Source organism: Streptomyces sp. NPDC050439 (assembly GCF_040655335.1).
Taxonomy (GTDB): Bacteria; Actinomycetota; Actinomycetes; order Streptomycetales; family Streptomycetaceae; genus Streptomyces.
The window spans coordinates 69,177-125,941 of the sequence record NZ_JBFAJT010000004.1 but is presented as its reverse complement, the minus strand read 5'-3'; the positions used below and the strand labels follow the sequence as shown (position 1 = coordinate 125,941).

Sequence of the window (56,765 nt, the reverse complement as noted above, 5' to 3'; positions counted from 1 at the left end):
CGGGGCGGCTGTGCGGCCCGGCGGGTCAGTGGGCCGGCAGGCCCGGGGCCGGGTGGGCGGACATCAGGTCGGCGACCTCGGAACGGATCTTCGTCAGGGCGTCCTCGTCACCGGCACGGGCCGCGGCGACGCCCCGGTCGATCCAGTCGGCGACGGTCGGCATGTGCTCGGTACCGAGACCGCGGGAGGTGAGGGAAGGGGTGCCGATGCGGACGCCGGAGGGGTCGAACGGCTTCCGCGGGTCGTACGGCACCGTGTTGTGGTTGACGACGATCCCGGCCCGGTCGAGGGCCTTGGCGGCGACCTTGCCGGGGACTTCCTTGGGGGTGAGGTCCATCAGGATCAGGTGGTTGTCGGTGCCGCCGGAGACCAGGTCGAAGCCGCGGGCGAGGAGCGCTTCGGCGAGGGCCCGGGCGTTGGCGACGACCGCGTGGGCGTAGTCGCGGAAGGAGGGTTGCGATGCCTCGTGCAGGGCGACGGCGATGGCCGCGGTGGTCTGGTTGTGCGGGCCGCCCTGCAGGCCGGGGAAGACCGCCTTGTCGATGGCCTTGGCGTGCTCCTCGCGGGACATCAGCATCGCGCCGCGCGGGCCGCGCAGGGTCTTGTGAGTGGTCGTGGAGATCACGTCGGCGTGCGGCACCGGTGAGGGGTGGGCGCCGCCGGCGATCAGGCCGGCGATATGCGCGATGTCGGCGACGAGGACGGCTCCCGACTCGCGGGCGATCTCGGCGAAGGCGGCGAAGTCGATGGTGCGAGGGAGGGCGGTGCCACCGCAGAAGATCAGCTTCGGGCGTTCCTTGAGGGCGAGGTCGCGCACCTCGTCGAAGTCGATGAGGCCGGTGTCGTGGCGGACGCCGTACTGGACGCCGCGGAACCACTTGCCCGTGGCGGAGACGCCCCAGCCGTGGGTGAGGTGGCCGCCCATGGGGAGGGCCATGCCCATCACGGTGTCGCCGGGCTCGGCGAAGGCGAGATAGACGGCGAGGTTGGCCGGGGAGCCGGAGTAGGGCTGGACGTTGGCGTGCTCGACGCCGAAGACGGCCTTGGCCCGGGAGACGGCGAGGCGCTCGACCGGGTCGATGTTCTGCTGGCCCTCGTAGTAGCGGCGGCCCGGGTAGCCCTCGCTGTACTTGTTCTGCAGGACCGTGCCGGAGGCTTCGAGAACGGCGGTGGAGACGTAGTTCTCGCTGGGGATCAGGCGCAGGGTGTCGGCCTGGAGCTGCTCCTCGGCGTCGACGAGTGCAAAGAGTTCGGGGTCCTGCGCGGCGAGCGCGGGGTGGCTGAGGGAAGGAGTGTGAGTCATGGCGTCCTCCGGGGCGAGCGGTGTGTGTCCGGTCGTGGTCCCGGGGTGCCCAGGCGGTCGGCACCTCGAAGGTCTGGCCTCGCACGGCTTCCTCGGGGTCTGTTCCCCGTGCGCCAGTCGCCGTGCTGTCAGGGCCAGCGTATCGGGCGCGCCGGGTCGGCAGGTTTCTTCGTGCACGATCCGAGCGACGATAGGAATTGGGCGCCACACCCGCCCCACGCCGCAGGACGAACGGAGACCCCGTGTCGACTACCGAAAAGTTCATCACCTCGGCCGAAGCGCACAGCGCGCACAACTATCACCCGCTGCCGATCGTGGTCGCGACGGCGGAGGGTGCCTGGATGACGGACGTCGAGGGGCGCCGCTATCTCGACATGCTGGCCGGGTACTCGGCGCTGAATTTCGGGCACGGCAACCGCCGCCTGATCGACGCGGCCAAGGCGCAGCTGGAGCGGGTGACGCTCACCTCGCGGGCCTTCCACCACGACCGGTTCGCCGACTTCTGCACACGGCTCACGGAGCTGTGCGGCAAGGAGATGGTGCTGCCGATGAACACCGGGGCGGAGGCCGTGGAGACGGCCGTGAAGACCGCGAGGAAGTGGGGGTATCAGGTCAAGGGCGTGCCCGACGGGCGGGCGAAGATCGTCGTCGCGCGCGACAACTTCCACGGGCGGACCACGACCATCGTCAGCTTCTCGACGGACCAGGAGGCGCGGGCGGACTTCGGTCCGTACACACCGGGTTTCGAGATCGTGCCGTACGGCGATCTGACCGCGCTGCGGGCCGCGGTCACGGAGAACACCGTGGCCGTGCTCCTGGAGCCGATCCAGGGAGAGGCCGGGGTGCTTGTGCCGCCGGCCGGGTATCTGGCGGGCGTACGGGAGTTGACGCGGGAGCGGAACGTCCTCTTCATGGCGGACGAGATCCAGTCGGGGCTCGGCAGGACGGGCAGGACGTTCGCGTGCGAGCACGAGGGCGTGGTGCCGGACGTGTACATCCTGGGCAAGGCGCTCGGCGGGGGCGTGGTGCCGGTGTCCGCGGTGGTGGCGGACGCGGATGTGCTCGGGGTGTTCAAGCCGGGCGAGCACGGGTCGACGTTCGGCGGCAATCCCCTGGCGTGCGCGGTGGCGCTGGAGGTCGTGGCGATGCTCGGCTCGGGCGAATACCAGCAGCGGGCCACCGAGCTCGGCGAGCATCTGCACGCCGAGCTCGGGCTCCTCGCCGGTACGGGGGCGGTGACGCAGGTGCGGGGCCGCGGGCTGTGGGCGGGCGTCGACATCGAGCCCTCGCACGGCACGGGCCGTGAGATCTCCCAGAAGCTAATGGACCGGGGTGTGCTGGTCAAGGACACCCACGGGTCCACCATCCGGATCGCGCCCCCACTGGTGATCAGCAAGGAGGACCTGGACTGGGGGCTTGATCAGCTGCGGGCCGTGCTGGCCTAGCTCCGGGCTGGCCTAGCTCCGGGGTGGGGCGCCGCGTGGGGCGGAGGCCGACGTCGACCTCGGCGTCAGCGCTTGGTGCCGACTCCGCCGAACATGGCCACGTCCTCGACCCCGGCCGCCGGCTCCGTGCGCCAGCGGTTGCACGAGACGACTCCGGGTTCCAGGAGCTCCAGGCCCTCGAAGAAACGCGCCACCTGCTCGGGCGTGCGTTGCGTCAGCTTGGGTGTGCCGTTCTCGTTCCAGAACGCCACCGCCTCGTCGACGTCGGGCATCTCCGGGCTGGTGATCGTGTGCGAGAGGACCAGGTGGCTGCCGGCCGGGAGCGCGTCGAGCAGGCGGCGCACGATGCCGTACGCCTCGGAGTCGTCGTCGATGAAGATGACGACTCCGAGCAGCATCAGCGCGACCGGCTGCTCGAAGTCCAGGGTCTTGGCGGCGTGTTCGAGGATCTTGTCGACGTTGCGCAGGTCCTCGTCGAGGTAGTCGGTCCTGCCCTCGGGGGTGCTGGTGAGGAGGGCGCGCGCGTGGGTGAGGACCAGCGGGTCGTTGTCGACGTAGACGACTCGGGTCTCGGGGGCGATCCGCTGGGCGACCTCGTGGGTGTTGTCGGCGGTCGGCAGCCCGGTGCCGATGTCGAGGAACTGCCGGATGCCGCACTCGGTGACCAGGTGGCTCACGGCGCGCCCGAGGAACTGTCGGTCGGCCAGCGCGTATGCGCCGATGCCGGGGTGCAGCGTGCGGATCTGGTCTCCGGCGGCCTGGTCGACGGGGTAGTTGTCCTTGCCGCCGAGCCAGTAGTTCCAGATACGGGCCGTGTGAGGCTGCGTGGTGTTGATCCTGCTGTCGGTCATGTGCGCGGTCGCCTCCGAGTCCGTGGTCGAACAACCGGCAGCCTACTTGGGTGACTTGAGGGACGACCGCGCAACCCGGACGGGCTCAGAGAATTACGTGCGGCAGGAATCTCGCGTACTCGTCCGTGATCAGGCCCGCCGACTCGCGGATGCCGAGACCCGCCGCCTCGTTCTCGACGACCCAGGCGCCGAGCACCACACGGTTGCCGTCGAAGTCGGGCAGGGGCGCCAACTCCTGGTAGCAGCAGGCGTCTTCGCGTACGAGGGGTTCGGAGCCCGGCGGGTGGACCGTGACGCCGGCGCCTTCGCGGCCGAGGAGGGGCTTGGCGACGTGGCCACGCCCGGAGGCGAGCTCCCGGGGGCCGTCCAGATAGGCGGGGAGGAGGTTGGGGTGGTTGGGGTAGAGCTCCCAAAGTACGGCGAGCAGCGCCTTGTTGGAGAGGAGCATCTTCCAGGCGGGTTCGATCCAGAGGGTGGAGCCGGTGCCGCCGCCGTTGTCCAGGGTCTCCAGGACGTGCGGGGCGAAGCGGTCCGTGGTCAGCCACTCCCACGGGTAGAGCTTGAAGCAGCTGCGGATGAAGCCGAGCTTCTTGTCGACGAAGCGCCGCGAGAGCCGGTCCCAGCCGATGTCCTCCATGGAGATCGCCTCGGTGTCGAGCCCGGCCTGCTGCGCGGTCTCGCGCAGATACGCGACCGTCATCAGGTCCTCGCCGAGTTCGTCTCCCGCGGAGTGCGCGAAGTACAGCGGGCCGCCGGGCGGAAGCAGCGACGCCTGCTTCTTCCAGGCGTCCACGAGGCGCTCGTGGAGGGAGTTCCACTGGTCGGCGCCCGGGAAGCACTCCTCCATCCAGAACCACTGGGGGCTCGCGGCCTCGACCAGCGAGGTGGGGGTGTCGGCGTTGTACTCCAGCATCTTGGCCGGGCGGCCGCTCGTGCCGTCGTAGTGCAGGTCGAACCGGCCGTAGAGGGAGGGGAGTTCGGCGCGTCGGCGCCATGCCTCGGTGACCGCGTCCGCCACTCGGGGGTCGGTGATGCCGAGATCGGCGAGGCGCCCCTGCGTGACGATGTGCTCGGCAGCCGCGAGGCACATCGCGTGCAGTTCCTCGACGACCTCCTCCAGGGCCTCGACCTCGGGGAGCGTGAACGCGTAGTAGGCGGACTCGTCCCAGTAGGGGCGGAGGGAGTCGTCGGGGTAGCGGGTCAGGGGGTAGATGAGCCCCTGATCCTCGACCGTCTGCTGCCAGCCGGGGCGGGGGGTGATGGTGCGGCGTTCCATGGCCTCGGGTCTCGGGTCGCTGGTCGCTGGTCGCTGGTCTCGGGTCGCGGGTGTCGGGCAACAGGTCGCGTGTAGCGGGGCTCGCTCGTGGGTCAGCCGCCGCCGCTGCCGCTGCCCGAGCAGCCGAAGCCGTCGCGGTCGACGGCCTCGCTGCGGCTGAAGGTGCCGTAGTCGGCGCGGCGGCCGTCGATGTCCGCGTCGTAGTACCAGTCGGCGTCCATGCGACCGGACTTGCCTGTGCCGGTGCCGGTGCCATACGAACTGCCGCTGCTGTTGCGTCCCTTGCCATACGAGGAGGAGGAGGACGAATTGGCGCCGCTCTTGCAGTTCTTGTCGGCGACGATCTTGTAGCCGGTGAGGAGGTCGTAGCTGTCGCGGTCCACGCACCGCCTGTCCGGCTCCGAGCCGCACGAGGTCAGGGCCGCCGCGAGGACACCCATCCCGCCGAGTACGACCGTGCTGGAGCGCAGCCTTCGCGGGGCCTTCCGCTCTGCCCCCTGCCCCGACCGCTGCTCCGTCTGCTGCTCCGTCTGCTGCTCTATCTGCCGCTGTGTCTGCTGCTGTGTCTGCTGCTTCGGCGCCATCTGTTCTTTCGCTCCCCCGTTGCCCTACGTGATCGGCGATCAGCGTAGGTAAGGGGCCCCGGGTCGTGCCAACCGGCTCAGCCGAATCCCCTTCCTCTACAGTCACTTCGTGTCTCTTGGGATGATTTGCGCACTCGGTTCAGCGGTCTGCTTCGGCACGGCCTCCGTCTTCCAGGCCATTGCCGCCCGCGCCACGGCGCCGGGCACGGGCTCCGGGGTCGACCCCGCGCTGCTGCTGCGCGCGGTGAAGCAGTGGCGGTACGTCGTGGGGCTCGGGCTCGACGGGCTCGGGTTCCTGCTGCAGATCGTGGCGCTGCGCTCCATCCCGATCTACGCCGTCGGTGCGGCGCTCGCCGCGAGCCTCGCCGTCACGGCGGTGGTGGCCTCGCGGATGCTGCGGGTGCGGTTGAGCGGCGTGGAGTGGGCAGCGGTGGGGGTGGTGTGCGCGGGGCTCGCGATGCTGGGGCTCGCGTCGGGGGACGAGGGGGAGAGCACCGGGTCGACGACTTTGCGGTACGTGCTGCTGGGCGTTGCGGTGGGGGTGCTGCTGCTCGGCGCGGTGGCCGGGCGGCTGCCGGGGCGGGGGCGGGCGCCGGCCCTGGGGCTCGGGGCCGGGCTCGGGTTCGGGGTGGTGGAGGTGGCGGTGCGGCTCATCGACGACGTCTCGCCGGGGGCACTGGTCCGCAATCCGGCCGCCTACGCCTTGCTGGTGGGCGGGGGTGCGGCGTTCCTGCTGCTGACGTCCGCGTTGCAGCGGGGGTCGGTGACGACCGCCACCGCGGGGATGGTGATCGGGGAGACGGTCGGGCCCGCGGTGGTGGGGGTGGTGTGGCTCGGGGACCGGACTCGTAGCGGCATGGAGTGGGTGGCTGTGCTGGGGTTCGTGGTTGCGGTGGTGGGGGCGTTGGCGTTGGCGCGGTTCGGGGAGGCTTCTGCTCCTACTGAGGGTTCAGCTGTGGAGGGGGCGCGGTAGGGCGGCGGGCCCTGCGGGGCTTTCCCCCCACCCCGCCCCTTCCCGAAACCAAGGGGCTCCGCCCCCTGGGCCCCCGAAAAGATGGCCTCAAACGCCGGCCGGGCTGAAAGGAAACCACCGCCCTACGGCAACACCCTGCACAACGCCTCCAGCGCCCCCGCCCACCCATGATCAGCCGGCGTTCCATACCCCACCACCAGCGCGTCCCGTTCCGGAGGACTCGCCGAAGGGTGGCGGAAGCTCGACAGGCCCTGCACCGCCAGGCGTTGCCAGCTCGCCGCCTGGATCACCGTGCGTTCTGTTCCGGGCGGGAGTTCGAGCACCGCGTGCAGGCCCGCCGCGATCCCCGTGGCCCGTACCTCCGGCGCCCGAGCAGCAAGTGCCGCGACCAGTTGGTCCCGTCGGCGGCGGTAGCGCAGCCGTGCGCCCCGCACATGGCGGTCGTACGCACCCGACGTGATGAACTCCGCGAGCGTCAGCTGGTCGAGCGCCCCGCAGGCCCATTCCGCGCCCCCTTTCGCCTCGACGACCTCGGCGGCGATCGGCTCGGGCAGCACCATCCAGCCGAGCCGGAGGCCGGGGGCCAGGGACTTGCTGGCCGTGCCGAGGTAGACCACTCGGTCGGGGTCGAGGCCCTGGAGCGCGCCCACCGGCTGCCGGTCGTAGCGGAACTCTCCGTCGTAGTCGTCCTCCAGGATCAGGCCGCCCTCGCGCCGCGCCCAGTCGACGGCGGCGGCACGCCGGTCGGGGTGCAGCGGGACGCCCATGGGGAACTGGTGGGCGGGCGTGAGGAGCGCCACCTTGGCCGAACCGGAGCCGGCCCCCAACTCGGCGGTCGCGGTGCCCAGTTCGTCGAAGGGCAGCGGCCTGGTCCGCAGCCCGGCCCGTTTGAGCAGATCCCAGTGCACGTCCAGGCCGTACGACTCGACCGTCACCTCCCGCAGGCCGCGGGCCCGCAGCACGCCTCCCAGCAGGCTCAGGCCCTGTGCGAACCCGGCGCAGATGACGATGCGGTCCGGGTCCGCGTGTACGCCGCGCGCCCGGGAGAGGTAGTCGGCGAGGGCGGTGCGCAGCTCGACACGGCCGCGCGGATCGCCGTAGCCGAGCGCGTCGTTCGGGGCGGTGGCCATGGCCCGGCGCGCGGCCTTGAGCCAGGCGGCGCGCGGGAACGTGGAGAGGTCGGGGGTGCCCGGCATCAGGTTGTACGTCGGACCGCCCGCAGCCCTGCGGCGCGGTGCGGGTTCGGCGGGGCGCGGCACGGCGCGTTCGGCGACGCGGGTGCCCGAGCCCTGGCGTGCGGTGAGCCAGCCCTCGGCGACGAGGTCCGCGTACGCGTCGGCGACGGTGTTGCGGGCGATGCCCAGGTCCACGGCGAGGGAGCGGGACGAGGGCAGGCGGGTGCCGGGGGCGAGCCTGCCGCCGCGCACCGCCTCGCGCAGGGCGTCCGTGAGGCCCCTGCGTACGCCGGAGTGCGTCGCCTCTCCCCCGGTCTCCAGGTGGAGGTCGACGCCCAGAGTGGCCCACGATTCTTCCATGGAAATGGACCATACCTGTGGGCTACTCCCGCCGTACGGTCGATGTCATGACGACGAACGAGAACACCCCCGCTCAGCCCCCCGCTCAGCCCCCCGCACAGCCGCAGCCCAAGGAATACCTCCACGAGCACACCCCCCGCCTCGACTGGCACTCCCAGGCCCCCGAGGTCTTCAAGGCGATGGTCCGGCTGGACGCGGCCGCCCGTAAGGGCGTCGACCCGGTGATCCTCGAACTGGTCAAGATCAGGGCCTCGCAGATCAACCACTGCGCGCTCTGCGTCGACATGCACAGCAAGGACGCCCTCGCGGCCGGCGAGAGCGTGGAGCGGATCATCCAGCTCAGCGCGTGGGAGGAGTCGCAGCACTTCTACACGGCCAAGGAGGTCGCCGCGATCGAGCTGACGGAGGCGATCACCGTCCTGACGGACGGCTTCGTGCCGGACGCGGTGTACGACAAGGCGGCGGCCCTCTTCGAGGAGCAGGAGCTGGCGCAGCTGATCGCCGCGATCACGGTGATCAACGCGTGGAACCGTTTCGGCGTCTCGACGCGGCAGGTCCCGGGTCACTACAAGGCCGGGGACCACAAGTGAGCGCCCGGACCACCGACGCGCGGACCAGCCACGCTCGGACCACCCACCTCGACAAGGGCGTCGCCGGTGCGCTGGCCGCGCTGAGCGCGGCCGCGAAGAAGGGGCTCGGCGACCCGGTCCTCGCCGAGCTCGTGATGATCCGGGCCTCGCAGATCAACGCGTGTGCGTTCTGCCTCGACATGCATGTGGACATCGCCGTGAAGAACGGCGAGACGGCCAAGCGGATCGCTCTCCTCAACGCTTGGGCGGAGGCGGGCGAGCTGTTCAGCGAGCGTGAGCGGGCCGCTCTCGCGCTGACCGAGGCGGTCACCGTCCTGACGGACGGGTTCGTCCCCGACGAGGCTTACGAGGCGGCCGCCAAGCACTTCGGTGAGGCCGAACTCGCCCACCTCATCGGGGTGATCACCGTCATCAACAGCTGGAACCGGCTGATGGTCAGCCGCCGCATCGAGCCGGGCGGGTACGCGCCGTGAGCCTGGTGGACGACTTCCGCGCGCTGCACCACGGGCGGGCGCCCGGCGATCCGCTGGTCCTCCCCGGCCCGTGGGACGCGGCCAGCGCGCGGGTCTTCGTGGACGCCGGGTTCCCGGCCCTTGCGACGCCGAGCGCGGGGGTCGCGGCGTCGCTCGGGTACGCGGACGGCGCGGTGCCGCCGGACGAGATGTTCGCCGCCGTGCGCAGGGTGGTGCGGTCCGTGTCGGTGCCGGTGTCCGCGGACGTCGAGGACGGCTACGGGCTGCCGCCGAAGGAGCTGGTGGAGCGGCTCCTGGAGACGGGCGCGGTCGGCTGCAACCTGGAGGATTCGTCGGGCGGGGACCTGAAGGACCCGCGCGAGCAGGCGGAATGGCTCGCGGAGGTACGTTCCGTCGCGGGCGACCGGTTGTTCGTGAACGCCCGGGTGGACACGTTCGTGCACGGCGACGGCGATCCGGAGCAGGCGATCGAGCGGGCGCGGCTTTACGTCGAGGCGGGCGCGGACTGCGTCTATCCGATCCTCGCGCCGACCGAGGTGCTTCCGCGGCTGCGGGCGGGCATCGAGGGCCCCGTCAACGTGGCGGCGAAGCCGGCGGGGCCGCCGTCCCCACGGGAGCTGGGTGAACTGGGCGCCACGCGCATCACGTTCGGGCCTGGCCTGCTGTTCCGTGCGTCGGAGGCGCTGCGGGAGATCGCGGAGAGCCTGAAACCGAGAGACTGAAGCCGAGAGACTGAAGCGGCAAGCCTGAAGCAGACGTGACGGTGCCGGGGTGTCCTTCGCGAAGGACACCCCGGCACCGTCATCGTCGCACTGCTGCGATCAGCCGTCGGCTGCCGTCAGCGACGACGTCACTTCTTCGGGACCCACTTCTCCCACGTCGCCTTGTTGTCCTTGATCCACTTCTCGGCCGCGGCCTCGCCGGACATCTTGTCCTTGGCGATCGACATGGCGACCTCGTTCTGCTCCTCGGTCGTCCACTTGAAGTTCTTCAGGAACTCCGCGGCGTCGCCGCCGTCCTTGGCGAAGTCGGCGTTGAAGTACTTCTGCAGCGGGGTGTTGGCGTAGCCGCACTCGGTCTTGGACTCGGGCTCGTTGCAGCCCTCCTTGAACGGCGGGAGCTTCACCTCGACCATGTCCATGTCGGCGTTCGCCCACAGGGGCTCCCACCAGTAGCTGATGAAGGGCTCCTTGGCGGCGTACTTGCGCTGGATCTCCTTGATCTGCGCGGCCTCGTTGCCGGTGTCCTTGATCTTGAAGTTCAGCTTGTGGTTCTTGATCAGGTACTCGTCGTACGTGGTGTACGAGGGCGCCGCACCGATGAACTCGCCCTTGCCGCCGCTGCGGTTGCTCTTGAAGTCCTTGGCGAACTTGTTGAGGTTCTTGTAGTCAAGGATCTCCGGGTGCTTGTCCGCGTAGTACTTCGGCACGTACCAGCCGATGTGCCCGGTGACGCCCAGGTCGCCGCCCTTGACGACCGTCTTCTTCTGGTCGATGTAGAGCTTCTGCTTCTTGGGCTGGCCGTCCCAGTCCTCCAGGATCGCGTCGGCCTTGCCGTTGTTCAGGGCGTCCCAGGCGATCGGCTCGTCGAGCTGCTGGAGCTCGACCTTCTTGACGCCGACCTCGTCCTCGAGGAGCTTCTTGGCGACCTCGGCGTTGGCGCGCGCGCCGACCCACGAGGGGACCGTGATGGTGACCTCGTCGGCACCGCCGGAGGACTTCGTGTCGGCGGCGCCACAGGCGCTGAGCGCCACCATGGACGCGGCGCCGAGACCGGCGAGGATCGAAGTGCGTATCCGCTTGCTGTAGTTCACGAGATTGTTCCCTTACGTAGCAGGAGAGCGGGGTCCGGAAGCGTACGTCAGCGCAGTGTGCGTGCCTTGACGTCGGCGCCGGGCTGGGAGATGCGGTCGAGGAGCAGACCGAGGCAGACGATCGCGATGCCGGCCGTCAGACCGAGACCGAGGTCGCCCTTGGTGAGGCCCCTGACCACGTCCACGCCGAGCGCGCCGCCGCCGATCATGCCGCCGATGACGACCATGGAGAGGACGAGGACGACGCCCTGGTTGAGGGCGACGAGCAGCGCGGGCCTGGCCAGCGGCAGCTGGACCTGCCGGAGCTGCTGGCCGGTGGAGGCGCCGAGCGAGCGGGCCGCCTCCAGGGCGGAGGGATCGATCTGGCGGATGCCCTGGGCCGTGATGCGGATGACGGCGGGCAGCGCGTAGATGATCGAGGCCACCGCGGCGGCCGCGGGGTTGGAGCCGAACAGCGCGATCATCGGGATGAGGTAGATGAACGCCGGCAGGGTCTGCATGGTGTCGAGCACCGGCCGGATGCCGCGCTCCACCCAGGAGACCCGGGCCGCGAGCACACCGATGGCGAAGCCCAGGATCAGCGTGACGACCAGGGCGGCGATCACCTGCGAGAGGGTGTCCATCGAGCGGTTCCACAGCCCCATCGCGCCGATCGCGGCGAGCGCGAGCACGACGGTGACCGCCGCGCGCCAGCGGCCCGCGAGGTAGGCGAGGACACCGGCCACCAGGAGCACCGCCCACCACGGGGTGGCGAGCAGGGCGTCGAACAGCGGGTTGATGCCGTAGTCGATGAAGGCGTTCGCCCAGGTGAGCGTGCCGCCGATGACCGGGATGCCGGAGCCGAGCTCGCGCTCGATCCAGCCGACGGCCTCGTTGATCGGCTGGGAGATGGAGACGACCCAGTTCTCCGGCCACTCCGTGCGGCCGAGCGCCTGGCCGAGCACGGCGGCGCCCGCCACCACGAGGGCCATGACGGCCCACAGGACGCGCGTCGCGAAGGCGCTGCGCGCGGGCGCCGGGTCGTCGACGCGTTCGCCGAAGCCTGCGGTCGTGCGGTCGAGCCAGACGGCGATCAGCACGATCGCGATGCCGGCCGGTACCGCGAGGCCCACGTCGAGGGTGGAGATCGCGGTGAAGATCGGGTCACCGAGACCGCCGGCGCCGACCACCGTCGCGAGCACGACCATCGAAAGACACATCATGATCGTCTGGTTGAGGCCGAGCAGCATCGGCTTGCGGGCCAGCGGAAGCCGGGCCGTCCACAGCCGCTGCCAGGCGCTGGCGCCAAGGGACTGGGAGGCCTCAAGAGCCGCCGCGTCGGCGCCGCGCAGGCCGAGCGAGGTGAGCCTGGCCATCGGCGGTGCGGCGTAGATGACGGTCGCCATGAAGACGGCCGGCGTGCCGACGTCGAACATCAAGACGAACGGCAGCAGATACGAGAAGGCCGGAAGCACCTGCATGGTGTCGAAGACGGGCCGCAGGATGCGCTCGGCACGGTCCGAGAGCCCGGCCGCGAGGCCGAGCAGCACACCGACGAGACCCGCGACGGCCACACAGACGACCATCAGGGCGAGGGTCTCCATCGCCTCTTCCCACACGTCGAGCACGCCGATCACGGCGAACGTGCCGAAGGCGATGCCCGCGAGGGACAGTGCGCGGCGGCGCAGATTCGCCCCGCCCGCGTACCAGGAGATGAGCACCGCGGCGACGGTCACCCCGATGAAGCCGAGGGCCTCCAGACCGCTGAGCACGCCGTCCACCGCGGATTCCGAGGTGTTGCTGATGTGCAGCAGGAAGTACAGGAAGATCGGGTGGGTGTCGCGGTTCTGCGCCATCCAGGTGTTGACGTCGTCGAGCGGCGAGCGCACGTCGAAGGTCAGGTCGGACGGCCAGGCGCCGTTGGCGGTGACGGCCGCCGAGACGACCGCGACCAGCAGGGCGCAGAGCAGCAGGATCGCCTTGGGGTTGCGCAGGAATCCGGCCAGCGGGCCGGGTCCTTCGGCGGGCGGGCCCGGCGGGGACACGCCTTCCTTCTTGTCGATGACGGACGTCGGGGCTGCGCTCATACGGCGGCCACCGCCTTGTCCCGGGGATCACTGTCGAGGCCCGCGACCACCGCGAGGAGCTGCTCGTGGTCGACGATGCCGAGGGTGCGTCCGTTGTCCACGACACGGCAGTACGCGCCGCTGCGGGCCACGGCCTCGATCGCGTCGACGACCAGCGTGTCCGGGCCGATCGCGGCACCGGACTCGGCCTCGTCTCCCTCGGCGGGGCGCATGGCGCGGCGCACGGTGATGACCTGCTCGCGCGACACGTCCTGGACGAAGTCGCGCACGTAGTCGTCGGCCGGGTTGGCGACGATCTCCTCGGGGGTGCCGAGCTGCACGATGGCGCCGTCCCGCATCAGCATGATGCGGTCGCCCAGGCGCAGTGCCTCGCTCAGGTCGTGGGTGATGAAGACCATCGTGCGGCCCTCTTCGCGGTGCAGGCGGATGACCTCTTCCTGCATGTCCCGCCTGATCAGCGGGTCGAGCGCGCTGAACGGCTCGTCGAAGAGCAGGACCTCGGGGTCGACGGCGAGGGCGCGGGCCAGGCCGACGCGCTGCTGCTGGCCGCCGGAGAGCTGGGTGGGGCGGCGCTCCTCCATGCCTTCGAGGCCGACCTTGGCGACGACCTCCAGGGCCTTGGCGCGGCGCTCGGCCTTGCCGACGCCCTGGATCTCCAGGCCGTAGGCGACGTTGTCGAGGACCGAACGGTGCGGCAGCAGGCCGAAGTTCTGGAAGACCATCGCGGCCTTGTGGCGGCGCAGCGCGCGCAGCTCGTTCTTGTCCATGCCGAGCACGTCCTGGCCGTCCATGGATATGGAACCGCTGGTCGGCTCGATGAGCCGGGTCAGGGTGCGCACCAGGGTCGACTTGCCCGACCCGGAGAGGCCCATGACGACGAAGACCTCGCCGCGCCTGACGTCGAAGCTGACGTCCCGCACGGCCGCGGTGCAGCCGGTGCGCTCACGCAGCTCGGTGGCGGAGAGTTCCGCGAACTCCGCGTTGCCCGGGATGCTCTTGGCCTTGGACCCGAAGACCTTCCACAGGTCCCGGACGGCGAACACGGGCGCGGCCTCGTCGGACGCGGGCGCCCCGGGGGCAGGCGTCTTGTCGGTGGTGGTGGTCATCGGACATCACTCCCGGTCAGCAGTTCCGCGCACTTTTCCCCGACCATGAGCACTCCGATCATCGGGTTCACGGCAGGCATCGTCGGGAAGACGGATGCGTCCGCGATTCGGATTCCCTCGAGACCCCGGATCCGCAGCTCCGGGTCGACCACAGCAAGTTCATCAGCGGAAGCTCCCATTCGGCAGGTTCCGGCCGGGTGGTACACAGTGTGCGCCGCCTTGCGGACGAGCTCGCTGATCTCGGCGTCCTCTGTGACGTCCGGGCCCGGGAAGACCTCGCGCTTGAGCCACTTGGCGAAGGGCTCGGCCTGCGCGACCTTGCGGGCCAGCTTGATGCCGTCGACGAGGGTCTGGCCGTCGTAGTCGACGCCGTTCTCGTCGTACTCGAAGTACTTGAAGTCGAGGGCGGGCTTCACCTCGGGGTCGGCGGACGTCAGATAGACGCGGCCGCGCGCACGGGACTTGGGGATGTTCGGCGTCATCGAGACGCCGTGCTCCGGGCGTTCGTAGCCCAGGCGCTCCGGGTTGTCCGTGAACGGGATCTGGTAGAAGTGGAACATCAGGTCAGGGCCCTTGTGGTCCGGGTCCCGCTTGACGAAGAGGCCCGCGTCGGAGTCCATCGCGGAGTTGCCGGGGATCGGCCCGTTCGTCTCCCAGACGATGACCGACTCGGGGTGGTCCAGGAGGTTCTCGCCGACGCCCGGCAGGTCGTGCGTGACGGGGATGCCGAGCGCTTCGAGGTCCTTCGCGGGGCCGATGCCGGAGTGCATGAGCAGGCGCGGGGTGTCGACGGCGCCCGCGCAGACGAGCACTTCGCGGCGGGCGGTGAGCAGCTGCGCCTCGCCGTCCTTCGTACGGATGTGGACGCCGCGCGCGGTCTTGCCCTCGAGCTCCAGCTTGGTGGCCCAGGTCTCCAGGAACAGGTGGAGGTTGGGGCGGTCGCCGGCCTCCATGTGGGGGTGGAGGTAGGCGACGGAGGCGGAGGAACGCTTGTTGTTCTCCGGGTGGTACGAGAGGTCGAAGAAGCCGACGCCCTCGTCGAAGGGCTGGTCGTTGAAGCCGACGACCTCGGGGACGCCGAGCGCGCTCTTGGTCGCCTCGACCCAGTCGGTGGCGATCTGGTTCTGGTCCTTCTTGGCGACGCGCACGATGTTGTTGCGCAGCTTGCCGAAGAAGGGGTCCATCGCCTTGGCGTTCCAGCCGGTGGCGCCCGCCTCCTCCCACTCGTCCCAGTCGGACGGCAGCGGCTTGAAGGAGATCAGGGTGTTGTGCGACGAGCAGCCGCCGAGGACCTTGGCGCGGCTGTGCAGGATGTGCGAGTTGCCGCGCGGCTGCTCGGTGGTCGTGTAGCCGTAGTCGAGTTCGCCGCCGAGGAGGCCGAGCCAGCGGCGCAGCGTGAGGACGTCCTCGCGGTCGATGTCGCTGGGGCCGCCCTCGATGACGGCGACGGTCACGCCGGGGTCCTCGGTGAGGCGGGACGCGATCACCGATCCTGCGGTACCGCCGCCGACGATGACGTAGTCGTACTCGGTGGTCTCAGCCATGCGTGCTGCTCCTCTTCCTGCGAGGTGTGGTGCCAAGGTGCTTGCGCGTATAGAGCGGGGGGTGCTCGGACGTACGGATATGCGTACGTGCGCGGGGGCGGGACTGCCGCCCCCGCGCACGCCGCTATGAGTCAGGCCTCAACCGGCGAACCAGCGGACCGGCCGCGGGGCGAGGTTCTGGTAGATGTGCTTGGACTCGCGGTACTCGGCGAGTCCGGCGGGTCCGAGCTCGCGCCCCACGCCGCTCTTGCCGAAGCCGCCCCACTCCGCCTGCGGAAGGTAGGGGTGGAAGTCGTTGATCCACACCGTGCCGTGGCGCAGGCGCCGGGCCATGCGGCGGCCGAGGCCGGGGTCGTTGGTCCAGACGGCGCCCGCGAGACCGTACTCGGTGTCATTGGCGAGCGCCACGGCCTCGTCCTCGGTGCGGAAGGTCTCGACGGTCAGGACCGGGCCGAAGACCTCTTCGCGTACGACGCGCATCTCGCGGTGGCACTGGTCGAGCACGGTCGGCTCGTAGAAGTAGCCGGTCGCGGGGCGTACTTCGCTGGGCTCGGGGCGCTTGCCGCCGGAGCGCAGGACCGCGCCTTCCTCCAGTGCCGAGGCGACGTACGACTCGGTCTTCTCGCGCTGCTGCTGCGAGACGAGCGGGCCGCACTCGACGCCGTCCTCGGTGCCGCGGCCGAGCCTGATGCGGCTCGCGCGGCGGGCGAGTTCGGCGACGAAGCGCTCGCGCACCGACTCCTCGATGATGAGGCGGCCACCGGCGGAGCAGACCTGCCCGCTGTGGATGAAGGCGGCGTTCAGCGCCTGGTCGACGGCGGTGTCGAAGCCCTCTTCGGTGGCGCAGGCGTCGGCGAAGACGACGTTCGGGTTCTTGCCGCCGAGTTCGAGGGCGGCCTTCTTGACGCCGAGCGCGGCGGCCTGCGCGACCTTGGTGCCGGAGACGAGGCCGCCGGTGAAGGAGACCAGGTCGACGTCGGGGTGGTCGGAGAGGCGCGCGCCGACGGTGTGGCCGGGGCCCGTCACGATGTTCGCGACGCCGGCCGGGAGGCCCGCCTCGACGAGCAGTTCGATCAGCGCGACCGTCGTCAGCGGAGTGACCTCACTCGGCTTGATGACGAAGGTGTTGCCCGCGGCGAGCGCGGGGGCGATCTTCCAGCTGGCCTGGAGGAGCGGGTAGTTCCAGGGCGTGATCATCGTGCAGACGCCCACGGGCTCGTGCACGACGACGCTGTGGATGTCGTCGGACCCGGCGTCGACCACGCGGCCCGCGCCCTCGCCGATCACCAGATCGGCGAAGTAGCGGAAGGCGTCGGCGACGCAGTCGACGTCGACGCGGCCCTCCTCGACGGTCTTGCCCGCGTCGCGGCTCTCCAGGAGCCCGATCTTCTCGCGGTCGCGTACGAGGAGGTCTGCCACGCGGCGCAGCAGCGCGGCCCGTTCGGCGACGGGTGTGGCCGGCCACGGTCCGTTGTCGAAGGCCTCGCGGGCGGCGGCGATGGCCGCGTCGGTGTCCTCGGTGCCGCCCTCGGCGATCGTCGCGAACGGCTTGGCATCCGCGGGGTCGAGGATCTCGCGTGTGGCGCCGGAGAGGGCGTTACGCCACTCTCCGCCCACATGGATGGTCTGTTGTGCGGACACGTCCCGTTTGCCTTCCATTCCTGTCATACGCCCCGCCTGTCACTCGCGGTAGCCGGGGGCACATGCCCCGAGGCGGAGAAACCATGCGCATTAGACAACCGAAAGTGCGCTGTGTCACTGCGCGTGCAGGTACCTGGGGCAATACGTCCGCGTGCAGGGGCATTTGGGAACAGAGGTGGCGCTATGGTCCGCTACGCGCCGATGTCTTCGGGGTCCGCGGGCTCGTCCTGCGCGGCAAGTCCCGCCACCCACAGGGGCATCAGCCAGTGCACGACGAACGCGGTGAACAGGACGGGGAAGAGCAGCCCTTCGGTGTCCCACCCTTGGTACGCGGCGAAGCCCGCGCCCACGGCGGCGGCCAGGAGCAGCCACAGCATGATCTGCCGGGCGCGTGCGGCCACCCGCACCCGCTCCGCGCGCTGCCGCTCGTCGAGGGCGCGTTCGCGCAGTTCGAGAAGTCCGCGCGTGGCGCCGTTGATGACGCCGGTGGCGACGCACCACGGCAGCAGCAGCCCGAGCATCGTCCACATCGCCCAGCGCTGGTCGCCGACGACCGTGAGCAGCCAGGCCGCGACACTCGCCGCCGTCAGCGCGATGTGGGCGCCGACCGCAAGGCGCCTTCGCGTGGCGGTGGCGTACATCGGCGCGGCCTCGCGCCGGTTCATGAGCGCGAGCATCCGCCGGTCGTAGCCGGTCATCCGCTGGGCCCCCGTCTCCCGCACCTGCTGACCCGTCATCCCTGACTCCTCCCGTAGACCTCGTCCGTGAGCGGGCGGAACGGCTCGAGGGAGAACAGCGCCTCCACCGGCAGCCCGAAGAACACCGCGATCTTCAGCGCCAGGTCGAGGCTCGGGTTGTACTGCCCGCGCTCGATGTAGCCGATGGTCTGGTAGTGGACCCCCACCGCCTCGGCCAGGCTCTGGCGCGACACCTTCCGCTCCGCGCGCACCATCGCCAACCTGTTGTGCACTTGCTCGCTCATGTATAAGAAGTACTACATCGGTGAGCAGGTTGGCAACGGACGGCTGTTGTTTGCGCCTGGCCCCGGACGCACCTCGCCCCCGGCAGCCGATCGAGCGGCCGCCGGGGGCGAGGTGGGGCGTGCTTGACGCGTACTAGATGAGGCCGAGGCCGCGAACCGCCTCGCGCTCCTCGGTGAGCTCCTTGACGGACGCGTCGATGCGCGTGCGCGAGAACTCGTTGATCTCCAGGCCCTGGACGATCTCGTACTTGCCGTCCTTGGTGGTGACGGGGAAGGAGGAGATGAGGCCCTCCGGAACGCCGTACGAACCGTCCGAGGGGATGCCCATGGAGGTCCAGTCACCGGCGGCCGTGCCGTTCACCCACGTGTGGACGTGGTCGATGGCGGCGTTGGCGGCGGAGGCGGCCGAGGACGCGCCGCGGGCCTCGATGATCGCCGCGCCGCGCTTGGCGACGGTCGGGATGAAGTCGTCGGCGAGCCAGGCCTGGTCGCTCACGACGTCCGCGGCGTTCTTGCCGGCGATCTCCGCGTGGAAGATGTCGGGGTACTGGGTGGCCGAGTGGTTGCCCCAGATGGTGAGGCGCTTGATGTCGGAGACCGGGGCGCCGGTCTTCTTCGACAGCTGCGACAGCGCGCGGTTGTGGTCCAGGCGGGTCATCGCGGTGAAGCGCTCGGCCGGTACGTCCGGGGCGGCGGCCTGCGCGATGAGCGCGTTGGTGTTGGCCGGGTTGCCCACGACGAGGACCTTGATGTCGTCCGCGGCGTTGTCGTTGATCGCCTTGCCCTGCGGCTTGAAGATGCCACCGTTGGCGGAGAGCAGGTCGCCGCGCTCCATGCCCTTGGTGCGGGGGCGGGCGCCGACGAGGAGGGCGACGTTGGCGCCGTCGAAGGCGACGTTCGGGTCGTCGCTGATCTCGATCGAGTTCAGCAGCGGGAAGGCGCAGTCGTCGAGCTCCATGGCGGTGCCCTCGGCGGCCTTCAGGGCCGGAGTGATCTCCAGGAGGCGAAGGTTGACCGGCACGTCCGCGCCGAGCAGGTGGCCGGAGGCGATGCGGAAGAGCAGCGCGTAGCCGATCTGGCCGGCCGCGCCGGTGACGGTGACATTCACGGGAGTGCGGGTCATGGCGATCTCCGTAAGACAGCAGGCGGTGGGGGTCCCTGCCCCTTGTGCGGGGTCCCCTTGTGCTGGATCCCCACCGACGCCCTCGATGATCGATCTCTTGGCATCAAGAGAGATCCGCCGCTCAGGCTATCGCGCCCCGCCGACCCCCGAACCCCGGGAGGGTGTGGCCCACCCCACAAAGATCCACCCTTGCCGTTCACGGCTGATTTTCCGCCGGGAAACACCGGCTCAGGAGCCCCCGAAAATTTTCTCGTGAATCGACAGGCATGTTGTGCGTAGGTCAGGGCACACGCACGAGTACCCCCACGGGAGTGGTCACACCCCCAGGCGGCCGCCACGCTCCCCCCCCTGTGTTGGCGGCCGCCAACTCCTCCCGGTGGCCATTCCCGAGCACGACACCGGCCGCACCTGCTTCAGGTGCGGCCGGTTCGTTGTGTCAGCTGCCTCGTGTCCGCCAGTCGTTCTCTCCGCTACTTCGTGCAGCCGGTCTGGCCGGCCTTGAGGGTCGCGCACGCCTCCGCCGAAGCACCTTCCTTGACGGCCACCATCGGGGTGTACGCGTCGAAGTCCGCGTTCACGGTGCCGTTCTGCTTGGCGCCGTCGCCGGTGATCGTCACCTTGTCGCCCGGCGCCGCCTGCGTGATGCGCGCCCACGCCGCCCCGCACGTCTTGCTGTAGCGGACCTCGATCAGGGCCTTGCCCACCGTGGCGCGTGTCGTCGTGGCGGCCAGCTCGCCGCCGCAGCCCATGGTCTCGGGGTCCTTGCCGGTACAACTCTTGCCGCTGCACTCGACGCCCGCGGGCAGGTCCTTGTCGCTCGTGCTCGGCGAGGCAGGCGGCTTGGCGCCTTCGTTGCCCTTGTCGTCCTTGCCGAAGTCGGTCAGGAAGACGGCGGCGGCGATGACGACGAGCGCCCCGACGACGCCCGCCAGGAACATCGTCAGCTTCCTGCGCCGCCGCTGCCGGTCGGGCGAGTCACCGCCACGGGCCGGCTGAGCCGGGCCGGGCGGCGCCGTGACGCCGCCCCCGCCCCCGCCCACGCCCACGTACGACGGGGCCTGCGGTGGCACCACCGGCGAGACACCCGCGGGGCCCGCGACCCCGGTGACGCTCCCGCCCGGACGGCTGGAGCGGTCGGAGCGATGGGAGCGATGGGAGCGGTCGGACCGGTCGGGACGGTCGGCGGAGTCGACGCCGGTACCGACTCCAGCACCGGCACCGGCACCGGAGGCACCGCCGCGCACCGCGCCGCCGTTCCCCTTGCCCTTGCTGCTGCCGCCGCTGTTGGGCGGGTTCTGGCCCAGCTCGCCGAGCGCGGCCCGCGCCTGGGAGATCCGGATCGCCTGCATGGTCATGTCGTGCCGCATCTCGGAGCGGCTCCAGGCACGCTCGGCGAGCTCCCACATGGTGATGAGGTGCACCGGGTTGGTGCCCGTCACCTCGGCAAGCGCGACGATCGCACCCTTCGGGGCGAGCAGTCGCCCGTTCAGATACCGCTCCCACGACGTCTTGCTGTACCCGGTGCGGTCCGACACCGCGGCAATGCTGAGACCACTGCGGTCGACGAGCCTGCGCAGCTGACTCGCGAACTCCCTGACCTGCGGATCCAGCTCATCCGGTAGTGCCTTCCAACGAGGCATTACTCCCCCTCATCCCCCCGTACGTGCCAACGTGCCCCCGCGCGTGGTTCCCCCCGCTCTGCCCATGAGGCAGCCCCCGCTGTTCCCGCCATGGGCTACCCAGAGGGATGCCAAAAGTCAGGATGTCAGTTCCCGGACCGAGGGCGCACGGGAGCATTCGGGCCACGGGCGTGCACCGTCGCACTCCGTGCGGTCCGGCGTCCAGTGTCCCATCGCTGTCCCGCTCCACGATGCGGAACCCCTGGTAGCGGCTTGGGGCGTCCCAAACCATCCCGATTGTTCCGGTTGACCCTTTTGCGAATCGTCTCCGGGAGGAAGCATCGGAGACGTCAACGCACCATCTAGGGGGAATACATGCGCATCAGCAAGGGCAAGCCGAAGCGGCTGCTCGGCGCGGCGGTAGCCGTGACGGCGGGGGCGGCGATCGCGCTGGGCGGGACCGCGTCGCTCGCACAGGCGAGTGGGCCGCACGTCGTCGACGGCAAGGGCTCCGCGCACAACGACTGGGGCGACGAGGGCACTCTGTCCCGCCACAGCCACGCGAACAGCAACGCCACCCGCCTCTGGCAGAACGTCCTGTACGCGGACGGGGCCAAGTGGAAGGACAGCAACGGCAAGCGGCACACCTTCAACAAGTGGGACATCGACGGCAGCTTCGGCCGCAAGACCGAGTCGGCGACCAAGTACTGGCAGCACCGCGAGGACGTGGAGGACGTCGACGGCATCGTCGGCAAGGAGACGTTCGGCGTCGCCGACGACTTCCTGAACGGTCCGAGCGGCGGCGGCCACGTCACCTACAGCGGCTACCAGCACGACGTCGGCTTCAAGCGCCTCTCCGGCACGTACTACGTGAAGATCGACGGCAAGTGGAAGAAGGCCGCGTACAACTGGCGAGGCTGATCCCGGTTTCCCATCCGCACCCCCGCTCAGGGCCGCCGGCAACGGCGGCCCTATCGCATGAGAAAGCGCATCAGCCCTTCGAACAGCACCATGAGGACGAGGAAGGCGGTGACGCCGACGGTGGAGCGCCAGGTCCACGCGGAGCGGGCGCGCGAGGGCCGCCGTGGCGTGCGCGGCCGGGCAGGCGCCGGGGGCGTGCCCTCGCCCTGCTTGCTCAGGACGACACCCGGGGCGGCCGGCCCGGCGCCCTCCGGGGCGGATCTCGTACCGGAGGGCGCCGCGCCCCGCGGCCACACGCGGACGGCCAGCTCCCAGCGTGCGCAGTACCGTTCGCTGTCCGCGCCCGCCACCCGGCACAGTGCCGCGACCGCCTGCCGGGGCGGCGGCTGCCGTGCGTTGAGGTAGCGCTGCCAGGAGGACTTGCTGTAGGCCGTCTCCTCGCCGAGCGCGATCAGGCTCAGGCCGGTGCGGTCCTTGAGCAGCCGCAGCTGTTCCACGAAGTGCCGTACCTCCGGCGGAAGTGCCTCCGGAAGCGGCTGCCAGGCAGCACTCATGCTTCACCCCCAGCATGTGCCCCGTTTGCCCTCATGACGGGCGGGCGACCCGAAGTGGTTCCCTCCGTGCCCCGTCGCGCCCTGCCGCACTCCGTCGCACGTTGTTGCGGGCTGGGAACAGCGTTGCGGAATGGTCACCTCCGTGCCACAGGGGCAAGGCATCCCTTGAACGGAATTGGCGGGGGCATGACGCTGGTTCCCGTTGGAACGGCCCCCCACAGACCGGCGGCGCCCGTCCTCCCACGGGGGTGAGGACGGGCGCCGTCCCCTTTTCGAAGTCGCGGAGGCCCTTCAGCGACCGCCGCCGCCCGGCGTGACGAGGCCCGTCTCGTACGCCACCACCACCGCCTGCGCCCTGCTGTCCAGGTCGAGTTTGGACATCGTCCGGTTGAGGTGGGTCTTGACGGTGGCCTCGCTGATGTAGAGGCGGTCGGCGATGTCCGCGTTGGACAGACCCGTGGCGATCAGCTTCAGGACCTCGACCTCGCGCAGGGTCAGCGCCCGCAGGTCCGGCGGCGGCTCGGCGCAGTCGTCGGACGCGGACCCGGCCTGCCGGGCGAAGGCCTCGACGAGCCGGCAGGTCACGCTGGGCGCGAAGAGCGCGTCGCCGCCGCCCACGGCCGCCACCGCGGCGAGCAGGCGTTCGGGCCCGGAGTCCTTGAGCAGGAAGCCCGAAGCTCCGGCCCGCAGCGCCCCGTACACGTACTCGTCGAGGTCGAACGTGGTCAGCACCAGGACGCGCGGCGGCGGTTCGGGCGCCTCGGCGAGGATCTTCTCGGTGGCCACGATGCCGCTCATGCCGGGCATGCGGATGTCCATCAGGATCACGTCGGGCCGTGTCGTCGCGGCGAGCGCGACGGCTTCCGCCCCGTCACCCGCCTCGCCGACGACCTCGATGCCGGGCGCGGCACGCAGCAGCCCCACCAACCCGGCCCGGATGAGGAACTGGTCGTCGACCACGAGCACCCTGGTCATCTACGTCGCGCCGTCCCCCTGCGGTGCGGCCTGCGCGGAGGTCGGCAGGGTCAGTCGCACGGCGAACCCTCCCTCGCTCCGCGGGCCGATGCTGATCGTCCCGCCGTAGAGCTTGGCCCGCTCCCGCATCCCAATCAACCCATGGCCGCTTCCTGTGCCCACTCTGTCCGGAATCACCCCCTCCCCGTCATTGGTGACCGAAACCGTCACGTGGTGGGGCCGGTAGCGGAGTTCGACCACCGTTCCGGCGCCGTGCGCGTGCTTCAGTACGTTGGTCAGCGCCTCCTGGACCACGCGGTACGCGCAGAGTTCGACCCCGGGGGCGAGTTGCCGCGGGGTCCCCTCCACGCGCAGCTCCACGTCGACTCCCCCGGCCCGTACCCGCTCGACCATCTCGCCGAGCCGCGCGAGGCCCGGCATCGGGGCGTCGGGCGCGCCGTCGTCCTCCTCCCGCGCACGCAGCACCCGCAGCATGCGGCGCAGCTCCTCAAGGGCCTCGCCGCTGGTGCCGGAGATGGTGGAGAGCGCGGCGTGGGCGGTGGCCGGGTCCGAGGCGAAGACGAACTTCGCGAGGCCCGCCTGCACGGATATCACCGACATGTGGTGGGCGACGACGTCGTGCAACTCCCTTGCTATGCGCCCGCGTTCCTCGGCGACCTCGCGCCGCGCCCGCTCGTCCTGCTCGCGCTTCAGCTGCCGGGCCAGTTCGGCGGACCGGCGCGCGACGTGCCCGAACCGCCAGATCACCACGGGGAAACCGATGGCCTGCCCGACCACGGAGGCCATGGCCGCGCCTTCGCTCACCATGCCCGAGTAGATCCACACGGCGCTCATCAGGGCCGCGCAGGGCAGGGAGGTGCGCGGAGGTCTCAGGGCGGCGACCGTGTAGACGGCGAGCATGGGGCCGAAGGTGTTCACCACGGGCCAGTAGCCGGCGGTGACGTACACGATCCATGCCAGGTGGACGGCCAGGAGGACGGTGAGCGGTGCTTTGCTCCTGGCGGCGATCGGCACGTTGACCAGGGCCACCAACAGGTAACCCCACGCGTCGAGTTCGGGCCACCCCTGCCGCGCCGACTCCTGCCCGAGGAGTACGGCGACCGTGGTCAGGGCGACCGCGATCGACGTATCGGCGACGAGGGGGCGGATCCGCATCGCCGCAGCGTAGCCCCGGTGCAGGCACCGCAACGTCAAACTACGGCGGTACCGCGAGAGTTGCAGGAACCGCGGCGGTACCGCGCCGGGCGTGCCCGAACCTCAACCCGACACGGGACGACTCCCCTGCCCCACCCCCGTAGCTTCTTGGACGAGCACCACGGGCACCGACCGACCATCGGCACCCGGCAGTTCGGGGAGGGCTCGACGGGGGACCCAACGGGGGGACCCGGGCCCCGCCCCGGGAAGGGGACAGACCCATGTCATTGCGCAAGAAGGCCGCCACGGCCGCAGTCATCGCCGCCCTCGGCGGCGGCGTCGCTCTCGGCACGACCCCGGCATCGGCCGACGCCGGCTCCGGCTACGTCTCGGGGCAGGGATCCATCAACGACGACTGGGGCGACGAGGGCCTGCTGAGCACGACGTCGCACGCGCACAGCAACGCCACCGCCCTGTGGCAGGCCGTCCTGTGGGCGGACGGCAACCTCGCGTACTCCGGCGTGGACTGCTGGTTCGGCAGCGGCACGAAGACCGCGACCCAGAAGTGGCAGCGCGCCCGCAACCTGCCGGACGACGGCATCGTCGGGAAGAACACGTTCGGCAAGAACGACAGCAAGCTGAGCTTCAGCCACTACGAGGGCAACTTCGAGATCCACAAGTACGACGGCACCAAGCACGACTTCTGGATCAAGCGCACCAAGGGCGGCGGCGCCCACTACATCCAGGTGAGCACCAGGGTCGGCTTCAAGGCGGCGTCCTACACCTCCGCCTCGGCCTGCGGCTGATCCTCGCCGCGACACGACGGTGGCCCGTCCTCCTCCGGGGGAGAGGACGGGCCACCGTCACGTCCGCGTGCCGTCCACCCCTAGGTGTCGATCGTCCGATGCAGCGCGTCGCCCAGGAACGGGAGCTGGAGCCACGGGTTCGGCTGGGCCATCAGCGCGAGGAGCACGATGACGACGCCGAGCGCCCCGTACGTGACCATGTCCGTGAAGCGCGACCGCACCGCCAGCATGCCGACGCCGGGCAGCGCCCACCGCATGACGGCACCCGTGACCAGCGCGAGGCCGATCAGTATCGTGCCGACGCGGAACACGTCGAAGGCCGTGAGCAGCAGCCCGAGTCCCACCATCGAGAGCACGGTGAGCAGCGGCCACTGCCGGGCGGGCGCGGGGGCATCGCCGCCCGCGGCCCGGCCGCCGCCCTCGGGCCGCGCGGTGTCGCGGGTCAGGAGCGGAAAGCGCCGCGTGGTCTTCCTCGGCCCTTCGGGACCGGGGGCGCTGACGGCACCCTTGGCCTCGGTGTCCTCCACGGCCTCGGCCTCCGTGACGTCGGCCTCCGTGACATCGGCCGGTGACGCCCCTTGCTCAGGTTCGGCGCTCATGGGCTCACCCCTTCCCGGTTCAGCTCGCGGCAGCGGAAGTGGCGGTCGCGGCGCGCTCGGCCGCCTCGACGACGTTGACGAGCAGCTGGGCACGGGTCATCGGACCGACACCGCCGGGGTTCGGCGAGATCCACCCGGCGACCTCGCGCACGCCCGGGTGCACGTCGCCGACGATCTTGCCGGTCTCGTCACGCGAGACGCCGACGTCCAGGATCGCGGCGCCCGGCTTCACGTCCTCGGGCTTGATCAGGTGCGGCACACCCGCCGCGGCCACGATGATGTCGGCCTTCTGGAGGTGGAAGGCCAGGTCGCGCGTGCCGGTGTGGCACTGCGTCACCGTCGCGTTCTCCGAGCGGCGGGTGAGCAGGAGCGGCATGGAGCGGCCGATCGTGACACCGCGGCCGACGACCACGACCTCGGCGCCGTTGATCTCGACGCCGTGCTGGCGGAGCAGCGTGATCACGCCGTTGGGCGTGCAGGGCAGCGGCGCGGGCTCGTTCAGGACGAGGCGGCCGAGGTTCATCGGGTGCAGGCCGTCGGCGTCCTTGTCCGGGTCCATCAGCTCCAGGACGCGGTTCTCGTCGATGCCCTTGGGGAGCGGGAGCTGCACGATGTAGCCGGTGCACTCCGGGTCTTCGTTGAGTTCGCGGACGACGGCCTCGATCTCCTCCTGCGTCGCGGTCGCGGGCAGCTCGCGCTGGATGGAGGCGATGCCGACCTGCGCACAGTCGCGGTGCTTCCCGGCGACGTACTTCTGGCTGCCCGGGTCGTCACCGACCAGGACAGTCCCGAGGCCGGGCGTGAAGCCCCTCTCCTTCAGGGCCGCCACGCGGGCGGTCAGTTCGGACTTGATCGCGGCTGCGGTGGCCTTGCCATCGAGAATCTGGGCGGTCATGACCCCATCTTCCCGGATGAGACCCGCCCGGTACCAATCAGGTCGCCCACGCGGGCCGACTGTGTCTCAGCTGTGTCCCGAGACCTGACCAGCTCTGTTGCACTTGCACAACGCATAGGGAATGCGGCTGGACAAATAAGCCTGGCCTAAAGAACGATATGCGGCACAGTGCCGCGGGCAGTGTCGGGGGGACGGACCGCATCTGTAGAACTTTCCTCCGTGATGTGCCGCGTCGTCCCCGCACTACCCGACGGAGGAAGACCGCCATGAGTTACGGCGACCCGAACAACCCTTACGGGCAGCCGCCCCAGCAGCCCCCGGCCGCTCCCGGATACGGCTACCCCCAGGCCCCGCCCGGCGTCCCGCCGCAGCAGGGTTACGGCTACCCGCAGCAGCCGGCGTACCCCGGCTACCCGGGCGGCAACATGATGCAGCAGTCGATGCCGGGGCTCCTGGTCACCGCGCGCGTCTTCCTGTTCCTGATCTCGGCCGTGCAGATCCTCTTCGCGATCATCTACCTCTACGTGGGTGCGATCGCCAGCGACGCCGGCGACAGCGGCGAGGACCTGGGCCTCAGCGGCATGGGTGAAGCAGGGGACGCCGTGGCCGGTATCGCGATCATCGGCGCGCTGATCGCCGGCGGCCTCGCGGTGCTCTCGATCATGCTCGGCGTGAAGTTCAGCCGCGGCGGCCAGGGTGTCCGGATCACCACGGTCGTCTACGGCGCGCTCGGCGGCATCGTCGGTCTGATCGCCCTCTTCGTCGGCCTCGACTCCGGTCTCGCGACCGCCATCATCGGCCCGCTGATCTGGGTCACCTTCGCCGTCATCATCACGATCGCCCCGGTCGTGCCGAGCGGCACCGCGTGGTTCAACCGCCCCCGCTACTGAGGCGAGAAACCACCGCGCACCACACGCGATCCACACCCACGGGCCGTGCTCACCCTGTCGAGGGGGGCACGGCCCGTGGGTTATCGCCCTACGCTGACCACGTCGGGCGTGAGGGGGACAGGCCTTGTACAGCATCATCGTCGTGCCGCCACGGACAGCGGAACAGCAGGCAGCGGGCGAGGCCCAACTCCGCCTCGCCCCGGGCGAAAGGCTCACCTTCGGCAGATCCGCCGAGGCCAACGACCTGCCCATCGACCACGAGGGCGTCTCCCGCGCCGCCGGCGAGATCACCGCGCACGGCGCCTTCTGGATACTGAGCAACCTCAGCGCCCGCCAGACGTACGTGGTGGAGAACCCCGAAGGCGCCGGCGAGCACATCAAGGTCGGCCCGGGCCGACTGGACGCCCCCGTCCCCTTCGAGTTCTCCAGGATCGTGCTGCCCGCGGCGGGCGAGCTGCTGCACCTGGAGGTGTGGGCGCCGCGCCACGACTACCTGCGTGACCGGGACCGCGCGGGGCTCGTCGGGGCCACCACCCGGCCCGCCTTCTCCGTCGACCGCACCAAGCGGTACTTCGCCGTCCTCGCCGCCCTGTGCGAGCCCCGCCTGCGCGGCGCCCCGCATGCCCCGCTGCCCACCGTCGAGCAGGTCGTGGAGCGCCTCAGGCCCGGCTGGCCGTCGGCGAACCGCGCCGCCGTGCAGTGGAACATCGACTACCTCGCGGTCAAGCTCCGCCTCAAACCCGGCCCCGACACGGCGGATTCAGGACCGCGCCTCAACGGCAAGAAGGAGTCACTGGTCTCGCTCGCACTGCGCTTCGACCTCGTACGCGAAGAAGACCTCGGCGTCCTGATCCCGCCCCACGGCGACGGCCGATGAGTGACGGGGCCTACGCCGTCGACGTACCGAAGGGTTACCGCGTCGGCCCCTGGACCGTGCGGAAGCCCCTGGCCAGCGGCGCCTTCGGAAGTGTCTACACCGCCCGCCGAGCCGTGCCCGCCGACCCTCAGAAGTCCTAGGTACCGCCCCGCCCCGAGCGCCGTCATGGTGGGCACGTGCCGTCAAGGGGGGCGGCACGGCAGGGGGGCGCCTGTGAGACGGCGGTGGCCGCGGCCTTGGGGGAAGGGCGCGGCCACCGTGCGGAGCAGCGGTTGATCAGTGGAAGAAGTGGCGCGTACCCGTGAAGTACATCGTCACGCCCGCCTTCTTCGCGGCCTCGACGACCAGCTCGTCGCGGACCGAACCGCCCGGCTGCACCACGGCCTTGACGCCCGCGGCGGTCAGGATCTCCAGGCCGTCGGGGAACGGGAAGAACGCGTCCGACGCGGCGTACGCACCGTGCGCGCGCTCCTCGCCCGCCCGCTCGACGGCGAGCTTCGCGGAGTCGACGCGGTTGACCTGACCCATGCCGACGCCGACCGAGGCGCCGTCCTTGGCGAGCAGGATCGCGTTGGACTTCACCGCGCGCGATGCCTTCCAGGCGAAGGCGAGCTCGGCGAGCTCGCCCGCGTTGAGGGCGTCACCCGTGGCGAGCGTCCAGTTGGCGGGGTTGTCGCCGTCGGCCTGGAGGCGGTCGGTGACCTGGAGCAGCGCGCCGCCGTCGATCTGCTTGACCTCGACCGTGTTGGACGGGGCCTGGTGGGCGCGCAGGACGCGGATGTTCTTCTTCTTGGTGAGGACTTCGAGCGCGCCGTCCTCGAACTCCGGCGCGACGATGACCTCGGTGAAGATGTCGGCGACCTGCTCGGCCATCTCCTTGGAGACCGGACGGTTGACGGCGATCACGCCGCCGAACGCGGAGAGCGGGTCGCAGGCGTGCGCCTTGCGGTGCGCCTCGGCGACGTTCGCGCCGATCGCGATGCCGCACGGGTTGGCGTGCTTGATGATCGCGACGCAGGGGTCGTCGTGGTCGTACGCGGCACGGCGCGCGGCGTCCGTGTCCGTGTAGTTGTTGTACGACATCTCCTTGCCGTGCAGCTGCTCGGCCTCGGCGAGGCCGCCATTGCCGTCGACGTAGAGAGCGGCACCCTGGTGCGGGTTCTCGCCGTAACGCAGGACGTTCTTGCGGGCGTACGCACTGCCGAGGAACTCGGGGAAGTCCGTGCCGTCCGACGCGTAGTCGTCCGCGAACCACGAGGCGACCGCGAGGTCGTACTCGGCGGTGTGGCGGAACGCTTCGGCGGCCAGGCGCTTGCGCGCGGTCAGGTCGAAACCGCCGTCACGGACGGCGGCGAGCACGTCGGTGTACCGGTCGGGGCTCGTGATGACCGACACCGAGGGGTGGTTCTTGGCGGCGGCGCGGACCATCGAGGGGCCGCCGATGTCGATCTGCTCCACGCACTCGTCGGGCGTGGCGCCGGACGCGACGGTCGCCTTGAAGGGGTAGAGGTTCACGACGACCAGCTGGAACGGCTCGATGCCGAGGTCGGCGAGCTGACGCTGGTGGTCCTCCAGGCGCAGGTCGGCGAGGATCCCGGCGTGCACGCGCGGGTGCAGCGTCTTGACCCGGCCGTCCAGGCACTCGGGGAAGCCGGTGAGCTCCTCGACCTTGGTGACGGGCACCCCGGTGGCGGCGATCTTCGCGGCGGTCGAACCGGTCGAGACGAGCTCGACGCCGGCCTCGTGCAGCCCGCGCGCGAGCTCCTCGAGCCCGGTCTTGTCATAGACGCTGATGAGCGCGCGCTTGATGGGGCGCTGCGAACCGTGCGTACCTTCGGCGGTCACGGGATAAGTACCTTTCGTCCCTCAATGCGGTAGCCGTTACGGGCCAGACGCCCCACGACATCGACGAGCAGCCTTCGCTCGACTTCCTTGATGCGCTCGTGCAGAGCGCTCTCGTCGTCCTCATCCCCGACCGGGACCACGCCCTGGGCGATGATCGGGCCGGTGTCGACGCCGTCGTCGACGAAGTGGACGGTGCATCCCGTGACCTTCGCGCCGTACGCGAGCGCGTCGCGTACGCCGTGGGCTCCCGGGAAGCTGGGCAGCAGGGCGGGGTGCGTGTTGACGAACCGGCCGCCGAACAGAGCGAGGAATTGCTTCCCCACGATCTTCATGAACCCGGCCGACACGACCAGATCGGGCGCGTACGAGGCGGTCGCCTCGGCCAGCGCCGCGTCCCACTCGTCGCGGGTCGCGTGGTCCTTCACCCGGCAGACGAAGGTGGGAATCCCGGCCTGCTCGGCGCGTTCGAGCCCCGCGATGCCGTCGCGGTCGGCGCCGACGGCGACGATCTCGGCGCCGTAGCCGGCCGTCCCGTCCGTCGCGATCTTGTCGAGCAGAGCCTGCAGATTCGTGCCTGATCCGGAGACCAGCACGACCAGGCGCTTGGCCACAGGGCTCTTGGCCACAGCGGGGCCCTTTCTGGGGAGGTGCGTCTTTGTAGGGTCGTACAAAGGCTTCGCATCTTCCGATACGGGGAACTCTACGAAGCGGCCGACCGTCAGCAACGATACCGGCACACGGTGCGGCCCCTCACGGGACGGGGGCGCGGCCGGAAGGTAGCGTCTGCACCAAGACGTCACATGACGTCACGCCGTCCAGAAGCTCGCTCGACCAAGGGGAAGACGCACACCTGATGCCGGACCGTAGCCTCCGCCTTCCGCTGTCCCTCGCGTTCGGACTGACGCACGCAGGGGGGCGCGGCTCGACGCTGCTGCGCGACGGCCGCCCGTCGTCCCCGCCGCAGGACTCCCAGGACTCCGGAGGGTCCGATTCCGCGGGCGGCTCGGGCGGCTCGGGCGGCTCCGGGTCCTCGAAGGACGACAATCCCTTCGCGCCGCCGCCGGAGGGAACCCCGGACCAGCCGTGGCGGCCCCGCCCCGGCAACGGCGGCGACAGCCCCGACGACAAGGGCCGTTCCCCCTGGGGCAGCCAGTGGAGCGACCGTCAGCCCGGCCGCTCCCAGGGCGGCGGCTTCGGCGAGCGCCCCGGCAAGGAGGGCGGCGGCCAGGGTCCCGACGGAGGCTCCGGGCCCGGCTCCGGCATGCGCTGGGACCCGACCGACCCGGCCCAGCGCCGCGCTCGGTACGCCCTGCTCTCCGGCATGTGGGCCTTCTTCTTCGCCCTCTTCGGCTGGCGGTACGTGGCCCTGCTCCTGGGCGCGCTCGCGCTGCACTGGGGCATCAGCTCGCTGCGGTCGAAGCCGAAGCAGCCGGATCCGACGGCACCGGCCCCGCAGCAGCCGGCGGCCGATCCCGCCGGCACGAAGCCGCAGACCACGGCGGCGGTCAGCGGCCTGGTGACGGCGTCGCTCGCGCTTGCGATGGTGGCGGCGACGTTCGCGGCACAGATGGTGTACCGGGACTACTACACCTGCGTGAACGACGCCCTGACGAGCCAGTCGAAGCAGGAGTGCAATGACCTCCTGCCGGAGCAGCTACGGCCACTGCTGGGGGAGCGGGACTGAGCCTGGCCGGGGGCCCGGGCGGACGACCTCTCCCAGCTTTGCGCCGCGCGCCCTGAGCGCCGCTTCGCGGCGGATCTTTCCCACCCTCCCAAGCAGCCGCGCGCCCTGAGCGCCGCTTCGCGGCGAATCTTCCCGCCCACCCACCCGATTGCCCCCCGGGTAACGGGTGGGTGGGCGGGAAAGCTTGTGCCGCGAAGCGGCGGCTTGTCGGCGAGCGCAGCAGCAGGGTGACGCCCCACGGCCCGGGCTGCCCGCCCCGCAGGGGCAACGGACCACCCGCCCCCTCAAGCCCCCGGCGGTCTCTCCCCGCCGGCATCCCGCAGGGCCGCCCACCGCGCCTCGCGCGACGCGTCGTCGTGCCAGTCCTCCACCAGGTCCGACCCCGCCGCAGGCATCGGCGCCTGCGGCAGGAAGTCGTACGGCTCGAACGGCTCGAACGCATCCGGTGCGGGCGAGGGCTCCGGAGGCTGCGGCTCCCGGCGGCGGCGGGGAAGGCGAGGCAGCCGCAGACGAGGAGCCCGCAGCCGCAGCTGAGGGACCCGCAGCTTCGGCAACCGGAGCCACGGCAGGCGAGGCGTAGCCCTGCGCGTCCGCAGGCGCCAGGACCGTACCGCCAACGCGAACGGCACACCCACCACCGCCGCCCACCCCAGCGTCGCCGCCCCCGTCTGCCACCACACCGGACCGAACTCGGCCAGGACGGCCACCCCCATCGGGCCGCCCGCCAGCGCCGCGAGTCCCGCCATGAACACCCCGCACAGCGCCGCCGCCGCCACGGCGACCAGCGCCGTCCGGCTCCGGGTCCACGCCTCGCCCCGCTCGCCGGGGACAGGCGCCGCCGCCTTCGCCGTGAACCACGCGAGGGCGAGCCCCCCGGCCACCGGCACCGCGCCCGCCGCCCACGTCAACGGCGTACCGGGCCCCTGCGCGGGCAACGCCGCGAGCAGCGGGAACTCCGGCAGCATCGGGGCCGGGCTCACGGCCAGCGGCCCCGCCACACTCCCCGTGCCGAGCGCGAAGCCGGGCCCGAGGCCGTACGCCGCGCCCCACACCGCCGCGTTCGGCACCAGCGCCACGGCGAGCAGCAGCACCGCCAGACGCCCCGACCACACATCCGTGACCTGCGCGAACGACGCCCTCGCCAGGCCGCCGTGCAGCACGAGCGACACCGCCACCAGGAGCGCTCCCCCGCCGACGAGCACCGCCGTCCCGGCCGACGCGGCCCGCGTGACGGCGCGGACGTGCCGGCGTACGAGGAAGGGACGTACCGCCGCGGGCAGCGCGCGCAGACCGCCCCGCACCACACCCGGCAGCGGCTGCCGGGGCCGCCCCACCGCGGTCCACACCCCCACCGCCGCAGCGCAGGTCACGACCATCGGCAGGTGCAGCACAGCGCTCGGCCACGACGGCCGCAGCTCGCCCCCGGCCGCGTACAGCGTCGCGGCGGCGCCGACCAGCAGATAGCCGCCGACCACCCCGACCCACGCGGTCCGCGGCGCCATGCCGCGCTCCTCGGGGTCCGCCGCGTCCCGCGCGGCACGGTGTGCGAGCCAGCCCGGCAGCACCATCAGGAGCAGGGGCGTGACGCCGACCGGCGCAGGGGCCCCGGAGACCGTGTCCGTGCGGATCAGCTCCGTGCCGTGGGCGATCAGCCACACCGCGGCAGCGACATGCAGCGCTCCGTCGGGCCCGCTGTCGGGATAGGGCGAGCTGATCCAGAGGACCATCACCAGGACGGCACACGAGCCCAGGCCGAGCCCGGCCGCGACAGCACCGCCGAACAGGCACGTCGCCAGTCCGGGTGAGCGGTCCCGGAACCGTTCGACGAGCGACTTGAGGGGCGGCAGCGGTGAGCTGCGGTCGGTGAGGTGAGTCACACCGGCCATGCTCCCAACGACACGCGCTTTCTCCCTGTAACAGGCGAATACCCGATGTGTCGCACAAGATACGTTTATGTACTTTTTCGTACGACGGACCGGCCGCGCCCGGCTGCCCGCCGCACGAACGCCCACGGCCCACGGCGCGGAGAGTCCGACATGACCCAGAGCCCTGCCACACCGTTGCCGTCCCCCAAGGAACGCCGACGTCTGCGCGAGGCGAAGTCCCTGAGCCAGGCCGAGATCGCCGCCCGGGTGGGCGTCACCCGGGAGACGGTCCGCTCCTGGGAGGCGGGCCGCTCGAAGCCGCGCGGCCGCAAGCGTGACATCTACGCGAAGCTGCTCGCCGAGCTCGCGAACGAGCAGACCGTCACGAGCGAGCGTGCGGGCGAGCGTTCCGCACGGCGCCCCAGCTGGGCCCGGGACGCGCCCCCCGCCATCGACGCCAAGGACGGCAAGTCCCCCGCGCGCATCCCGGTGGGCGCGGCGATGAACGGCCACACCCGGCCGGAACCGGTGGTGCGAACACCGCCCGCACCTACGCCCGAGGCCGAGCCCGATCCCTCCAGGCCCCCCACGGGAGCCACCACCCCCGCCGAAGCCTTCGACACGCTCTGCGTGACCTGCGCCCCCGGCCTCGTACGCCAGACCTACCTCCTCACCGGCCGCCGCACCCTCGCCCAGGAATCGGTGGAACGCGCCTTCCAGCTCGCCTGGCAGCGCTGGCCCGAGGTCGCCGTGGACCGCGATCCGGCGGGCTGGGTGCGCGCGGCGGCGTACGAGTACGCGATGTCCCCCTGGCACCGCCTGCGCCCCACCCACCGGCACCCCGACGCCCCGCCCGCGGAGGCGGCCGACCGCGCCTTCCTCAAAGTGCTGATGAGCCTGCCGCCCGCGCAGCGCCGCACCCTTCTGCTCTACGACGGCGTGGGCCTCGACCTGCCGGAGACCGCGGCCGAGACGGAGGCGAGCACGCCCGCGGCGGCCAACCGGCTGCTGAACGCGCGCGAGGCGATCGCCGAGAGGCTCCCCGACCAGGCGTCGGACCCCGAAGCCCTGCACCAGCGCCTCGGCGAACTGTGCGGCGCGGAGAAACTGCGGCCGCCGAACGCGGCCCGGGTACGCACCGGCAGCGAGCACCGCGCCCGCTTCTGGACCCGCGCGGCGATCGCCTTCACCGCCCTGATCGTCGGCGCGACGGCCCTCACCCTGAGATCGGCCCCCACGCACTACGAACCACCCCAGACCCCGGGCAAGGCCATCAGCGGCATCCCCCCACACATGGGCCCCGCCCACCTGACCTACGCGGACCAACTCCTCCACAAGAAACTCCGCGAGGACCTGTCAAGCGGCCCAGAAAGACTGACACCCCAGGCAAGATGAAGGACGCCCGACAGGGGGCGCGGGGAACGGCGCAGCCTGTTGGGGGCGCGGGGACCAGCGCAGCCAGTTGGGGGCGCGGGGAACGGCGCAATCTTTCAGGGGCGCGAGGAACTGCGCAGGCTTTTCAGGGGCGCGGGGAACTGCGCGACGCCAGCCACGGCCGGCCCGCAGACAGACAAAAGAAGGTGGGCCCGCATCTCACACAAGGGAGATGCGGGCCCACCTTCAAAAGCTCAGCCCAAGCTTCAGCCGGCCAGAATGGCCCGCGCAAGCTTCGCCGTCTCGGTAGGCGTCTTGCCCACCTTCACACCGGCAGCCTCAAGCGCTTCCTTCTTGGCAGCAGCCGTACCGGAGGAACCGGAGACGATGGCACCGGCGTGGCCCATGGTCTTGCCCTCGGGCGCGGTGAAGCCGGCGACGTAACCGACGACCGGCTTCGTCACGTTGGCCTTGATGTAGTCCGCCGCACGCTCCTCGGCGTCACCGCCGATCTCACCGATCATGACGATCAGGTCGGTGTCGGGGTCGGCCTCGAACGCCTCGAGGGCGTCGATGTGCGTCGTGCCGATGACGGGGTCGCCACCGATGCCGACGGCGGACGAGAAGCCGATGTCACGGAGCTCGTACATCATCTGGTACGTCAGCGTGCCGGACTTCGAGACCAGACCGATGCGGCCCGGCTTCGTGATGTCGCCCGGGATGATGCCGGCGTTCGACTGACCCGGGGTGATGAGACCGGGGCAGTTCGGGCCGATGATGCGGGTCTTGTTGCCCTTCGACTTCGCGTACGCCCAGAAGGCGGCGGAGTCGTGGACGGCGATGCCCTCGGTGATGACGACCGCGAGGGGGATCTCGGCGTCGATCGCCTCGACGACGGCGGCCTTGGAGAAGGCCGGCGGCACGAAGAGGACGGACACGTTGGCGCCCGTGGCCTCCATGGCCTCCTTGACCGAACCGAAGACCGGTACCTCGGTGCCGTCGAAGTCGACCTTCGTGCCCGCCTTGCGCGGGTTCACGCCGCCGACGATGTTGGTGCCGTCACCCAGCATGAGCTTGGTGTGCTTCATGCCCGTGGCACCGGTCATGCCCTGGACGATGACCTTGCTGTCCTTGTTGAGGAAGATAGCCATGGTGGTGTCTTAACCTCTTCCCTTACTTCGCAGCCGCGAGCTCGGCGGCCTTGTCGGCCGCGCCGTCCATGGTGTCCACGCGCTGCACGAGCGGGTGGTTGGCGTCGCTCAGGATCTTGCGACCCAGCTCCGCGTTGTTGCCGTCGAGGCGCACGACCAGCGGCTTCTCGACCTTCTCGCCCTTTGAGGCGAGCAGTTCGAGGGCCTGCACGATGCCGTTGGCGACCTCGTCGCACGCGGTGATGCCACCGAAGACGTTGACGAAGACGGACTTGACGTCCGAGTCGCCCAGGATGATCTCCAGGCCGTTCGCCATGACCTCGGCGGAGGCGCCGCCACCGATGTCGAGGAAGTTGGCCGGCTTCACGCCGCCGTGGTTCTCACCGGCGTACGCGACGACGTCCAGCGTCGACATGACCAGACCGGCACCGTTACCGATGATGCCGACCTCGCCGTCGAGCTTGACGTAGTTGAGGTTCTTGGCCTTGGCGGCAGCCTCGAGCGGGTTGGCTGCGTCCTTGTCCTCGAGTGCCTCGTGGTCGGCCTGGCGGAAGTCGGCGTTCTCGTCGAGCGAGACCTTGCCGTCCAGGGCCAGGATGCGGCCGTCCTTGGTCTTGACGAGGGGGTTGACCTCGACGAGGAGCGCGTCCTCGGCGACGAAGGTGTCCCACAGGGTCACCATCGCCTCGGCGACGCCCTCGGCCACCTCGGCCGGGAACTTCGCCTGGGCCACGATCTCGCGGGCCTTCTCGATGTTCACGCCCTCGACGGCGTTGACCGGGACCTTCGCGAGGGCCTCGGGGGTCTTCTCCGCGACCTCCTCGATGTCCATGCCGCCCTGCACCGACGCCATGGCGAGGAAGGTGCGGTTGGTGCGGTCGAGGAGGTACGAGACGTAGTACTCCGCCTCGATCTCCGGGGACAGCTCGGCGATCATCACCTTGTGGACCGTGTGGCCCTTGATGTCCATCCCGAGGATGTCCGTCGCGCGAGCGACGGCCTCTTCCGGGTTGTCGGCCAGCTTCACGCCGCCGGCCTTGCCGCGGCCACCGACCTTCACCTGTGCCTTGACGACCGACTTGCCGCCCAGCTTCTCGGTGGCCTCGCGCGCCGCCTCAGGCGTGTCGATGACTTCACCGGCCAGCACCGGTACACCGTGCTTGGCGAAGAGGTCCCTCGCCTGGTACTCGAACAGGTCCACGCGCGTCCGTCCCTTTTCCGTGATCTCGCTGCGATCTCGCTGCTTTGTGGTCAGCTGTCTGCGTGGGCGTGCCGCGGAGGGCAACGTGACTGCGCTGTCACAAGGGAGGCGTAGGACGGAGTCCGGTACGCGGCATGTCCGTCTCGCAGGTTATCGCCGTGGGCCGTAGGTCCCTAAATCGCAGATCACATTTGGGCGGTGATGACTGTCACAGATCACGGGCCAGGGGACGGAGCGGGCGGCCCCTGAGGTGACAGGGGCCGCCCGTTTGCTGCTGTTACGGCTGGTACAGCTCTGTTCTGGTGGTGTCAGACGGCGTACGTCGTGGCGTTGGTCGTGGCGTTGGTCGTGGCGTTGGTCGTGGCGTTGTACGCCTGCTCGTACGTCGGCAGGTAATCCGGGGTGACCGAGCCGGCCACGCCCTGGACGCCGGAGACGGCGTTCCCGGCGAGGGTCCGCACGTCGGGGGCGACAGTGCCCGTCAGGTCCCGCGCGAACGGCGAGACCTGGCCGACGACCCCGCCTGCGAACGGCTGGACGTCGCCCGTGACGCCGTACGCGAGCTCGCCCGCGCTGCCGCCGACGCCCTGCACGACCGGCCGCACCTGGTCGGTGACGGTCCGCACGAGCGGCGAGACCGAGTCGACGACGCCGCCCGCGAAGGGCCGCACGTCGTCGCCGACGACACCCTGCGCGAACGGCGGGACCTCGCCGACGATCCCACCGGCGAACGGCTGGACGTCGCCGACCACGCCCTGCGCCAGGTAACCGGCGTCCCCGACCGCCTGCCCGGCGACCGGCACGACACCGTCGACGGCGGTGGCGGCGACCGGCGGCAGCACGGCCGCGGCGGTCTCGTCGACGATCGGGGCGGCGGTCGCGGGGGCCTTGGTCGCGGCGGCTTCGACCTCCGGGGCAAAGACGGAGAGCGGACCGAAGAGGTAGTCGACGGAGTCTTCGGGGGTACGGACGTCCGGCGTGCTGACGTCCGGCGTGCTGACGTCCGGCGTGCTGACCTCGGGGGTCTTGAGCTGCTCGGGGGCCTTGATCTGCTCTGCGGCCTTGGGAGTGGCGGGCTTCGCTTCGGCGACGGTGGACTCCGCCTCGGCCTTGACGTCGTCGACCGCGTCGACCGCGTCGACCGCGTCGGAAGCGTTGTCCGGCAGGGCGACGGAGTGCTGCGGCAGCTCGTCCGCGCTGGCCACGGCGGAACCGAGTGCCCAGGCACCCGTGACACCGGCGGCTATGACGATGGAACGGCGAATGTTCTTGTTCATGCGTGCTTCAGATCCTTCGAATTCTGGCGATGAATCCGACCTGGAGGCGTACGTAAGTACGTCCGGTCGGCGGGCAGACCTTTGCCACCCCCGCGCGGCAGGTCTTCGCGGGGAAAGGGCTGCCCTAGCCAGGGAATTCGGGAATGTCCCGGTGTCGTTCGAGGACCGGCGCGGAAACCTGAGCCGCTTCGACGCCCCGCAGAAACCGCACCGGCGCACGGCTGTCGGACGAGGCGGCACACGGATCACCGTGCCGCGTCGAACTGCCGTCACCGGCCGACTGCCCGCCCAGCGTCCGCGCGGGATCACCGGGCACGGACGGGAACGGCTCCTGCCCGGTGCGGTTCACGTCACCCGAATCGGCGCCACTCACCTGCTGACCGGCCAGGTACGCCTCGCCGGTACCGGCGAAGGGGAGGGGGAGGGCGGGGCTGAGACTGCGGGCGCGGGCACCCGTTCCGTACGAGGACTCGCCCCGCGTCCCGTGCTTCGCGGAAGCCGCCTCGCCCTGCCCGCCGTGCGGTGCGTGGGGCTCGGCACCGCAGTCTTCACCGGGGCCGGTCTGCGGCAGCTCAGGCACGCCGGGGAGGCCGGGAAGACCGGGTGCTCCGGGGAAGCCGGGAGCTTCGGGGAGGACCCGCTGCCGCGCACCCTCGACGACTCCGGTGACCCCGCCCACGTCCGGCGCGACCGGCGCGACCGGCCGCGCAACACCTCGCGCGGCGGCCCGCACCACGGGCTCGGCGGCATCGACCACAGGCTCCACGACGGGCTTCACGACGGGCTCGACCGCAGCACGACGCACGACTTCACGCCCGTCCCGCGCAACCTCGGCCACCCGCTCCCGCACCGGTTCCGCAGATCGCGCCGATGCCGCAGACGGCACCGGTTCGGCGGACCGTACCGACTCCACACGTTCCGGAGCCGGCACACCGTCCGCCGCCTGCGCACGCTCGCCGCAGATCAATCCCAGCGCGAGCAACCCAGCCAGCAACAGCACCACTTGCAGCGCACGCCGCCCGGCCACGGCGCGCGTCACGCGCACAGCGGCATCGGGCAGAACGACTGCTGCGGGAGTCAAGACGAGAAGGTTCCTCTGCTGGGCCGGGGTACCCGGCTGCTGGTCCGACCGGGCGCGAAGCACGACGCTCGCTCCGGGAGTGAAGCCCGCCGATCCTCGCACGGGCCGCCCGCCCCCGCGCAAGCCCCCTGTTACCGATGCGTATTCATGTCCGGTATGGGCAGAGGACGCTTCTCGATCGCCGCTGCCATCACCTCCGGGAAGAGGTCGGGGGTGCAGGCGAAGGCCGGTGCGTCCAACGCCGAGAGCGCTGCCGCGTGTTCACGGTCGTACGCGGGTGTCCCCTCGTCGGAGAGCGCGAGCAGCGTCACGAACTGCACGCCGGACGCCTTCATCGCCGCGACCCGCTTCAGCATCTCGTCGCGTATGCCTCCTTCGTAGAGGTCGCTGATGAGGACGACGATGGTGTCGGCGGGCCGGGTGATCTGCGACTGGCAGTACGCGAGCGCCCGGTTGATGTCGGTACCGCCCCCCAACTGCGTGCCGAACAGCACGTCCACCGGATCGTCGAGCTGGTCGGTCAGGTCGACGACGTTCGTGTCGAAGACGACGAGCCGCGTGTTGAGCGACCGCATCGAACCGAGCACGGCGCCGAACACCGAGGCGTAGACGACGGACGCGGCCATCGAGCCCGACTGGTCGATGCAGAGGATGACCTCCTTCTTCACGGACTGCGCCGCCCGCCCGTACCCGATGAGGCGTTCGGGGACGATCGTCTTGTGCTCCGGCAGGTAGTTCTTGAGGTTGGCCGCGATGGTGCGGTTCCAGTCGATGTCGTGGTGGCGCGGTCTGCTGACCCGGGCGCTGCGGTCCAGTGCGCCGGTGAGGGTGGCGCGGGTGCGCGTGGCGAGCCGCTTCTCGAGGTCCTCGACCACCTTGCGCACGACGGCCCGCGCGGTCTCCTTGGTGGTCTCCGGCATGGCCTTGTTGAGGGAGAGAAGGGTCCCCACCAGGTGTACGTCGGCTTCCACGGCCTCCAGCATCTCGGGCTCCAGGAGCAGCGTCGACAGACCGAGCCGCTCGATGGCGTCGCGCTGCATCACCTGGACGACGGACGTGGGGAAGTACTTCCGGATGTCCCCGAGCCAACGCGACACGGACGGCGCGGAAGCCCCCAGCCCCGCCGACCGGTCCCGCGACCGCTCCTTCTTCCCTCCGTCCCTGCCCTCTCCCCCGTACAACGCACCAAGCGCCCCGTCCATCGCCGCATCCCGCCCGACAAGCTCACACCCGGTCCCCTCACCTTCCCCCCCACCCAGAACAAGCCGCCACCGCCGCATCCGCTCCCCGGCAGCGTCCCCACCCTGTCCACCCACATCCGCCCCCGAGTCACCCCGCACCACGCCGACACGCGCCCCCTGACCCACCCCAGCAGACCCACCCTGAACCCCCGCAGCCCGCACACCCTCCTGCACCACCGCAGCCTCCACACCCCGAGCCACCGCAGCACGCCCACCCTGAGCTACGGAAGCCTGCACACCTCGAACTGCCCCGGCCTGCCCACCCTGAGCTACGGAAACCTGCACACCCCGAACTGCCCCGGCCTGCCCACCCTGAGCCACGGAAGCCCGCACACCCCGAACTGCCCCGGCCTGCGCACCCCCAGCCACCGCATCTCCCTCCCTTCGAGCCCCCGCATCTCCCGCCCCGCCACCCGCCATTGCCTCAGCACCCTCCGACCTGCCCCGAGCGACGTCCCGCGTCATCGGCTCACCCTCACAAGATCGTTGCCGTCATTGGCCCCACGTCCGCCCTCAGGCCCACTCTCGGCGCCGACCCCGTCCCCGACTCCGATCCCAACCCCCAGCAGCAGGCTCAGCACCGGCAGCACCGCGTCCGCCCGCTCCCCGTCCAGCTCCGCCCCGAAGCCAGGTATCCCGCCGGCGACGGTCGCGGCGCCGCTCCCAGACGGCCCGCGCCGCACCAGTTCGCCCAACGTCCGCCGTACTCCCGGTTCGTACGCCGAGAAGGTGCGCCTCAACAGTGGGAGTACGTCGGTGAAGGCGCGGTCGGGGACACCGGTCAGCCAGTCGTCGACCAGCCCGAGCAGCCGTTCGTCGTGCACGAGCAGCATGCCGCCACCCGAGCCGCCCCCTACGAAACCCTCGATCCAGGCCGCGGCTTCGGCGGGTTCCGTGCCCCGTGACAGGGCGAGCCCCATGAAACGGGCGGTCTCGTCCTCGGCCAACTCGCCGCTGTCCGTCAGGATTCGCACGCACCGCCCACGCACCACCCCCGCAACGCTGTCCCGCTCCCCCAGCACCCGCAGCACGGAGTACCACCGCCCCCGCATACCGGCCCCCGGCGGGGACGGCCGCTCCCCCAGCTCCCCCAGCTCCCCCAGCAAGCCCACCGCCTGGTGAACCGCGTCCACATGCCCCCGCATCTCGAGCGCCGCGTCCCCGTCGAGCCCCGCGCACGCGGGCGGCAGCCCTACGAACACCCGCTCGGCCAGGCCCACGGCCACCTCACCGAGGGCAACGGTGTCGGTGCCCCGCACATCCCCGTACCGGAGTGACCGCACCAACGCGGGCAACGCCTGCGCCAGATGCCCGACATCCGCATCCAGCGCCGCCCGGTCCGCGAGGACCCGCATCACCACCGGCAACGCGTCCGGCAACTCGGCCAGCAGACACCGCTCGGCCAGCGCCGTGACATCGGACAGCGCCCCGGCCCCGACGGCATCGGACTCGGCCCGCGCGGTGGCCGCCGCCATCACGGTCGTCCCCCAGACCCCCGCCTCCGCCACCCGCACGGAAAGCTCCGGCTCCCACCGCAGCCGCCACGTCTCCCGGAACGTCCCCGTGCTCCCCCGCGACTCCACGGGCTCGCCCCAGCCGATCCCGAGCAGCCGCAGGCGATGCAGCAGCCTGCTGCGCGCCGCGTCCGTGTCCTTGCGCAGGTCGAGCTCCAACTCCCGTTCCAGCGCCTCGGGCTTGAGCCGGAGCTTTCGCTGGAGCCGCGTGAGATCCCGCTGCAACGGCACCGCCGGCGCGGAGTCCGGCACCTCCCCCAGGACATCCCCGACGACGAGCTTGTCGTGCACGAGGGAGAGCGGCACGTCCGACCCCTCGCACATCACCGCCCGGATCGCGTCCGTCGTCTCGGTGAGCCCCGGCAGCGGACGCCCCCGCATCACCGCGAGCGTGTCCGCGAGCCGCACCGCCTCGATGACATGCGCGGACGACACCATCCTGTCCTCGTCCCGGAGGAGCCGCGCGACCTTGGTCAGCCACCGCTCGACGGGCCGGTCGGGCGCGCCGAACAGATGCCCGTACCAACCCGGCGACGCGATCCCCGCCCCGTACCCGCTGGCCCGGGAGAGGCGGCGGTGCGTCCAGGGCACCCAGGTCATGTCGACCTTCACCTTCGGCAGCCCCTTGAGCAGCGCCCGGTCGGCCGCGACCGGCACCTTCTGCCGCAGCGCAGGCACATGCCAGGCCCCGCACACGACCGCGACCTCATCCGCCCCGAACTCCCGCTGCGCCGCACGCACTTGAATGCGCATGAACGCCTCGCGCACCAGGTCCCGGTCGTGCCCGCCCGTCCCGTACTCCTCGCGCAGCGCCGCCATGGCCTCGCCCAGCGCGTCGAACGGAGCGAACACGTCACCGCCCCCGTGCCGGTGTTCGACGACGTCCTCCCACCACCGCTCCGGATCGTCGTACCCGGCGGTCTCGGCGAGCACCGCCAGCGGATCGATCCGCACCGCGTCGACGTCCGCGTCCCCCGCGGCCCCGGGTTCGCCCGGCTCCCCCTCCGCGGCGTCCTGCGCCCCCTCCGTCCCCTCGGCCCGCGCCAGCGAATGCGCCGCCGGAAGATCCATGAACCGGACCGGAACCCCCGCCCCCGCGGCCCACTTGATCGCGACCCACTCGGGCGAGAACTCCGCAAGGGGCCAGAACGCCGACCGGCCCGGCTCGTCGACCACATGCGCGAGCAGCGCGACCGGCGGCCGCATCCCCTCGTCCGCCGCGAGCGCCACCAGCGCGTCGGCTTCCGGCGGCCCCTCGATCAGCACCACACGCGGCGCGCCCGCCTCAAGCGCGGCCCGCACCGCACGCGCCGAACCCGGCCCGTGATGCCTCACTCCCAGCAGCAAAGGCCCCTCGCCAGCCCGTGTCGTCATCCCCCGCACCTCGCCGCTCATGTCCACTCCTCCCCGTCACCCGCGAACCAGCCACCGTCACACCGACACCCGCATCCACGCCCACGCCCCCGTTCGTCACGCGCTCACCTCACGGCACGCGCGGTAGAAGTCCTTCCATCCGTCACGCTCCCGGACCACCGCCTCCAGGTACTCCTGCCAGATCACCCGGTCCGCCGCCGGGTCACGGACGACCGCGCCGAGGATGCCCGCCGCGACATCCCCCGGCCGCAGCACGCCGTCCCCGAAGTGGGCTGCCAGGGCGAGGCCGTTGGTCACCACGGAGATCGCCTCGGCCGTCGAGAGCGTGCCGCTCGGCGACTTCACCTTCGTACGCCCGTCGGCCGTGACCCCGTCCCGCAGCTCACGGAAGACGGTGACGACGCGGCGTATCTCGTCGATCCCCTCGGGCCCGGACGGCAGGTCGAGCGAGCGCCCGATCTGGTCGACGCGCCGCGACACGATGTCGACCTCGGCCTCGGCGGTCTCGGGCAGCGGAAGGACCACCGTGTTGAAGCGGCGGCGCAGCGCGCTCGACAGGTCGTTCACCCCGCGGTCGCGGTTGTTGGCCGTGGCGATGAGGTTGAAGCCGCGCACGGCCTGCACCTCCTGGCCCAACTCCGGTATGGGAAGGGTCTTCTCCGACAGGATCGTGATCAGCGTGTCCTGTACGTCCGCGGGGATGCGGGTCAGCTCCTCGACCCGTGCCGTCATGCCGTCGGCCATGGCCCGCATGACGGGACTCGGCACGAGCGCGTCGCGGCTGGGGCCGTGCGCGAGCAGCTGCGCGTAGTTCCAGCCGTACCGGATCGCTTCCTCCGGCGTGCCGGCCGTGCCCTGCACGAGCAGCGTCGAGTCCCCGCTCACGGCGGCCGCCAGATGCTCGGACACCCACGTCTTCGCGGTGCCGGGCACGCCGAGCAGGAGCAGGGCACGGTCCGTGGCGAGGGTGGTGACGGCGACCTCGACGATGCGGCGCGGCCCCACGTACTTCGGCGAGATCACCGTCCCGTCGGGCAGCGTGCCACCGAGCAGATACGTCGCGACCGCCCAGGGCGAGAGCCGCCAGCGGGCAGGCCTGGGCCGGTCGTCCTGCGCGGCGAGCGCGGCCAGTTCGGCGGCGAATGCCTGCTCGGCGTGCGGCCGCAGCGCCTCCGCCGGCGCGGTTGTGGACGCGGGGTGGTTCTCGGTCGACGAGGTCGTCGAGTCGACGGACACGGTCATGGAGCGATCCCCCTCCAACTCGTCCGGGCGCATCTGGCCCGGATGTGGTTCCCACCGTGCACCACGCCACTGACAATCGACCCGCGCACACCGTTGACCTGCACGGATATCGAGTGCGGGGTCGATTGTCAGTGGCGGGATCTACCTTCGATGACATGACTCAGCAGGGGGTGCGCTGGACGGCGGATCAGGTGCTGGCACTGGCGCCTGACGCCCCGTCACGCAAGGCGGGAAGCAAACTCGGCGTCGCCGGCCCATGGTCGGAGGCGGGCAGTTCGGGCGAGGGGGCAGTGTGGGGACTGTGCAAGGGAAGTGGCAGCAAGCCGTATCAGACGGTCGTCGACATCGCGGACATCACCGGCGCCGCGGGCCCGGCGTACAAGTGCAGTTGTCCGAGCCGCAAGTTCCCGTGCAAACACGCGCTCGGGCTGCTGCTGCTCTGGTCGGGCGAGGACGGGTCGGTCGGTGCGGTGCCGGACGGGCAGCCGCCGGGGTGGGCCGAGGAGTGGCTTGCGGGGCGCCGCAAGAGAGCGGAGACGAAGCGTGCCCCGGACGCCGGGCCGGGCGCACCTGTCGCAGATCCCGAGGGCGCACGCCGCAGGGCGGAGCGCCGGGCCGAGCGGGTCACGGCGGGGGTGACGGAGCTGGAGCAGCGCCTCTCCGATCTGCTGCGGGGCGGCATAGCCGCGGCTGAGCAGACGGGGTACGGCCTGTGGGAGGAGACGGCCGCCCGCATGGTGGACGCCCAGGCGCCCGGCCTGGCCTCGCGCGTGCGGGAGTTGGGGGCCATCCCGTCATCGGGCCCCGGCTGGCCGGTGCGGATGCTGGAGGAGTGCGCGCTCCTGCACCTCCTCGACCAGGGCTGGCTGCACCGCGAGCGACTGCCGGAGCCCCTCGCGGCCACGGTCCGCTCCCGTATCGGCCTGCCCACCCCGGCGCAGGGCCCGCCGGCACGGGACCAGTGGCTGGTGCTCGCGCAGTACGACACGGCGGACAGCAAGCTCACCACCCGCCGTATATGGCTGTACGGCACGGAGTCCGGACGGACGGCCCTGCTCCTCTCGTACGGAGCCGCCGGACGCGCACCTGCGCTCGCGCTGCCGGTGGGCCTCGCGCTGGACGCCGAGCTGGCCTCGTATCCGGGTGCCGGGCAGTTGCGGGCCGACCTGGGCGAGCAGTTCGGTGCCCCCACGCCGACCGCCGTCCGGCCACCGGGCGTGCAAACGGAACAGGCCGCGCGCCGGTACGGGGAGATGCTGCGGGACGACCCCTGGCTGGATTCCTGGCCGGTGACGCTGCGCGACGTCATACCGACCCCTCACCCGGGGCCCGCATCCGACGGCTGGCAACTGGTGGATGCGGAAGGCGACATGGCGCTGCCCATTACCCCGTCCGCGGCATCCCGAGCGGGTCTGTGGCGGCTGGTGGCACTTTCCGGAGGCGCTCCGGTGACGGTCTTCGGCGAGTGTGGTCACGAGGGCTTCACCCCTCTGACTGCCTGGCCGCGCGGAGCGGGAGAGGCAGTCGCCCTGTGCTGACTGCCGTCCGGCAGATCAGCAAGGCGCGTAGTTCAGCCGACCCCGGCAGATCCAAGACAGCACCGCCGGACGAAGACCCGAAGGACGCGGACGACGCGGACGACTCGGCCGACGCGAAGTACCTGGAAGACCTGAGAGACCCGAAAGCCCGCAGCTAACCCGAGAGATCAAATAAAGACCCGAGAGTCCCGCCCGGGTGAGGAGTCCACATGACCGGCACCACCGCACTCACCGAAGCGACCGCCACCCCCTGGGAGGACCTGGTCACCGCCGCACTCCTCGGCACCGACCGCCGCACACCCCCCGTACGCACCCAGGACAGGGACGCACCGACCGCCCTCCTTGACGCGGCCGCGGTGCAGACCGTGCGGCGCAGAGCCGGGCTCTCCCCCGCGCCCGCGGCCACACCGCCCGAGCCTGCCGCGGACGACCCGCGGCCCCTGGTGCCGCCGTCGGCGCGGCGCAGGCTCGCCACTCTGCTCACCGATCACCCCGGGGCGGGCGGCGGCGGACGCCGGGGCGCAGTGCCCGACCTGATGGAACTGCTGCCCCAGTGGCTGGCGTTGGCCAACGACCGCGGTTTCGCGGCGCCCCCCGAGCTGCTTCCCGCCCTCCTGAACGCGGCCCGGGGGCGCACCGACCTCCGCCCCCAGGCCCTCGCCTTCGCTGGCCCGCGGGCCCTGTGGCTCGCCCGGCTCAACCCGGACTGGAAGTTCGCGCTCCGTTCGACTCCGGGCGGCGGTGTGGCGCTGCCCGCACCGGAGGAGACAGCTCAGGTGCAACAGCTCTGGGAGGAGGGCTTGTTCGCCGAGCGCGTCGCCCTGCTCGGCGCCGTGCGGGCGCATGACCCGGCCGCCGCACGTGACTTGCTCGCCTCCACCTGGAGCACGGAGCGTGCGGAGGACCGCCTGATGTTCCTCGACTCCCTGCGCACCCATCTGCACGACGCGGACGAGCCGTTCCTGGAACAGGCCCTCACCGACCGCAGCCGCAACGTCCGCGCCACCGCGGCCGAGCTGCTCTCCGCGCTTCCCTCGTCGGCTCTCGCCGCGCGGATGGCGGACCGGGCGGCGTCCTGCGTGGCCATAGACCATGCGCAGGGCACGAAGAACGAGCCGACGCTCACCGTCGAGTCGCCGCACGAGTGCGATGCGGGCATGGAGCGCGACGGCGTCATCCCGAAGCCGCCCGCCGGCCGGGGCGAACGGTCGTGGTGGCTCGGCCAGTTGGTGGAGGCGGCCCCGCTCGGCATCTGGCAGGAACGGCTCGGCGGCCGTTCCCCCGCCGAGATCGTGGCGCTTCCCGTGGCCGACGACTGGCAGAGCGAGCTGCACGCCGCGTGGTGCCGCGCGGCCGTGCGGCAGCGCGACGCGATCTGGTCCCGTGCGCTGCTCGGGGCGCCCTCGTCGCCTGACGCGGCGGGGCCCGGCGCGGCCTCGCTCGCCGAGCGCGCGAAGCTCCTCGCCGCGCTGTCGGCCCGGGAGCGGGCCGAGTGGGTCGCCGGGTTCATCGCGACGCACGGTCTCTCGGAGGCGTTCCAGTTGCTCGGCGTGTGCGCGCTGCCCTGGTCGGAGCCGCTGGGCCGGGCAGTGGTGGACGCGCTGAACATCGCGCGGGACGCCGGGAGTTATCCCTGGAGCTTCAGCGGGGTGATGGGTCTGGCGGAGCGCTGCCTCGACCCGGCGGAGGCGGTCCGGCTCGACGTGCTGACGGCGATACCGGACGAGCCGGAGGACGCGTCGCCCGGCGCGGGCGGCTACTGGTCGGAGGCTTTCCAGCGTCTTGTCAGTACGTTGCGTCTACGCGCGGCGATGCGGGCGGAGCTGGGCGCGGAGCCGGTCAGGCCGGGCGCGGAGCCGGTGAAGCCCGGCGCGGCGCCGGAAGATCCGGGGGTGCCGTCATCTTAGGCACCCCCATCGCGAGGCCGGGCGACGGACCGGTCGCGAGGCCCGGGCGGCCGGGCGGTCCCAGTCCGGCACGGTGGCCGTCAGGCGCCCGCAGGCTGGCGGACGTTCGCCCGGACCCAGTCCACGATCGAAGCCGTCGTGGCCCCGGGAGTGAAGATCTCCGCGACGCCCTTCTCCTTGAGCGGCGCGATGTCCGCCTCGGGGATGATGCCGCCGCCGAACACCTTGATGTCCTCCGCGTCGCGCTCCTTGAGGAGCTCGATCACGCGCGCGAAGAGCGTGTTGTGGGCCCCGGAGAGGATGGACAGACCGATCGCGTCGGCGTCCTCCTGGATCGCGGTGTCCACCACCTGCTCGGGCGTCTGATGCAGGCCGGTGTAGATGACCTCCATACCCGCGTCACGCAGTGCCCTCGCGATCACCTTCGCTCCGCGATCATGACCGTCGAGACCCGGTTTGGCCACCACCACGCGGATCGGACCGGCTGCCACACCCATCACTGCCTCCATGTACCGATATCCATCTGTCCAAGCACTGGCACCCCGTGCCGCACCGGCCGGGGAAGTGAACGAACGTTATCCCCAGCATCTCGCACCCGGCAGTTTCACGGTGGAGAGCGAGGGGGAAATCACACGAAGGGACACGTTCGCTGCGCGCCACTCCCGTGTCCAGCGGCTTTGGGACCGCCCGCGGGACGGCGCAAGGGGAGCCGCAACGAGGTCGCCGTGCCACCGCGCCGTCCGCTGCGCGCCGTGGTGATGCGGCGGATCGGCGATCGCGCCGGTACAGGGTGCGCCGTCGGCGCTGACCACGCACCGCCGTACGACCTCTGCCACGCCTCCCCACTACGGGCACACGGGGGTCAGAGCCGTCCCCCGGCGTGCCGACCGGGAGGTCGACCATGACCATCACGAGGGTCCTGCCCTTTCGCCCGCCCTGTTCTCTGCTGCCCGCCAGACTGGCGGGGCTCTCCATAGCCCTGCTGAAGGCGACCGCACTGGAGGTGGCGATCCTCGCCGGGCATCTCCTCCTCTACCCGTCGGGCATCGCGCAGGAACGCAGGATCGCCGCCGAACTGCCGCCTCCCGACGCGCCCCGGCTCCCCGCGGAGAGCCGGCCGCCGGTCGTCCTGCTGCACGGCTTCATCGACAACCGCTCGGTCTTCGTCCTCCTGCGCCGCTCCCTGGCCCAGCACGGCGGCCAGCACGTGGAGTCCCTCAACTACTCGCCTCTCACCTGCGACATCCGCACCGCGGCCGAGTTGCTCGGCCGCCACATAGAGGAGATCTGCGAGCGCACGGGCCACCACCAGGTGGACATCGTGGGGCACAGCCTCGGCGGCCTGATAGCGCGCTATTACGCGCAGCGCCTGGGCGGCGACGAGCGCGTCCGCACCCTGGTCACCCTCGGCACCCCGCACGAGGGGACGCGGGTCGTGCCGTTCGCCGACGCGCACCCGATCGTGCGCCAGATGCGCCCCGGGTCGGACGTGATCGAGGAGCTGCGGGAGCCCGCACCGGGTTGCCGGACCCGTTTCGTGAGCTTCTGGAGCGATCTGGACCAGCTGATGGCACCGCTCGAGACGGCCTGCGTCAACCACCCCGACCTGATCGCCCAGAACGTACGGGTCTCCGGTATCGGTCATCTCGCCCTGCCCGTGCACCCCGCGGTCGCCTCCGGCATCCGCCAGGCCCTCGATCTGCCTGCTCCGGGGACTCCCGCGAAGGGCGCCGAGAACGGACTCACCGTGGCCTGAGGAGCAGCTCGCGCACCCCGCGGCGAGGGAAAATTGTCGAACGGAGCTCGAACGCAAGGCCAAAGCTGTGCCCGCCGACCGCCGAAAGGCGGCCGAATGCCCGTTTCCTGAGAGCACGAAACCTGCCGAAGATTGTCGTCCCCGCATACCGCCGGGTACAGTCGCCGCACTGCTCTGCCCCCTGCTGCCGAGGCGAAAGAGAAGTTGGTGAACGACCGTCACCCGTCGGGGAGCTCGACACCCCCGGCCTCGGCACCCGCCGACCATGCGCCCTACGCGGCGTATGACCCGCAGAGCACCCAGCACGGCGCCTACACCGGTTACGACAGCTACTCCACCGGAAGCTTCGACACCACGGGCAGCTATGCGGCGGCCGGTCACGACACCGGAAGCTTTGCGTCCGACCCGCTCTTCGGCGACATGCCCGGCAGCTCGTACGACACCGGCCAGTGGTCCACCACGGGGACCCAACAGACGCTGAACCACGACCCGTACGCCGCGCAGCACCAAGCCGCGTACGACACCGGTGGGTACGAGAACGGTGGCTACGACACCGGTGGTTACGACACCGGCGCCCTGTGGTCGACCGGCGGCCACCAGCACCTCACCGCCGACATCCCGGCGCAGCAACCGGGCCCCGAGGCCACGGGCCAGTGGGACGCGGGCACCTGGGACCAGCCGCAGCAGACCGGCCAGTGGCAGACCCAGGCCTTCGACACCGGCGCTTACGACGCGACCGCGTGGAACTCCGCCGACCAGGACATGACGTACGGGACCACCGCGACGCACGATGCGTACGGCACCCCCGAGACACTTGAGGCACACGAGGCGCACGGCACGTACGAGGGCCAGGACACGCCCGGAGCGCCGGACACATACGAGGCTCCCGAACCGTACGAGCATTCGCCTTACGACACCGGGTCCTACGCCACCGCGTCGTACGACTCCGGCCCTCCCTCCCCCGACGCCTACGCTCAACCGGTTCCCGCCGAGCACGAGTTCACACCCGACGAGGCTCCCGCCGATTCACTCGGCCCGGTCGAGCCGACCCGCAGGGTCTCCGCGGGTGACGACGAGCCTCCGCTCATGGACCGTTCGCACGGCTCCCGCTCTCGGGCCCGCCGCCGCTCCCCCGCCAAGCGCTCCGCGCTCTTCACCGTCGCCGTGCCCTCCGCCTGCGTGATGGGCGTCGCGGGTATCGCCGCGGCGTCCGTGGGCAACTTCGGCGGCGACGACGGCAAGGAGACGCAGGCGGCAACGGCCCCGGACCCCACGTCGGTGCAGCCCTCCGCCGCGAACAACAAGCTCGACACGCAGCTGGCGAACCTCTCGGCGGACGCCGGTGACTTCGCGGACCGCGCGAGCCGCACGCAGGAACGTATCGACCTCAAGGCGGAGAAGGTCGCCGCCCAGAAGAAGGCCGCCGAGGAGGCCGCGCGCAAGGAGCGCCTGCGCCCGAAGTTCTCTTTGCCGGTGAAGCAGCACGGTCTGAGCGCGTACTACGGCCAGGCCGGCGTCAACTGGATGTCCGCGCACTCCGGAATCGACTTCCCGGTGTCGTACGGCACCGAGGTGCTCGCCGCCACCGACGGCACGGTCTCCACGAAGTGGAACAGCGCCTACGGCAACATGGCGATCGTGACCGCCAAGGACGGCACGGAGACGTGGTACTGCCACCTCTCCACGCACAAGATCTCCAGCGGCCCCGTCAAGGCGGGCGACCCCATCGCCTTCTCCGGGAACTCCGGCAACTCCACTGGTCCGCACCTGCACTTCGAGGTGCGTCCCGCGGGCGGCTCGGCCATCGACCCGCTGCCGTGGCTGCGCAGCCACAACCTCGACCCGACGTAACTCCGGCCGCCCCCGCGGCTCCTGGGGCCCTAGAGCTTCTCCACCGGCGCGTACCGCAGGAGGAGCCGCTTCGGCTTCGGCTCTCCGAAGTCCACCGTCGCCTCGGCGTTCGCGCCCGTCCCCTTCACGCCGACCACGGTCCCGAGGCCGAACTGGTCGTGCGTGACCCGGTCCCCGACCGCGAGCGCGACCACCGGCTTCTCCGACGCGCGACGCGTGGCGAAGCCCTGGGCGCCGCCGGTCCGCGAGCGGGACGACGACAAGGAGGAGGCGATCCCGGCTGCGGGGCCGGAAGTGGCCGGCGCGCCGACGGAACCCTTCCGCTTCCAGTCCAGGTGCGCCTCCGGGATCTCCTCCAGGAAGCGTGAGGGCGGGTTGTACGAGGGCTGTCCCCAGGCGCTGCGCATCGAGGACCGCGTCAGATAGAGCCGCTCACGCGCGCGCGTGATGCCCACATACGCGAGGCGGCGCTCCTCCTCCAGCTCCTTGACCTGGCCGAGGGAGCGCATGTGCGGGAAGACTCCGTCCTCCATGCCGGTCAGGAAGACGACCGGGAACTCCAGGCCCTTGGCGGTGTGCAGTGTCATCAGCGTGATGACTCCGGAGCCGTCGTCCTCCTCGTCCGGGATCTGGTCGGAGTCGGCGACGAGCGCGACCCTTTCCAGGAACTCGGAGAGCGTGCCGGACACGCCAGTGCCCGCGGCCTCCTCGCCCTCGGTCGCGCCTTCGACTTCGCCTTCGCCTTCGCTGTCGCTGTCGTTGTCGCTTTCAGCGGTCGCCGCACCGCTGTCCTGCTCGAACTCCAGGGCCACGGCGGCGAGTTCCTGGAGGTTCTCGATGCGGGTCTCGTCCTGCGGGTCGGTCGAGGCCTGCAACTCGGCCAGATACCCGGTCCGTTCGAGCACGGCCTCCAGGACCACGGCGGGCCCCGCGCCGGACTCGACGATGGTCCGCAGCTCCTCCATCAGGACGTTGAAACGCTTGACGGCGTTCGCCGAGCGGGCCGCCATTCCGTACGCCTCATCGACGCGCTTCAGGGCCTGCGGGAAGGAGATCTTCTCGCGCTGCGAGAGCGCGTCGATCATCGCCTCCGCGCGGTCACCGATACCCCTCTTGGGCACGTTCAGAATGCGCCGCAGTGGGACGGAGTCCTCCGGGTTGGCGAGCACGCGCAGATACGCGAGGACGTCCCGGACCTCCTTGCGCTCGTAGAAGCGGACGCCGCCGACGACCTTGTAGGGCAGGCCGACGCGGATGAAGATCTCTTCGAAGACACGCGACTGCGCGTTCGTCCGGTAGAAGATCGCGACGTCGCCCGCCTTCGCGTCGCCCGCGTCGGTGAGCCGGTCGATCTCGTCGGCGACGAACTGCGCCTCGTCGTGCTCGGTGTCGGCGACATAGCCGGTGATGCCGGCGCCCGCGCCCGCGTTGGTCCACAGGTTCTTGGGGCGGCGGCTTTCGTTGCGCTCGATGACTGCGTTGGCCGCGGTCAGGATCGTCTGCGTGGAGCGGTAGTTCTGCTCCAGGAGGATCGTGGTCGCGTCGGGGTAGTCCTCCTCGAACTGGAGGATGTTGCGGATCGTCGCGCCGCGGAAGGCGTAGATCGACTGGTCGGCGTCACCCACGACACACAGCTCGGCCGGGTCGTCGCCCTCGCCTCCGGAGGGGCCCACCAGCTCGCGCACCAGGGCGTACTGCGCGTGGTTGGTGTCCTGGTACTCGTCGACCATGACGTGGCGGAAGCGGCGGCGGTAGTGCTCGGCGACGTCCGGGAACGCGCGGAACATGTGGACCGTCGTCATGATCAGGTCGTCGAAGTCGAGGGCGTTCGCCTCGCGCAGCCGCGACTGGTACATCGCGTACGCCTGGGCGAGCGCCTTCTCGAAGCCGTCGGCGGCCTGTCCCGCGAAGGTCTCCTCGTCGATCAGCTCGTTCTTCAGGTTCGAGATCTTGGCGCTGAAGGACTTCGGCGGGAACTTCTTCGGGTCGATGTCCAGGTCACGGCAGACCAGCGCCATCAGCCGCTTGGAGTCGGCGGCGTCGTAGATCGAGAAGGAGGAGGTGAAGCCCAGCTTCTTCGACTCGCGGCGCAGGATGCGGACGCAGGCGCTGTGGAAGGTCGACACCCACATCGCGTTCGCCCGCGGTCCGACGAGCTGCTCGACGCGCTCCTTCATCTCGCCCGCGGCCTTGTTCGTGAACGTGATCGCCAGGATCTGTCCCGGGTGCACGTGCCGCTCGGCCAGGAGATACGCGATGCGGTGCGTCAGGACCCGGGTCTTGCCGGAGCCCGCGCCCGCGACGATGAGCAGCGGTGAGTCCGCGTGCACGACGGCCGCGCGCTGGTTCTCGTTCAGCCCGTCGAGCAGGGCCGCCGGGTCGATCACGGGGCGCGGGGCGCCGCCGCGGTAGTGCGCGTCCCGGGGTACGGGCGCGTCGAACTTCCCGTCGAACAGATCGTCCGGAACGGATTCCGGGGCACTGTCCTCGGGCGGCGGCGGGGGCTCCTCCTCGGAAGCCCGCGAGGGCTTGAGGTCCGCCAGGAAGCTGTCATCAAAGAGGCTGCTCATCGCCTCCCGAGTCTAGGCGGCCCCACTGACAACCCGCCCCGGGTTCCGGCCACGTCCACCCGCACACGGCCCGCCCGCGGATCGTCACGTTCCGCGACTGCGCTGCGTGTCCGCGTCAAGGGCTTCGTAAAGTAACGAAAATGTATCGGGCATATCGAACATCAACCTTCACACGGACCACACGAGTTGGCTACCGTGCTCCGCGGGCTGCTCGTACTCCCACCGGCGAACCCCGCCGGTAACGGGTGGCCTCCGCCGAGTTCGATCTCCTCGGAGCCGGGGACCCACCAAGAACTTGGGGTGAATCGGTCCCGTACGCAGTACGGGACTGTAGGGCAACCTTCCGGAACCACCCGCCCGAACCCGACAGCTAACCCGGTAGGCGGTCTACGGAAGGAGTCGCCTCCCTTGGCGTCGCACCGCAAGCCGCGGGCCCGCATCACCGGTCTGCGCACCGCTCCGGCCCTCGGCATCACGACGGCAGCCCTCACCTCCGTGGCCCTCCTGTCACAGAGCGCGCAAGCGGCACCGTCAGCGCCCCGGAAGCCCAGCCTCGAAGAGGTGCAGAAGAAGGTCGACGACCTCTACCACCAGGCGGGCGTGGCCACCCAGAAGTACAACTCGGTCAAGGAGCGCACCGACAAGCAGCGCAAGAAGGTCGACACCCTTCTCGACGACGTGGCCGAGCGCGCCGACAAGCTGAACGAGGCCCGCCGGCAGCTGGGCACGTTCGCCGCGGCCCAGTACCGCACCGGCGGCGTCTCCGAGACCGCCACGATGATGCTCGCCGACGACCCGCAGGGGTACTTCGACCAGAACCACCTGTCGGACCGGCTGACCGCACGCCAGAAGAAGGCGGTCGACGACTACCAGACGCAGCAGGCCTCGGCCACGAAGCAGCGCACGAAGGCCGCCAAGAGCCTGGAGACGCTGAGCGACTCGCGGAACGATCTGCGGACGAGCAAGCAGACCGTCCAGAAGAAGCTGGGCAAGGCGCGCACGCTGCTCTCGGAGCTGACGGCCGAGGAGAAGGCGCGGCTCGCGGCGATCGAGAAGAAGAAGGAAGAAGAGGCCAAGCGCAAGGCCGCCGAGCTGGCGCGCAAGCAGGAGGCCGAGGCGGAGGCCAAGCGCAAGGCGGCGGAAGAGGCCGCGGCCAAGGAGCGCGAGAAGGAGACCCCGGACTCGGGCACGGGGTCGGGTACGGGCTCGGGTTCCGACACCGGCACGGGTTCCGGCTCCGGCTCCGGCGGCACGGACAGTGGTTACGCGACGAAGGCCGCGAAGGTGATCAACTTCGCCGAGGCGCAGATCGGCAAGCCGTATGTGTGGGGCGCGACCGGGCCCGACTCCTACGACTGCTCCGGGCTCACCCAGGACGCGTGGAAGGCCGCGGGGATCTCTCTGCCGCGTACGACGTGGGACCAGGTGAAGGTCGGCACGACCGTGAAGACGGCCGACGCCAAGCCCGGCGACCTGGTGTTCTTCTACGACGACATCAGCCACGTCGGGATCTACATCGGCGACGGCAAGATGATCCACGCCCCGAAGCCGGGTACGAACGTCCGCGTCGAGTCGATCTACTACATGCCCATCCACAGTGTGGTGCGGCCCGCCTGAGCACTCGCCCAGGAACCCACCTACGCGCGCGTGGCGGGGGGGGCGGGCGGCGGGGTGGGCGGCCGGCAGGCCCGCGGGACGGCGGGTATCCGTGGGCCGAAA

General features: G+C 71.0%; 49 protein-coding genes and 2 riboswitches. Of the genes, 18 read left to right on the top strand and 31 right to left on the bottom strand.

The window, feature by feature from the left end; all coding sequences use genetic code 11:
• Positions 1-25: 25 nt before the first annotated feature.
• Positions 26-1,303 (bottom strand): serine hydroxymethyltransferase, encoded by a 1,278-nt coding sequence (gene glyA / locus AB0I66_RS17905; RefSeq protein WP_363208817.1) that lies wholly within the window; start codon positions 1,301-1,303, stop codon positions 26-28.
• A gap of 40 nt (positions 1,304-1,343) precedes the next feature.
• A riboswitch (ZMP/ZTP riboswitch) is annotated at positions 1,344-1,434 on the bottom strand.
• A gap of 111 nt (positions 1,435-1,545) precedes the next feature.
• Here glyA and rocD point away from each other — a divergent pair.
• Positions 1,546-2,748: an ornithine--oxo-acid transaminase gene (gene rocD, locus AB0I66_RS17900; RefSeq protein ID WP_363208816.1), complete on the top strand. Its 1,203-nt coding sequence runs from the start codon at positions 1,546-1,548 to the stop codon at positions 2,746-2,748.
• Positions 2,749-2,813: 65 nt separating this feature from the next.
• On the opposite strand, the gene AB0I66_RS17895 is transcribed toward rocD, so the two are convergent.
• The 3 genes from AB0I66_RS17895 to AB0I66_RS17885 all read right to left on the bottom strand — a co-directional run bounded on the left by AB0I66_RS17895 (position 2,814) and on the right by AB0I66_RS17885 (position 5,315).
• Positions 2,814-3,599, bottom strand: coding sequence for an SAM-dependent methyltransferase (locus AB0I66_RS17895; RefSeq protein ID WP_363208815.1), 786 nt, complete (start codon positions 3,597-3,599; stop codon positions 2,814-2,816).
• Between the two features lie 85 nt (positions 3,600-3,684).
• On the bottom strand, positions 3,685-4,875 hold the full coding sequence (locus tag AB0I66_RS17890; protein WP_363208814.1) for a glutathionylspermidine synthase family protein: 1,191 nt from the start codon (positions 4,873-4,875) through the stop codon (positions 3,685-3,687).
• A gap of 92 nt (positions 4,876-4,967) precedes the next feature.
• Positions 4,968-5,315 carry a hypothetical protein gene (locus AB0I66_RS17885; RefSeq protein WP_363209376.1) on the bottom strand — a complete coding sequence of 116 codons (348 nt, stop codon included), beginning with the start codon at positions 5,313-5,315 and terminating at the stop codon, positions 4,968-4,970.
• Between the two features lie 265 nt (positions 5,316-5,580).
• Here AB0I66_RS17885 and AB0I66_RS17880 point away from each other — a divergent pair, with 265 nt between their 5' ends.
• Positions 5,581-6,432 carry a hypothetical protein gene (locus AB0I66_RS17880; protein WP_363209375.1) on the top strand — a complete coding sequence of 284 codons (852 nt, stop codon included), beginning with the start codon at positions 5,581-5,583 and terminating at the stop codon, positions 6,430-6,432.
• Between the two features lie 122 nt (positions 6,433-6,554).
• Here the strand turns inward: AB0I66_RS17880 and AB0I66_RS17875 are convergent, their stop codons facing one another.
• Entirely contained in the window at positions 6,555-7,967 is a 1,413-nt protein-coding gene (locus tag AB0I66_RS17875) for a PLP-dependent aminotransferase family protein (RefSeq protein WP_363208813.1), read from the bottom strand.
• A gap of 47 nt (positions 7,968-8,014) precedes the next feature.
• Between AB0I66_RS17875 and AB0I66_RS17870 the strand changes: the two genes are divergently transcribed.
• The 3 genes from AB0I66_RS17870 to AB0I66_RS17860 are packed head-to-tail and all read left to right on the top strand — an operon-like array spanning position 8,015 to position 9,752.
• Positions 8,015-8,557: a carboxymuconolactone decarboxylase family protein gene (locus tag AB0I66_RS17870; RefSeq protein WP_363208812.1), complete on the top strand. Its 543-nt coding sequence runs from the start codon at positions 8,015-8,017 to the stop codon at positions 8,555-8,557.
• Positions 8,554-9,030, top strand: a complete 477-nt coding sequence (locus tag AB0I66_RS17865; RefSeq protein ID WP_363208811.1) for a carboxymuconolactone decarboxylase family protein — start codon at positions 8,554-8,556, stop codon at positions 9,028-9,030. Before AB0I66_RS17870 ends, AB0I66_RS17865 begins: the two co-directional genes overlap by 4 nt.
• Entirely contained in the window at positions 9,027-9,752 is a 726-nt protein-coding gene (locus tag AB0I66_RS17860) for an isocitrate lyase/phosphoenolpyruvate mutase family protein (protein WP_363208810.1), read from the top strand. Before AB0I66_RS17865 ends, AB0I66_RS17860 begins: the two co-directional genes overlap by 4 nt.
• 128 nt (positions 9,753-9,880) lie before the next feature.
• Here the strand turns inward: AB0I66_RS17860 and AB0I66_RS17855 are convergent, their stop codons facing one another.
• The 9 genes from AB0I66_RS17855 to AB0I66_RS17815 form a co-directional block, all read right to left on the bottom strand.
• Complete coding sequence (locus AB0I66_RS17855; protein ID WP_363208809.1) at positions 9,881-10,843, bottom strand: glycine betaine ABC transporter substrate-binding protein; 963 nt, start codon at positions 10,841-10,843, stop codon at positions 9,881-9,883.
• A 47-nt stretch (positions 10,844-10,890) separates the two neighbouring features.
• On the bottom strand, positions 10,891-12,909 hold the full coding sequence (locus tag AB0I66_RS17850; RefSeq protein ID WP_363208808.1) for an ABC transporter permease subunit: 2,019 nt from the start codon (positions 12,907-12,909) through the stop codon (positions 10,891-10,893).
• Entirely contained in the window at positions 12,906-14,015 is a 1,110-nt protein-coding gene (locus AB0I66_RS17845) for a glycine betaine/L-proline ABC transporter ATP-binding protein (protein WP_363208807.1), read from the bottom strand. The genes AB0I66_RS17850 and AB0I66_RS17845 overlap by 4 nt, the downstream gene beginning before the upstream one ends.
• On the bottom strand, positions 14,012-15,559 hold the full coding sequence (locus AB0I66_RS17840) for a GMC oxidoreductase (protein ID WP_363208806.1): 1,548 nt from the start codon (positions 15,557-15,559) through the stop codon (positions 14,012-14,014). Before AB0I66_RS17840 ends, AB0I66_RS17845 begins: the two co-directional genes overlap by 4 nt.
• Before the next feature lie 138 nt (positions 15,560-15,697).
• Positions 15,698-17,218, bottom strand: a complete 1,521-nt coding sequence (locus AB0I66_RS17835) for an aldehyde dehydrogenase family protein (RefSeq protein ID WP_363209374.1) — start codon at positions 17,216-17,218, stop codon at positions 15,698-15,700.
• A gap of 173 nt (positions 17,219-17,391) precedes the next feature.
• A complete protein-coding gene (locus tag AB0I66_RS17830; protein ID WP_363208805.1) occupies positions 17,392-17,937 on the bottom strand; it encodes a hypothetical protein in 546 nt (181 codons plus the stop codon).
• Entirely contained in the window at positions 17,934-18,182 is a 249-nt protein-coding gene (locus AB0I66_RS17825; protein ID WP_160506754.1) for a helix-turn-helix transcriptional regulator, read from the bottom strand. Before AB0I66_RS17825 ends, AB0I66_RS17830 begins: the two co-directional genes overlap by 4 nt.
• 133 nt (positions 18,183-18,315) lie before the next feature.
• The gene (locus AB0I66_RS17820; protein WP_363208804.1) at positions 18,316-19,305 is read right to left on the bottom strand and encodes a malate dehydrogenase; all 990 of its coding nucleotides are present in this window, start codon (positions 19,303-19,305) and stop codon (positions 18,316-18,318) included.
• Between the two features lie 470 nt (positions 19,306-19,775).
• Positions 19,776-20,945, bottom strand: coding sequence for an XRE family transcriptional regulator (locus tag AB0I66_RS17815; protein ID WP_363208803.1), 1,170 nt, complete (start codon positions 20,943-20,945; stop codon positions 19,776-19,778).
• 354 nt (positions 20,946-21,299) lie between these two features.
• Here AB0I66_RS17815 and AB0I66_RS17810 point away from each other — a divergent pair, with 354 nt between their 5' ends.
• On the top strand, positions 21,300-21,845 hold the full coding sequence (locus AB0I66_RS17810; protein WP_363208802.1) for a peptidoglycan-binding domain-containing protein: 546 nt from the start codon (positions 21,300-21,302) through the stop codon (positions 21,843-21,845).
• A gap of 50 nt (positions 21,846-21,895) precedes the next feature.
• Here AB0I66_RS17810 and AB0I66_RS17805 read toward each other — a convergent pair whose 3' ends face one another.
• From AB0I66_RS17805 to AB0I66_RS17795, 3 genes are all read right to left on the bottom strand, one after another.
• On the bottom strand, positions 21,896-22,399 hold the full coding sequence (locus AB0I66_RS17805) for a helix-turn-helix transcriptional regulator (protein WP_363208801.1): 504 nt from the start codon (positions 22,397-22,399) through the stop codon (positions 21,896-21,898).
• A 291-nt stretch (positions 22,400-22,690) separates the two neighbouring features.
• Entirely contained in the window at positions 22,691-23,374 is a 684-nt protein-coding gene (locus AB0I66_RS17800; RefSeq protein WP_363208800.1) for a response regulator transcription factor, read from the bottom strand.
• Positions 23,375-24,529 carry a sensor histidine kinase gene (locus tag AB0I66_RS17795; RefSeq protein WP_363208799.1) on the bottom strand — a complete coding sequence of 385 codons (1,155 nt, stop codon included), beginning with the start codon at positions 24,527-24,529 and terminating at the stop codon, positions 23,375-23,377. It lies immediately after the preceding gene.
• A 260-nt stretch (positions 24,530-24,789) separates the two neighbouring features.
• On the opposite strand from AB0I66_RS17795, the gene AB0I66_RS17790 reads away from it, so the two are divergent.
• Complete coding sequence (locus AB0I66_RS17790; protein WP_363208798.1) at positions 24,790-25,314, top strand: peptidoglycan-binding domain-containing protein; 525 nt, start codon at positions 24,790-24,792, stop codon at positions 25,312-25,314.
• An 80-nt stretch (positions 25,315-25,394) separates the two neighbouring features.
• Here AB0I66_RS17790 and AB0I66_RS17785 read toward each other — a convergent pair whose 3' ends face one another.
• Both AB0I66_RS17785 and AB0I66_RS17780 read right to left on the bottom strand, forming a co-directional pair.
• Positions 25,395-25,913, bottom strand: coding sequence for a DUF3017 domain-containing protein (locus AB0I66_RS17785; protein ID WP_363208797.1), 519 nt, complete (start codon positions 25,911-25,913; stop codon positions 25,395-25,397).
• A 19-nt stretch (positions 25,914-25,932) separates the two neighbouring features.
• Positions 25,933-26,808 (bottom strand): bifunctional methylenetetrahydrofolate dehydrogenase/methenyltetrahydrofolate cyclohydrolase, encoded by an 876-nt coding sequence (locus tag AB0I66_RS17780; protein WP_363208796.1) that lies wholly within the window; start codon positions 26,806-26,808, stop codon positions 25,933-25,935.
• Between the two features lie 266 nt (positions 26,809-27,074).
• On the opposite strand from AB0I66_RS17780, the gene AB0I66_RS17775 reads away from it, so the two are divergent.
• The 3 genes from AB0I66_RS17775 to AB0I66_RS17765 all read left to right on the top strand — a co-directional run bounded on the left by AB0I66_RS17775 (position 27,075) and on the right by AB0I66_RS17765 (position 28,715).
• Positions 27,075-27,698: a hypothetical protein gene (locus tag AB0I66_RS17775; RefSeq protein WP_363208795.1), complete on the top strand. Its 624-nt coding sequence runs from the start codon at positions 27,075-27,077 to the stop codon at positions 27,696-27,698.
• Positions 27,699-27,822: 124 nt separating this feature from the next.
• Positions 27,823-28,575 (top strand): FHA domain-containing protein, encoded by a 753-nt coding sequence (locus AB0I66_RS17770; protein WP_363208794.1) that lies wholly within the window; start codon positions 27,823-27,825, stop codon positions 28,573-28,575.
• Positions 28,572-28,715, top strand: coding sequence for a hypothetical protein (locus tag AB0I66_RS17765; protein ID WP_363209423.1), 144 nt, complete (start codon positions 28,572-28,574; stop codon positions 28,713-28,715). The genes AB0I66_RS17770 and AB0I66_RS17765 overlap by 4 nt, the downstream gene beginning before the upstream one ends.
• A 136-nt stretch (positions 28,716-28,851) precedes the next feature.
• Here AB0I66_RS17765 and purH read toward each other — a convergent pair whose 3' ends face one another.
• Positions 28,852-30,420 carry a bifunctional phosphoribosylaminoimidazolecarboxamide formyltransferase/IMP cyclohydrolase gene (purH, locus tag AB0I66_RS17760; RefSeq protein ID WP_363208793.1) on the bottom strand — a complete coding sequence of 523 codons (1,569 nt, stop codon included), beginning with the start codon at positions 30,418-30,420 and terminating at the stop codon, positions 28,852-28,854.
• On the bottom strand, positions 30,417-31,046 hold the full coding sequence (gene purN, locus AB0I66_RS17755) for a phosphoribosylglycinamide formyltransferase (RefSeq protein ID WP_363208792.1): 630 nt from the start codon (positions 31,044-31,046) through the stop codon (positions 30,417-30,419). The genes purH and purN overlap by 4 nt, the downstream gene beginning before the upstream one ends.
• A gap of 227 nt (positions 31,047-31,273) precedes the next feature.
• On the opposite strand from purN, the gene AB0I66_RS17750 reads away from it, so the two are divergent.
• On the top strand, positions 31,274-32,104 hold the full coding sequence (locus tag AB0I66_RS17750; protein WP_363208791.1) for a hypothetical protein: 831 nt from the start codon (positions 31,274-31,276) through the stop codon (positions 32,102-32,104).
• Between the two features lie 284 nt (positions 32,105-32,388).
• Here AB0I66_RS17750 and AB0I66_RS17745 read toward each other — a convergent pair whose 3' ends face one another.
• Complete coding sequence (locus tag AB0I66_RS17745) at positions 32,389-33,990, bottom strand: DUF6350 family protein (protein WP_363208790.1); 1,602 nt, start codon at positions 33,988-33,990, stop codon at positions 32,389-32,391.
• A 150-nt stretch (positions 33,991-34,140) separates the two neighbouring features.
• Here AB0I66_RS17745 and AB0I66_RS17740 point away from each other — a divergent pair, with 150 nt between their 5' ends.
• Entirely contained in the window at positions 34,141-35,364 is a 1,224-nt protein-coding gene (locus AB0I66_RS17740; protein WP_363208789.1) for a helix-turn-helix domain-containing protein, read from the top strand.
• A gap of 245 nt (positions 35,365-35,609) precedes the next feature.
• On the opposite strand, the gene sucD is transcribed toward AB0I66_RS17740, so the two are convergent.
• From sucD to AB0I66_RS17705, 7 genes are all read right to left on the bottom strand, one after another.
• Positions 35,610-36,494, bottom strand: coding sequence for a succinate--CoA ligase subunit alpha (gene sucD / locus AB0I66_RS17735; protein ID WP_160506736.1), 885 nt, complete (start codon positions 36,492-36,494; stop codon positions 35,610-35,612).
• Positions 36,495-36,516: 22 nt separating this feature from the next.
• Positions 36,517-37,695: an ADP-forming succinate--CoA ligase subunit beta gene (gene sucC, locus AB0I66_RS17730; RefSeq protein ID WP_363208788.1), complete on the bottom strand. Its 1,179-nt coding sequence runs from the start codon at positions 37,693-37,695 to the stop codon at positions 36,517-36,519.
• A gap of 308 nt (positions 37,696-38,003) precedes the next feature.
• A complete protein-coding gene (locus AB0I66_RS17725) occupies positions 38,004-38,972 on the bottom strand; it encodes a hypothetical protein (RefSeq protein WP_363208787.1) in 969 nt (322 codons plus the stop codon).
• A 124-nt stretch (positions 38,973-39,096) separates the two neighbouring features.
• A complete protein-coding gene (locus AB0I66_RS17720) occupies positions 39,097-40,053 on the bottom strand; it encodes a hypothetical protein (RefSeq protein WP_363208786.1) in 957 nt (318 codons plus the stop codon).
• 131 nt (positions 40,054-40,184) lie between these two features.
• Positions 40,185-41,333, bottom strand: coding sequence for a VWA domain-containing protein (locus tag AB0I66_RS17715; RefSeq protein ID WP_363209373.1), 1,149 nt, complete (start codon positions 41,331-41,333; stop codon positions 40,185-40,187).
• 422 nt (positions 41,334-41,755) lie between these two features.
• On the bottom strand, positions 41,756-44,182 hold the full coding sequence (locus AB0I66_RS17710) for a DUF5682 family protein (RefSeq protein ID WP_363208785.1): 2,427 nt from the start codon (positions 44,180-44,182) through the stop codon (positions 41,756-41,758).
• Between the two features lie 96 nt (positions 44,183-44,278).
• Entirely contained in the window at positions 44,279-45,424 is a 1,146-nt protein-coding gene (locus AB0I66_RS17705) for an AAA family ATPase (protein ID WP_363208784.1), read from the bottom strand.
• A 155-nt stretch (positions 45,425-45,579) separates the two neighbouring features.
• Here AB0I66_RS17705 and AB0I66_RS17700 point away from each other — a divergent pair, with 155 nt between their 5' ends.
• From AB0I66_RS17700 to AB0I66_RS17690, 3 genes are read left to right on the top strand one after another with little or no spacing between them, the layout of a single operon-like run.
• Positions 45,580-46,962 (top strand): SWIM zinc finger family protein, encoded by a 1,383-nt coding sequence (locus AB0I66_RS17700; protein ID WP_363208783.1) that lies wholly within the window; start codon positions 45,580-45,582, stop codon positions 46,960-46,962.
• Positions 46,956-47,120, top strand: a complete 165-nt coding sequence (locus AB0I66_RS17695) for a hypothetical protein (RefSeq protein ID WP_363208782.1) — start codon at positions 46,956-46,958, stop codon at positions 47,118-47,120. The genes AB0I66_RS17700 and AB0I66_RS17695 overlap by 7 nt, the downstream gene beginning before the upstream one ends.
• 51 nt (positions 47,121-47,171) lie before the next feature.
• Positions 47,172-48,869: a DUF5691 domain-containing protein gene (locus AB0I66_RS17690; protein WP_363208781.1), complete on the top strand. Its 1,698-nt coding sequence runs from the start codon at positions 47,172-47,174 to the stop codon at positions 48,867-48,869.
• A gap of 80 nt (positions 48,870-48,949) precedes the next feature.
• Here AB0I66_RS17690 and AB0I66_RS17685 read toward each other — a convergent pair whose 3' ends face one another.
• The gene (locus AB0I66_RS17685) at positions 48,950-49,366 is read right to left on the bottom strand and encodes a cobalamin B12-binding domain-containing protein (protein ID WP_160506729.1); all 417 of its coding nucleotides are present in this window, start codon (positions 49,364-49,366) and stop codon (positions 48,950-48,952) included.
• 404 nt (positions 49,367-49,770) lie between these two features.
• Here AB0I66_RS17685 and AB0I66_RS17680 point away from each other — a divergent pair, with 404 nt between their 5' ends.
• Together AB0I66_RS17680 and AB0I66_RS17675 are read left to right on the top strand one after the other, a co-directional pair.
• Positions 49,771-50,625, top strand: a complete 855-nt coding sequence (locus AB0I66_RS17680; protein ID WP_363208780.1) for an alpha/beta fold hydrolase — start codon at positions 49,771-49,773, stop codon at positions 50,623-50,625.
• Positions 50,626-50,832: 207 nt separating this feature from the next.
• Positions 50,833-52,476, top strand: a complete 1,644-nt coding sequence (locus tag AB0I66_RS17675; protein ID WP_363208779.1) for a peptidoglycan DD-metalloendopeptidase family protein — start codon at positions 50,833-50,835, stop codon at positions 52,474-52,476.
• Positions 52,477-52,505: 29 nt separating this feature from the next.
• On the opposite strand, the gene pcrA is transcribed toward AB0I66_RS17675, so the two are convergent.
• A complete protein-coding gene (gene pcrA / locus AB0I66_RS17670; protein WP_363208778.1) occupies positions 52,506-55,046 on the bottom strand; it encodes a DNA helicase PcrA in 2,541 nt (846 codons plus the stop codon).
• Positions 55,047-55,289: 243 nt separating this feature from the next.
• A riboswitch (cyclic di-AMP (ydaO/yuaA leader) is annotated at positions 55,290-55,447 on the top strand.
• Positions 55,448-55,454: 7 nt separating this feature from the next.
• Here pcrA and AB0I66_RS17665 point away from each other — a divergent pair.
• Entirely contained in the window at positions 55,455-56,663 is a 1,209-nt protein-coding gene (locus AB0I66_RS17665) for a C40 family peptidase (protein ID WP_363208777.1), read from the top strand.
• Positions 56,664-56,765: the final 102 nt, after the last annotated feature.

Excerpts from the sequence above, each read along its gene's own strand:
- AB0I66_RS17795 (WP_363208799.1), bottom strand. The coding sequence starts at position 24,529 with ATGCGGATCCGCCCCCTCGTCGCCGATACGTCGATCGCGGTCGCCCTG.
- AB0I66_RS17710 (WP_363208785.1), bottom strand. The coding sequence starts at position 44,182 with ATGACGACACGGGCTGGCGAGGGGCCTTTGCTGCTGGGAGTGAGGCAT.
- AB0I66_RS17765 (WP_363209423.1), top strand. The coding sequence starts at position 28,572 with ATGAGTGACGGGGCCTACGCCGTCGACGTACCGAAGGGTTACCGCGTC.
- sucD (WP_160506736.1), bottom strand. The coding sequence starts at position 36,494 with ATGGCTATCTTCCTCAACAAGGACAGCAAGGTCATCGTCCAGGGCATG.
- AB0I66_RS17840 (WP_363208806.1), bottom strand. The coding sequence starts at position 15,559 with ATGGCTGAGACCACCGAGTACGACTACGTCATCGTCGGCGGCGGTACC.
- AB0I66_RS17715 (WP_363209373.1), bottom strand. The coding sequence starts at position 41,333 with ATGCGGCGGTGGCGGCTTGTTCTGGGTGGGGGGGAAGGTGAGGGGACC.
- AB0I66_RS17680 (WP_363208780.1), top strand. The coding sequence starts at position 49,771 with ATGACCATCACGAGGGTCCTGCCCTTTCGCCCGCCCTGTTCTCTGCTG.
- AB0I66_RS17705 (WP_363208784.1), bottom strand. The coding sequence starts at position 45,424 with ATGACCGTGTCCGTCGACTCGACGACCTCGTCGACCGAGAACCACCCC.
- AB0I66_RS17875 (WP_363208813.1), bottom strand. The coding sequence starts at position 7,967 with ATGGAAGAATCGTGGGCCACTCTGGGCGTCGACCTCCACCTGGAGACC.
- AB0I66_RS17820 (WP_363208804.1), bottom strand. The coding sequence starts at position 19,305 with ATGACCCGCACTCCCGTGAATGTCACCGTCACCGGCGCGGCCGGCCAG.
- AB0I66_RS17685 (WP_160506729.1), bottom strand. The coding sequence starts at position 49,366 with ATGGGTGTGGCAGCCGGTCCGATCCGCGTGGTGGTGGCCAAACCGGGT.
- AB0I66_RS17700 (WP_363208783.1), top strand. The coding sequence starts at position 45,580 with ATGACTCAGCAGGGGGTGCGCTGGACGGCGGATCAGGTGCTGGCACTG.
- AB0I66_RS17830 (WP_363208805.1), bottom strand. The coding sequence starts at position 17,937 with ATGACGGGTCAGCAGGTGCGGGAGACGGGGGCCCAGCGGATGACCGGC.
- glyA (WP_363208817.1), bottom strand. The coding sequence starts at position 1,303 with ATGACTCACACTCCTTCCCTCAGCCACCCCGCGCTCGCCGCGCAGGAC.
- AB0I66_RS17745 (WP_363208790.1), bottom strand. The coding sequence starts at position 33,990 with ATGGCCGGTGTGACTCACCTCACCGACCGCAGCTCACCGCTGCCGCCC.
- AB0I66_RS17740 (WP_363208789.1), top strand. The coding sequence starts at position 34,141 with ATGACCCAGAGCCCTGCCACACCGTTGCCGTCCCCCAAGGAACGCCGA.
- AB0I66_RS17880 (WP_363209375.1), top strand. The coding sequence starts at position 5,581 with ATGATTTGCGCACTCGGTTCAGCGGTCTGCTTCGGCACGGCCTCCGTC.
- AB0I66_RS17750 (WP_363208791.1), top strand. The coding sequence starts at position 31,274 with ATGCCGGACCGTAGCCTCCGCCTTCCGCTGTCCCTCGCGTTCGGACTG.
- AB0I66_RS17870 (WP_363208812.1), top strand. The coding sequence starts at position 8,015 with ATGACGACGAACGAGAACACCCCCGCTCAGCCCCCCGCTCAGCCCCCC.
- AB0I66_RS17825 (WP_160506754.1), bottom strand. The coding sequence starts at position 18,182 with ATGAGCGAGCAAGTGCACAACAGGTTGGCGATGGTGCGCGCGGAGCGG.
- AB0I66_RS17785 (WP_363208797.1), bottom strand. The coding sequence starts at position 25,913 with ATGAGCGCCGAACCTGAGCAAGGGGCGTCACCGGCCGATGTCACGGAG.
- AB0I66_RS17800 (WP_363208800.1), bottom strand. The coding sequence starts at position 23,374 with ATGACCAGGGTGCTCGTGGTCGACGACCAGTTCCTCATCCGGGCCGGG.
- AB0I66_RS17725 (WP_363208787.1), bottom strand. The coding sequence starts at position 38,972 with ATGAACAAGAACATTCGCCGTTCCATCGTCATAGCCGCCGGTGTCACG.
- AB0I66_RS17815 (WP_363208803.1), bottom strand. The coding sequence starts at position 20,945 with ATGCCTCGTTGGAAGGCACTACCGGATGAGCTGGATCCGCAGGTCAGG.
- AB0I66_RS17780 (WP_363208796.1), bottom strand. The coding sequence starts at position 26,808 with ATGACCGCCCAGATTCTCGATGGCAAGGCCACCGCAGCCGCGATCAAG.
- AB0I66_RS17895 (WP_363208815.1), bottom strand. The coding sequence starts at position 3,599 with ATGACCGACAGCAGGATCAACACCACGCAGCCTCACACGGCCCGTATC.
- AB0I66_RS17805 (WP_363208801.1), bottom strand. The coding sequence starts at position 22,399 with ATGAGTGCTGCCTGGCAGCCGCTTCCGGAGGCACTTCCGCCGGAGGTA.
- AB0I66_RS17890 (WP_363208814.1), bottom strand. The coding sequence starts at position 4,875 with ATGGAACGCCGCACCATCACCCCCCGCCCCGGCTGGCAGCAGACGGTC.
- pcrA (WP_363208778.1), bottom strand. The coding sequence starts at position 55,046 with ATGAGCAGCCTCTTTGATGACAGCTTCCTGGCGGACCTCAAGCCCTCG.
- AB0I66_RS17885 (WP_363209376.1), bottom strand. The coding sequence starts at position 5,315 with ATGGGTGTCCTCGCGGCGGCCCTGACCTCGTGCGGCTCGGAGCCGGAC.
- AB0I66_RS17775 (WP_363208795.1), top strand. The coding sequence starts at position 27,075 with ATGAGTTACGGCGACCCGAACAACCCTTACGGGCAGCCGCCCCAGCAG.
- AB0I66_RS17690 (WP_363208781.1), top strand. The coding sequence starts at position 47,172 with ATGACCGGCACCACCGCACTCACCGAAGCGACCGCCACCCCCTGGGAG.
- AB0I66_RS17790 (WP_363208798.1), top strand. The coding sequence starts at position 24,790 with ATGTCATTGCGCAAGAAGGCCGCCACGGCCGCAGTCATCGCCGCCCTC.
- AB0I66_RS17810 (WP_363208802.1), top strand. The coding sequence starts at position 21,300 with ATGCGCATCAGCAAGGGCAAGCCGAAGCGGCTGCTCGGCGCGGCGGTA.
- AB0I66_RS17845 (WP_363208807.1), bottom strand. The coding sequence starts at position 14,015 with ATGACCACCACCACCGACAAGACGCCTGCCCCCGGGGCGCCCGCGTCC.
- AB0I66_RS17835 (WP_363209374.1), bottom strand. The coding sequence starts at position 17,218 with ATGGAAGGCAAACGGGACGTGTCCGCACAACAGACCATCCATGTGGGC.
- AB0I66_RS17850 (WP_363208808.1), bottom strand. The coding sequence starts at position 12,909 with ATGAGCGCAGCCCCGACGTCCGTCATCGACAAGAAGGAAGGCGTGTCC.